Source organism: Sulfurimonas sp., assembly GCF_029027405.1.
Taxonomy (GTDB): domain Bacteria; phylum Campylobacterota; class Campylobacteria; order Campylobacterales; family Sulfurimonadaceae; genus Sulfurimonas.
Genome location: NZ_CP093396.1, coordinates 2,248,834 through 2,306,504 on the forward strand (window position 1 = coordinate 2,248,834; position 57,671 = coordinate 2,306,504).

The 57,671-nt window shown below is 30.9% G+C and carries 61 protein-coding genes and 1 pseudogene (2 of these 62 only partly in view); 27 read left to right on the forward strand and 35 right to left on the reverse strand.

The features are described from left to right. The 5 genes from MOV42_RS10885 to MOV42_RS10900 all read right to left on the reverse strand — a co-directional run. Window positions 1–182, reverse strand: the 5' portion of a protein-coding gene (locus MOV42_RS10885; RefSeq protein ID WP_324171203.1) for an RHS repeat-associated core domain-containing protein. It extends 145 nt beyond the left edge of the window; only the first 182 of its 327 coding nucleotides appear in the window; it begins with the start codon at window positions 180–182; its stop codon lies beyond the left edge, outside the window. A 22-nt stretch (window positions 183–204) separates the two neighbouring features. Continuing rightward, window positions 205–474 carry a hypothetical protein gene (locus MOV42_RS10890; protein WP_324171204.1) on the reverse strand — a complete coding sequence of 90 codons (270 nt, stop codon included), beginning with the start codon at window positions 472–474 and terminating at the stop codon, window positions 205–207. 31 nt (window positions 475–505) lie between these two features. Further along, complete coding sequence (locus MOV42_RS14020; protein ID WP_416385456.1) at window positions 506–655, reverse strand: winged helix-turn-helix domain-containing protein; 150 nt, start codon at window positions 653–655, stop codon at window positions 506–508. A gap of 198 nt (window positions 656–853) precedes the next feature. Continuing rightward, a complete protein-coding gene (locus MOV42_RS10895; RefSeq protein WP_324171205.1) occupies window positions 854–1,147 on the reverse strand; it encodes a type II toxin-antitoxin system RelE/ParE family toxin in 294 nt (97 codons plus the stop codon). Continuing rightward, window positions 1,141–1,320, reverse strand: a complete 180-nt coding sequence (locus MOV42_RS10900; RefSeq protein WP_324171206.1) for a hypothetical protein — start codon at window positions 1,318–1,320, stop codon at window positions 1,141–1,143. The genes MOV42_RS10895 and MOV42_RS10900 overlap by 7 nt, the downstream gene beginning before the upstream one ends. A 219-nt stretch (window positions 1,321–1,539) precedes the next feature. On the opposite strand from MOV42_RS10900, the gene MOV42_RS14025 reads away from it, so the two are divergent. Together MOV42_RS14025 and MOV42_RS10905 are read left to right on the forward strand one after the other, a co-directional pair. Continuing rightward, complete coding sequence (locus MOV42_RS14025; protein ID WP_416385457.1) at window positions 1,540–1,881, forward strand: transposase-like zinc-binding domain-containing protein; 342 nt, start codon at window positions 1,540–1,542, stop codon at window positions 1,879–1,881. Continuing rightward, window positions 1,878–2,492, forward strand: a pseudogene (locus tag MOV42_RS10905) (IS256 family transposase, variant Zn-binding type); the annotation flags it as partial. The gene MOV42_RS14025 and the pseudogene MOV42_RS10905, both read left to right, overlap by 4 nt. A 177-nt stretch (window positions 2,493–2,669) precedes the next feature. Here the strand turns inward: MOV42_RS10905 and MOV42_RS10910 are convergent. From MOV42_RS10910 to ilvC, 6 genes are all read right to left on the reverse strand, one after another. Further along, complete coding sequence (locus MOV42_RS10910; protein ID WP_324171208.1) at window positions 2,670–2,897, reverse strand: hypothetical protein; 228 nt, start codon at window positions 2,895–2,897, stop codon at window positions 2,670–2,672. A gap of 153 nt (window positions 2,898–3,050) precedes the next feature. Further along, on the reverse strand, window positions 3,051–3,569 hold the full coding sequence (locus MOV42_RS10915; RefSeq protein WP_324171209.1) for a DUF3592 domain-containing protein: 519 nt from the start codon (window positions 3,567–3,569) through the stop codon (window positions 3,051–3,053). Continuing rightward, complete coding sequence (locus tag MOV42_RS10920; RefSeq protein WP_324171210.1) at window positions 3,559–3,720, reverse strand: hypothetical protein; 162 nt, start codon at window positions 3,718–3,720, stop codon at window positions 3,559–3,561. Before MOV42_RS10920 ends, MOV42_RS10915 begins: the two co-directional genes overlap by 11 nt. 506 nt (window positions 3,721–4,226) lie before the next feature. Then, window positions 4,227–4,838 carry a phospholipase A2 gene (locus MOV42_RS10925; RefSeq protein ID WP_324171211.1) on the reverse strand — a complete coding sequence of 204 codons (612 nt, stop codon included), beginning with the start codon at window positions 4,836–4,838 and terminating at the stop codon, window positions 4,227–4,229. A gap of 1,506 nt (window positions 4,839–6,344) precedes the next feature. Next, a complete protein-coding gene (locus tag MOV42_RS10930) occupies window positions 6,345–12,371 on the reverse strand; it encodes an RHS repeat-associated core domain-containing protein (RefSeq protein ID WP_324171212.1) in 6,027 nt (2,008 codons plus the stop codon). Between the two features lie 330 nt (window positions 12,372–12,701). Then, window positions 12,702–13,724 carry a ketol-acid reductoisomerase gene (ilvC, locus tag MOV42_RS10935; RefSeq protein WP_324171213.1) on the reverse strand — a complete coding sequence of 341 codons (1,023 nt, stop codon included), beginning with the start codon at window positions 13,722–13,724 and terminating at the stop codon, window positions 12,702–12,704. A gap of 238 nt (window positions 13,725–13,962) precedes the next feature. Between ilvC and MOV42_RS10940 the strand changes: the two genes are divergently transcribed. Next, window positions 13,963–14,583 carry a hypothetical protein gene (locus MOV42_RS10940; RefSeq protein ID WP_324171214.1) on the forward strand — a complete coding sequence of 207 codons (621 nt, stop codon included), beginning with the start codon at window positions 13,963–13,965 and terminating at the stop codon, window positions 14,581–14,583. Here MOV42_RS10940 and ruvX read toward each other — a convergent pair. The 9 genes from ruvX to MOV42_RS10985 are packed head-to-tail and all read right to left on the reverse strand — an operon-like array spanning window position 14,576 to window position 22,622. Continuing rightward, window positions 14,576–14,968, reverse strand: coding sequence for a Holliday junction resolvase RuvX (gene ruvX / locus MOV42_RS10945; protein ID WP_324171215.1), 393 nt, complete (start codon window positions 14,966–14,968; stop codon window positions 14,576–14,578). The genes MOV42_RS10940 and ruvX overlap by 8 nt on opposite strands. Then, window positions 14,969–16,309 carry a tRNA uridine-5-carboxymethylaminomethyl(34) synthesis GTPase MnmE gene (gene mnmE, locus MOV42_RS10950; protein ID WP_324171216.1) on the reverse strand — a complete coding sequence of 447 codons (1,341 nt, stop codon included), beginning with the start codon at window positions 16,307–16,309 and terminating at the stop codon, window positions 14,969–14,971. Next, window positions 16,310–17,203: a Jag N-terminal domain-containing protein gene (locus tag MOV42_RS10955; RefSeq protein WP_324171217.1), complete on the reverse strand. Its 894-nt coding sequence runs from the start codon at window positions 17,201–17,203 to the stop codon at window positions 16,310–16,312. After that, entirely contained in the window at window positions 17,196–18,869 is a 1,674-nt protein-coding gene (yidC, locus tag MOV42_RS10960; RefSeq protein ID WP_324171218.1) for a membrane protein insertase YidC, read from the reverse strand. Before yidC ends, MOV42_RS10955 begins: the two co-directional genes overlap by 8 nt. Then, window positions 18,863–19,198, reverse strand: coding sequence for a membrane protein insertion efficiency factor YidD (gene yidD, locus MOV42_RS10965; RefSeq protein WP_324171219.1), 336 nt, complete (start codon window positions 19,196–19,198; stop codon window positions 18,863–18,865). The genes yidC and yidD overlap by 7 nt, the downstream gene beginning before the upstream one ends. After that, a complete protein-coding gene (gene rnpA / locus MOV42_RS10970) occupies window positions 19,199–19,543 on the reverse strand; it encodes a ribonuclease P protein component (RefSeq protein WP_324173025.1) in 345 nt (114 codons plus the stop codon). It abuts the gene before it with no gap. Next, complete coding sequence (gene rpmH / locus MOV42_RS10975; protein ID WP_207561291.1) at window positions 19,531–19,665, reverse strand: 50S ribosomal protein L34; 135 nt, start codon at window positions 19,663–19,665, stop codon at window positions 19,531–19,533. Before rpmH ends, rnpA begins: the two co-directional genes overlap by 13 nt. Window positions 19,666–19,724: 59 nt before the next feature. Further along, window positions 19,725–20,078: a hypothetical protein gene (locus MOV42_RS10980; RefSeq protein ID WP_324171220.1), complete on the reverse strand. Its 354-nt coding sequence runs from the start codon at window positions 20,076–20,078 to the stop codon at window positions 19,725–19,727. A 24-nt stretch (window positions 20,079–20,102) separates the two neighbouring features. After that, a complete protein-coding gene (locus tag MOV42_RS10985; protein WP_324171221.1) occupies window positions 20,103–22,622 on the reverse strand; it encodes an ATP-dependent Clp protease ATP-binding subunit in 2,520 nt (839 codons plus the stop codon). 151 nt (window positions 22,623–22,773) lie between these two features. Here MOV42_RS10985 and MOV42_RS10990 point away from each other — a divergent pair, with 151 nt between their 5' ends. After that, the gene (locus MOV42_RS10990) at window positions 22,774–23,454 is read left to right on the forward strand and encodes a nitroreductase (RefSeq protein WP_324171222.1); all 681 of its coding nucleotides are present in this window, start codon (window positions 22,774–22,776) and stop codon (window positions 23,452–23,454) included. On the opposite strand, the gene MOV42_RS10995 is transcribed toward MOV42_RS10990, so the two are convergent. Genes MOV42_RS10995 through MOV42_RS11005 form a run of 3 tightly spaced genes read right to left on the reverse strand, consistent with a single transcriptional unit; the run spans window position 23,444 to window position 27,140 of the window. Beyond that, on the reverse strand, window positions 23,444–24,310 hold the full coding sequence (locus MOV42_RS10995; RefSeq protein WP_324171223.1) for a 1-aminocyclopropane-1-carboxylate deaminase: 867 nt from the start codon (window positions 24,308–24,310) through the stop codon (window positions 23,444–23,446). The genes MOV42_RS10990 and MOV42_RS10995 overlap by 11 nt on opposite strands. Before the next feature lie 14 nt (window positions 24,311–24,324). Beyond that, window positions 24,325–25,161 (reverse strand): peptidylprolyl isomerase, encoded by an 837-nt coding sequence (locus MOV42_RS11000; RefSeq protein ID WP_324171224.1) that lies wholly within the window; start codon window positions 25,159–25,161, stop codon window positions 24,325–24,327. A 53-nt stretch (window positions 25,162–25,214) separates the two neighbouring features. Further along, entirely contained in the window at window positions 25,215–27,140 is a 1,926-nt protein-coding gene (locus MOV42_RS11005) for a response regulator (protein WP_324171225.1), read from the reverse strand. A gap of 60 nt (window positions 27,141–27,200) precedes the next feature. Here MOV42_RS11005 and nth point away from each other — a divergent pair, with 60 nt between their 5' ends. Further along, entirely contained in the window at window positions 27,201–27,842 is a 642-nt protein-coding gene (gene nth / locus MOV42_RS11010) for an endonuclease III (RefSeq protein ID WP_324171226.1), read from the forward strand. A gap of 26 nt (window positions 27,843–27,868) precedes the next feature. After that, on the forward strand, window positions 27,869–28,108 hold the full coding sequence (locus tag MOV42_RS11015) for a hypothetical protein (protein WP_324171227.1): 240 nt from the start codon (window positions 27,869–27,871) through the stop codon (window positions 28,106–28,108). A 9-nt stretch (window positions 28,109–28,117) separates the two neighbouring features. Here the strand turns inward: MOV42_RS11015 and cmoA are convergent, their stop codons facing one another. Next, the gene (gene cmoA, locus MOV42_RS11020; protein ID WP_324171228.1) at window positions 28,118–28,825 is read right to left on the reverse strand and encodes a carboxy-S-adenosyl-L-methionine synthase CmoA; all 708 of its coding nucleotides are present in this window, start codon (window positions 28,823–28,825) and stop codon (window positions 28,118–28,120) included. Window positions 28,826–28,853: 28 nt separating this feature from the next. Here cmoA and MOV42_RS11025 point away from each other — a divergent pair, with 28 nt between their 5' ends. After that, window positions 28,854–29,225: a hypothetical protein gene (locus MOV42_RS11025; RefSeq protein WP_324171229.1), complete on the forward strand. Its 372-nt coding sequence runs from the start codon at window positions 28,854–28,856 to the stop codon at window positions 29,223–29,225. Here the strand turns inward: MOV42_RS11025 and fbaA are convergent. Beyond that, the gene (gene fbaA / locus MOV42_RS11030; protein WP_324171230.1) at window positions 29,222–30,301 is read right to left on the reverse strand and encodes a class II fructose-bisphosphate aldolase; all 1,080 of its coding nucleotides are present in this window, start codon (window positions 30,299–30,301) and stop codon (window positions 29,222–29,224) included. The two genes, MOV42_RS11025 and fbaA, sit on opposite strands and share 4 nt — an antisense overlap. 88 nt (window positions 30,302–30,389) lie before the next feature. Between fbaA and MOV42_RS11035 the strand changes: the two genes are divergently transcribed. The 9 genes from MOV42_RS11035 to MOV42_RS11075 all read left to right on the forward strand — a co-directional run bounded on the left by MOV42_RS11035 (window position 30,390) and on the right by MOV42_RS11075 (window position 38,226). Continuing rightward, window positions 30,390–31,046 carry a hypothetical protein gene (locus tag MOV42_RS11035; RefSeq protein ID WP_324171231.1) on the forward strand — a complete coding sequence of 219 codons (657 nt, stop codon included), beginning with the start codon at window positions 30,390–30,392 and terminating at the stop codon, window positions 31,044–31,046. Window positions 31,047–31,057: 11 nt separating this feature from the next. Beyond that, the gene (locus MOV42_RS11040; protein ID WP_324171232.1) at window positions 31,058–31,699 is read left to right on the forward strand and encodes a hypothetical protein; all 642 of its coding nucleotides are present in this window, start codon (window positions 31,058–31,060) and stop codon (window positions 31,697–31,699) included. A 15-nt stretch (window positions 31,700–31,714) separates the two neighbouring features. Beyond that, complete coding sequence (locus tag MOV42_RS11045; protein ID WP_324171233.1) at window positions 31,715–33,391, forward strand: flagellar assembly protein A; 1,677 nt, start codon at window positions 31,715–31,717, stop codon at window positions 33,389–33,391. A 200-nt stretch (window positions 33,392–33,591) separates the two neighbouring features. After that, window positions 33,592–33,834, forward strand: coding sequence for an XRE family transcriptional regulator (locus MOV42_RS11050; RefSeq protein WP_324171234.1), 243 nt, complete (start codon window positions 33,592–33,594; stop codon window positions 33,832–33,834). A 3-nt stretch (window positions 33,835–33,837) separates the two neighbouring features. Next, window positions 33,838–34,071 (forward strand): hypothetical protein, encoded by a 234-nt coding sequence (locus tag MOV42_RS11055; protein ID WP_324171235.1) that lies wholly within the window; start codon window positions 33,838–33,840, stop codon window positions 34,069–34,071. 97 nt (window positions 34,072–34,168) lie between these two features. After that, a complete protein-coding gene (locus MOV42_RS11060; protein ID WP_324171236.1) occupies window positions 34,169–34,453 on the forward strand; it encodes an HU family DNA-binding protein in 285 nt (94 codons plus the stop codon). Window positions 34,454–34,500: 47 nt separating this feature from the next. After that, window positions 34,501–35,994, forward strand: a complete 1,494-nt coding sequence (locus MOV42_RS11065) for a hypothetical protein (protein WP_324171237.1) — start codon at window positions 34,501–34,503, stop codon at window positions 35,992–35,994. Further along, a complete protein-coding gene (locus MOV42_RS11070) occupies window positions 35,987–36,580 on the forward strand; it encodes a peptidylprolyl isomerase (protein WP_324171238.1) in 594 nt (197 codons plus the stop codon). The genes MOV42_RS11065 and MOV42_RS11070 overlap by 8 nt, the downstream gene beginning before the upstream one ends. Next, on the forward strand, window positions 36,580–38,226 hold the full coding sequence (locus tag MOV42_RS11075; RefSeq protein ID WP_324171239.1) for an inorganic phosphate transporter: 1,647 nt from the start codon (window positions 36,580–36,582) through the stop codon (window positions 38,224–38,226). Before MOV42_RS11070 ends, MOV42_RS11075 begins: the two co-directional genes overlap by 1 nt. Here MOV42_RS11075 and folP read toward each other — a convergent pair. The 6 genes from folP to MOV42_RS11105 are packed head-to-tail and all read right to left on the reverse strand — an operon-like array spanning window position 38,223 to window position 44,776. Next, window positions 38,223–39,365, reverse strand: coding sequence for a dihydropteroate synthase (folP, locus tag MOV42_RS11080; RefSeq protein ID WP_324171240.1), 1,143 nt, complete (start codon window positions 39,363–39,365; stop codon window positions 38,223–38,225). The two genes, MOV42_RS11075 and folP, sit on opposite strands and share 4 nt — an antisense overlap. Next, window positions 39,355–39,972 (reverse strand): DNA polymerase III subunit delta', encoded by a 618-nt coding sequence (locus MOV42_RS11085; protein ID WP_324171241.1) that lies wholly within the window; start codon window positions 39,970–39,972, stop codon window positions 39,355–39,357. Before MOV42_RS11085 ends, folP begins: the two co-directional genes overlap by 11 nt. Beyond that, complete coding sequence (locus MOV42_RS11090) at window positions 39,959–40,513, reverse strand: HobA family DNA replication regulator (RefSeq protein ID WP_324171242.1); 555 nt, start codon at window positions 40,511–40,513, stop codon at window positions 39,959–39,961. Before MOV42_RS11090 ends, MOV42_RS11085 begins: the two co-directional genes overlap by 14 nt. A 6-nt stretch (window positions 40,514–40,519) precedes the next feature. After that, window positions 40,520–41,731 carry an aspartate kinase gene (locus MOV42_RS11095; protein WP_324171243.1) on the reverse strand — a complete coding sequence of 404 codons (1,212 nt, stop codon included), beginning with the start codon at window positions 41,729–41,731 and terminating at the stop codon, window positions 40,520–40,522. Beyond that, window positions 41,732–42,202 (reverse strand): RNA pyrophosphohydrolase, encoded by a 471-nt coding sequence (locus tag MOV42_RS11100; RefSeq protein WP_324171244.1) that lies wholly within the window; start codon window positions 42,200–42,202, stop codon window positions 41,732–41,734. It abuts the gene before it with no gap. A gap of 45 nt (window positions 42,203–42,247) precedes the next feature. Continuing rightward, window positions 42,248–44,776 (reverse strand): EAL domain-containing protein, encoded by a 2,529-nt coding sequence (locus MOV42_RS11105; RefSeq protein WP_324171245.1) that lies wholly within the window; start codon window positions 44,774–44,776, stop codon window positions 42,248–42,250. A 58-nt stretch (window positions 44,777–44,834) separates the two neighbouring features. Here MOV42_RS11105 and hemW point away from each other — a divergent pair, with 58 nt between their 5' ends. The 4 genes from hemW to queA are packed head-to-tail and all read left to right on the forward strand — an operon-like array spanning window position 44,835 to window position 48,187. Continuing rightward, window positions 44,835–45,890 (forward strand): radical SAM family heme chaperone HemW, encoded by a 1,056-nt coding sequence (gene hemW / locus MOV42_RS11110; protein WP_324171246.1) that lies wholly within the window; start codon window positions 44,835–44,837, stop codon window positions 45,888–45,890. 47 nt (window positions 45,891–45,937) lie between these two features. After that, on the forward strand, window positions 45,938–46,333 hold the full coding sequence (gene tatB / locus MOV42_RS11115) for a Sec-independent protein translocase protein TatB (RefSeq protein WP_324171247.1): 396 nt from the start codon (window positions 45,938–45,940) through the stop codon (window positions 46,331–46,333). After that, complete coding sequence (tatC, locus tag MOV42_RS11120; RefSeq protein ID WP_324171248.1) at window positions 46,326–47,132, forward strand: twin-arginine translocase subunit TatC; 807 nt, start codon at window positions 46,326–46,328, stop codon at window positions 47,130–47,132. Before tatB ends, tatC begins: the two co-directional genes overlap by 8 nt. A 23-nt stretch (window positions 47,133–47,155) precedes the next feature. Further along, complete coding sequence (gene queA / locus MOV42_RS11125; protein WP_324171249.1) at window positions 47,156–48,187, forward strand: tRNA preQ1(34) S-adenosylmethionine ribosyltransferase-isomerase QueA; 1,032 nt, start codon at window positions 47,156–47,158, stop codon at window positions 48,185–48,187. Window positions 48,188–48,189: 2 nt separating this feature from the next. Here the strand turns inward: queA and MOV42_RS11130 are convergent, their stop codons facing one another. Further along, on the reverse strand, window positions 48,190–48,963 hold the full coding sequence (locus MOV42_RS11130; RefSeq protein ID WP_324171250.1) for a DNA-processing protein DprA: 774 nt from the start codon (window positions 48,961–48,963) through the stop codon (window positions 48,190–48,192). After that, entirely contained in the window at window positions 48,964–49,971 is a 1,008-nt protein-coding gene (locus MOV42_RS11135) for a divergent polysaccharide deacetylase family protein (RefSeq protein ID WP_324171251.1), read from the reverse strand. It abuts the gene before it with no gap. Window positions 49,972–50,198: 227 nt separating this feature from the next. Between MOV42_RS11135 and rpsF the strand changes: the two genes are divergently transcribed. The 4 genes from rpsF (at window position 50,199) to MOV42_RS11155 (ending at window position 53,308) form a co-directional block, all read left to right on the forward strand. Continuing rightward, the gene (rpsF, locus tag MOV42_RS11140; RefSeq protein WP_324171252.1) at window positions 50,199–50,612 is read left to right on the forward strand and encodes a 30S ribosomal protein S6; all 414 of its coding nucleotides are present in this window, start codon (window positions 50,199–50,201) and stop codon (window positions 50,610–50,612) included. A gap of 31 nt (window positions 50,613–50,643) precedes the next feature. Continuing rightward, window positions 50,644–51,210 carry a single-stranded DNA-binding protein gene (locus MOV42_RS11145; RefSeq protein ID WP_324171253.1) on the forward strand — a complete coding sequence of 189 codons (567 nt, stop codon included), beginning with the start codon at window positions 50,644–50,646 and terminating at the stop codon, window positions 51,208–51,210. A gap of 24 nt (window positions 51,211–51,234) precedes the next feature. Beyond that, entirely contained in the window at window positions 51,235–51,498 is a 264-nt protein-coding gene (gene rpsR / locus MOV42_RS11150) for a 30S ribosomal protein S18 (RefSeq protein ID WP_324171254.1), read from the forward strand. Between the two features lie 100 nt (window positions 51,499–51,598). Beyond that, complete coding sequence (locus MOV42_RS11155; RefSeq protein ID WP_324171255.1) at window positions 51,599–53,308, forward strand: OmpA family protein; 1,710 nt, start codon at window positions 51,599–51,601, stop codon at window positions 53,306–53,308. Here MOV42_RS11155 and MOV42_RS11160 read toward each other — a convergent pair. After that, complete coding sequence (locus tag MOV42_RS11160) at window positions 53,289–53,603, reverse strand: hypothetical protein (RefSeq protein ID WP_324171256.1); 315 nt, start codon at window positions 53,601–53,603, stop codon at window positions 53,289–53,291. The two genes, MOV42_RS11155 and MOV42_RS11160, sit on opposite strands and share 20 nt — an antisense overlap. Further along, entirely contained in the window at window positions 53,604–54,227 is a 624-nt protein-coding gene (serB, locus tag MOV42_RS11165; RefSeq protein WP_324171257.1) for a phosphoserine phosphatase SerB, read from the reverse strand. 64 nt (window positions 54,228–54,291) lie between these two features. Here serB and MOV42_RS11170 point away from each other — a divergent pair, with 64 nt between their 5' ends. The 3 genes from MOV42_RS11170 to MOV42_RS11180 form a co-directional block, all read left to right on the forward strand. After that, window positions 54,292–55,203: a methylenetetrahydrofolate reductase gene (locus tag MOV42_RS11170; RefSeq protein ID WP_324171258.1), complete on the forward strand. Its 912-nt coding sequence runs from the start codon at window positions 54,292–54,294 to the stop codon at window positions 55,201–55,203. Between the two features lie 12 nt (window positions 55,204–55,215). After that, window positions 55,216–56,472 (forward strand): serine--tRNA ligase, encoded by a 1,257-nt coding sequence (gene serS / locus MOV42_RS11175; protein WP_324171259.1) that lies wholly within the window; start codon window positions 55,216–55,218, stop codon window positions 56,470–56,472. Window positions 56,473–56,535: 63 nt separating this feature from the next. Next, window positions 56,536–57,671, forward strand: the start of a protein-coding gene (locus tag MOV42_RS11180) for a hypothetical protein (RefSeq protein WP_324171260.1). 1,216 nt of this gene lie beyond the right edge of the window; 1,136 of the gene's 2,352 nt are visible here — the first part of the coding sequence; it begins with the start codon at window positions 56,536–56,538; the stop codon falls past the right edge of the window.

Sequence of the window (57,671 nt, forward strand, 5' to 3'; positions counted from 1 at the left end):
TCCATTGGCATACTAGTGAGTGGACTAAAATCAAGACTAAATCCTCCTAACCCCTCAGGATCCACCAAATTAACAGGATCCCCAAAAATATACCCATAAAGATTAGCATCTCCACCTTGGAAGTCTATAGGGTCTTTAGCAGTCCACTTTCCTGTTTGTGGGTCATACTCTCTATTATCCAAAGTGAACTAATACCAATCCCCATTAAAATATAAATAATTTAGCCTGTTCAATAATCCACTCATATCCACATAGTTTTTGAGTTTTTGCAGTATTCGCCATCCATATGACTACTTCATCTTCAATAATGTCTTTTTGAATTTCAATATCTTTAAAAAGTCTGTTAGCTGTACTCTTCAGCGAGTGCTTCAAGAAATATTTTTGTAATAGTTGATTTGCAATAACAGTTCTTTTACCTATTTTAGACCAACTCCTTCTATAGTTTGAGATTAATCCAAATCTCATTTCATCCATAAACATCAACTTTATTGGTTTTAAAAGTAAATTATTCTCTTTTATAAGGAGAAGGTCTATTTGATTTATAAGAGTAACCTGCTCGTTTTACTCTCATACGTATTGTTTCATTCGGTACAGTGATATTATATTTTTCATAAATAAATTTCTGCATTTTTATTACTGACCAGTACTCTTGCATCAAATCCAGTTGTTTAAATAGCTCTTCAAATATTTTAGAGTCATATTTGGGATTCCCATTTTTTCTTCCACTATTATGTTGCTTTAGAATATCTTTTCCATGCTCATTATAGTTTTTTAGCCACTTACAGTAGGTCGCTGATGAAATGAGTAACTCTCCTTGTATAGCTTTTAGTGGGGATTGGTATTATATCTGAACTTATAAATATCTTTCTATCGACAAAGCCCCATGAAACACGCCTAAAATATCTATAGTTTCAGTATCTTTGATAAGGTATGCAATTCTATAATGTCCATAAAGTAAAATTCTAATTTCATTGTTAGTGTCATCTTGATATGGATAGCCAAGTTTTGGGAATGATGATAAGATTTGAGTTTTAGTAAAAATTTCGTTTACTACTTTTTTTGCTATTTTTGGATTGTCTTGTGCAATATAGTCGTGAATATCTTTTAACCAAAAGCTCGCTTCGTCAGTCCAGTTGATATTTACCATTGCTTGATTCTGTGTTCCATCTCTCTACTTGAGATAGTTTTACCATTTTTAGAGTCTTTTAAACCTTTTTTTATCATTCTGTCAAAAGCAAGCTCTTTTATGAGTTCATCATAAGATGTATCTGTAGGTAATGAGTCTATAATATTTTTAGCCATAGTTTTTGGTGCAGTCATAGTTCAACCTTTAATGTAAGTGCAATAGAAAATTATAGCAAAAGTTATGTAAATGTTCTAATGAGAAATAAATGTTTCTTCTCTTAGGAATCGGCAAAAATCATTTTTTAGATATTTACGATTTAAAGTAAAATAATGGTGTCTCAGAAGTACTTGAAACTACGGTATAGTAATGGTTAAAAAGGTTTTATTTACAATGAGCTGTAAAAAAATGCAAAAATATGTCCAAGTTGTCGAAAAAATAACACTAAAAAAGTAGGCAAACGATTAGGAATTCAAAGATATAAATGCTTGAACTGCAATGCAAATTTTTCCTCAAAAAGAAGACCCGATAAACTCCAAGAAATTATCTTTAAAAAGTACATTTACAAGAGGCAAACTTTAAGCGATTTAGCGGAGGAATATAAAAAGAGTTCTCGTTGGATACAGAAACAAATATTCAACTACGAACCAGAGATTAGAATTCATAAACCTAGAGCTATAATTCTTGTATGTGATGCTACTTTTTATGGGAAGAGAAAAGATGAGATGCCCCTTGAGGGTACAAGCTTGGAACCCTAGTTTTCAAAGATAATATTACAAAAGAGATACTTTTATCCAAACATATTGAAAGTGAACTATCAGCTGATTACAAATTACTAATGAAACAACTTTTAAAACTAGGATACACCATTCTTTCCGTTACTACAGATGGAAAGAGAGGCTTAAATAAGGTCTTTAAAGACTTTCCTATACAAATGTGCCACTTCCATCAAGCGAAGACGGTAAGAAGATATATAACAAAGAAGCCAAGACTGCAAGCTGGTAAAGATTTGAAAAAAATCATGTACAGGATTACTAAAACTAATGAAAGAAACTTCACTAAAAAACTAGATGAGTGGTATGAAGTCTATAAAGATTTCATAGAAGAGAAAAGTCTAAATCAAGAAACAGGAAAATCCTATTATACGCATCAAAAGGTCAGAGCGGCATATCGAAGTTTAAGAGCAAACTTACCTTACCTATTTACTAGAAATAAATATAAAAATATTGAGATTCCAAACACTACGAATACTCTTGATGGTGGAACGTTTTCTCCACTGAAAATACTGATTAAAATTCATAGAGGTTTAAGTAAAAGTTTAAAATTAAAACTTGTTGATGACTATCTCTTAAACTATAAGAAAAAATGATTATTTAGACACCATTATTTTACTTTAAATCTTAATTATAGAGATTTTGGTACTTAGGTTAGTGCCATTTATAACTTGCACCTTTTTTCTTTTGTCGGATGATTATTTATTTCATATACACTGTATCCAAATGCAATTAAGATAGATACTGCTGCTATTATTAATGTAATTTCCATTTTATAATTCCTCTAGTTCATCAATTTTTTTATATGCTTGTTTATTTACCACCACTATCGCTAGAGAAAAGCACACTATTAAAATTGTTGTAATCATTATTGATATATCATCAGATGATTTATAGTGAGTTGCTAACCATCCACTTAAGGAGAGTAATATTGCTGAAAGTATTCCAAAAACCACTTTTAACCAACCAATCTGCTCTTTAATTTTTTCATTTTTACTCATAATACAATTATATCATAAGTACTTTAACTGCCTAGACTCTCTAATTTTTCCGAAAATAATAAGACTTAGTTAAGTGGTCTCGACAATATAGGACATTATATATGTGTAGGTTGGAATGTTCCCTATTTAAATTACCACTCCAAAGTCTAATCGTTAACCTTGAGTTACAAGTAAAGCATCTATATATAAAACTGAAAGAAGTATAAAAAGTATCATAAATGGTTTAACCCATAATGAATAAGTAGTATAAATAAATGCATTATTTGGGTCATATTCATTAAATAAAACTTCAACTTCTTCACCTATGATATAAGATTGAGCAAAAAACTTGTCGTATACTTCATTTTCAAAAATATAAACATGTTCATCCATTTGAAATTCTATTATAGGAGATGAAATTCCATAGTGATTTTTTTTGCCATATTTTCGTACTACACCCTTCGTATATTTTCCAGTTTTTATTAAATATATTCTTTCTTTAACTAAAAATAAAGCCCCAATTGAGATACCTAAAATAATAAAGTTTAAGATAATAAAACATATTATCGAAAGAGAATTCAATCCTATTGCACCTGAAAAAAAAATTAAAATTAACAATCCATAAATTACTTTCTGTGCCCATGAACTTCTAAATGTAAACAAATCTTTAATCATTTTTAACTTATTTTCCAATACTTGCACCTACAGTTTCTCCAATACCAACTTTAGTACCTCCAACAATAGCTCCAATAATTGGAAAAGGTTGTGGCATTTTAGATAAAAGGATTGGAATTGGACCTTTTGCAGCCCAACCACCACCTAATCCCGCTCCAAGAGCTGCCAAATAATCGTAATCATTCCAATCTTTACAAGGATCTTGTAAGTTTCGATTTAGAGGTATTTTAGAAATGGACTATCCTTTTAAGTTTTGTAGGCATGTATAAATTAGTGCTGACACTTTTTCCCTAGTTTAGAGACTCCCCTTATGATTATAGTTTAGTATGGGTTACACATTGGGAGATGTGGAACCAGAGAATTTGTGTCATCATTTCTTAATCCAAAAAAATATAATTGAAATACTAAAAGAAAATATGACTGAAATTAAAAAGCTTATTAATACAAACGAATCAATATATCCTAAAGTGATGTAGTTAATAATTTGTAATAAAAAACCAACTATCAAACCACTAATAATAGCACTTTTATAAAAATTTATAAAAATTTTGTTAATCCAAAAACTAAGCACGATTGATACAATTGCAATAGTTAAATAAAAAATAATTCCAAGCATTTAAGTAGTTCCTCATTTTATAAATTTAACTCAATATCAAATTGACATAAGTATCTCATTCAATTGCTATTTTGTGCATTTTGATAAGCACTCTCTCCTAACACCTTCACAGCGTCATAGTAATCATATGCATGTTTAAAACAACCTGACTGTAATAAAAAAGGTTCATTTAAACAAGATTGCTTCATATCATCTAAAAAACTTGAATCACACTCGTCTTTAGACATTCCATTATTGCTATAACAATTGTCATGGTTCACACAGCTCTGTGTAAAATTAAAATTAAAAGATGTATCAGGAACTAACAAGTCACCTATACATCCACTTCCACATGCTAATCCTGTCGGATCCACAAAGTTAACAGGATTATTCAACACATACCCATAAAGATTAGCATCTCCACCTTGGAAGTCTATCGGGTCTTTAGCAGTCCACTTACCAGTTTGTGGGTCATACTCTCTATATCCAAAGTGAACTAAGTTTGTGTCTTTATCTTGTAGTCCACCTGCGAAACCAAATGGTATTTTAAAGTTTTTGTTTGTATCGTTTAGTATATTACCAAATGTATCATAAGTTACTTCTTTTATGATGTTATGGTTTTTATCTGAAATGAGTTTTAGTGTTCCTACTTGGTCATAGTGAAGATAGTAAGTTTTGTTGTTTTGTGTCATGCTTGTTGGCATTCTGTTGTTTGTGTAGTTGTATCTTTGGATTAGCTTATCATCTTTGTCGTAGATTGCTAGTAGAGTTGTAAGGTTTAACCATAGGTACTTTTCTACTATTTCATTGTTTACTTCTTTTGCTACTCTTTGGTTTAGTGCGTTTAGATGGTAGTTTATAGTTTGTGTTGGAGTAGTTACTTTAGTTAATGCTCCTAGTGTGTTGTATGTGTAAGTAGTTGTTTCTGTTGGGCTTGTCTTTGGTACTAGGTATCCATCTTCATCATATCTGTATGTAGCATCTCCATATACTTCTAGGTTATCATCTAGTGTGTATGATGCTGATGTTGTTACTCCATATACTGTTGCTTGTAGTCTGTTACCATTGTTGTCGTAGGTGTAGCTTTCAACTTCTGTATTATCTTTACTTACATTTGTTAATCTTCCTCTATTGTCATAGCTATAGTCATAGTTTGTACTTACTCCATTTATTGTTTCTTTTTTTTGAGTGATAGTTCCTGTTTTATCTCTTTGGCTTAGTTCATAGCTAAAGGTATTGTCACTTACACTTGTTACTTCACCATAGTTGTTGTAGCTTATGTTTTGAGTAAAAGTATTGTCTGTTACTTTTGTGGTGTAGCCATTTGCTTTATCTCTTGTAAGTGTGAAGTCTCCACTTGATGTGAGTAAAGTATCTTTATCGTAGGTATAGTTATTTGTTGTACCTGCGTATGTTGTGGATTTTACTAAGAAGTCATTGTTATAGGTGTAGTTAATACTTTGGTTTAGAATTCCTTCTTGAGTAAGTGAAGTTAATAGCTCTCCATCATAAGTATAGTTTATACTCTCACTAGCATTTGTAATAGTTCCAATTATATTTGCAAACAGATATGTATAAGAAGTAGTTCCTTCTGGAGTATTTGTACTTACTAAACGGTCTTTAGTATAAGTGTTTGAGATAGTTCTTGTGCTTGGTTTTACTATCTTAGTGATTTTTCTGTTTTTGTTGTAGGTGTATGTAGTAGCTTTGTTTAGTGGTGATGTGTGGTTTGTTACTTTGCCTTTTGGGTTTGTAATTATTTCTATGTTTAGAGGTATTTTAGAAATGGACTATCCTTTTAAGTTTTGTAGGCATGTATAAATTGGTGCTGACACTTTTTCCCTAGTTTAGAGACTCCCCTTATGATTATAGTTTAGTATGGGTTACATATCGGGAGATGTGGAACCAGAAGGGTTTTTAGCGGTGCCCTATTATAATCATTGATTAGCAATTTTTCCCAACCTTAAAGACCTAACAAATTTTGATCATACAATAAAAACCACAAACTTAAACAAATTCCTAGCAAGGACACTAAAAGATGTTTCCATAACGGATGATAACCTATTATGTGCAATAAAAAACTATCTTGAGACATATATTTAATTCCATATAGATATATTAGTCTCAACACTTTTACAAAATAATACATATTAATAACGGAACCCAGTATTACAAATAAAGTAAATAATTGAAGAATCTTATTGATTAGCAATTCCCCCACCTATAGCAGCTCCTGCTGCCGTACCTGCAGTGCCATAATGAGGTGCTGGCATTTTATTGATTGGATATTTAAAAACATCAATAGGTCTATAAATATTTTTACCTGCTTTTCCCACTAAACCACCAAAGAATCCACCTGTCGCACCGAGTCCAGCAGCTCTAGTCAAATCACCAAAATTTAAACTAGAGCATTGCCCGCTTAACTGGTTATAAGCATTATTTGTAGCTGCTGCTAATGCGCCACGAACTACTCCTCCAGCAAAGCCACCAAATCCACCCCATGCACCTGTAAGTCCAGCCATAGCTAATCTTCCGAGATTAAGCTTGCCCGAATTACGTTGGTTGGAAGCTTCAATTAATAGTCCAACTGCAGCTCCAATTATTTGTGGTACCCATAACCCCTCAGGATCCACAAAGTTAACAGGATCCCCAAGAACATACCCATAAAGATTAGCATCTCCACCTTGGAAGTCTATCGGGTCTTTAGCAGTCCACTTACCTGTGTGTGGGTCGTACTCTCTATATCCGAAGTGAACTAAGTTTGTGTCTTTATCTTGTAGTCCACCTGCGAAACCAAATGGTATATTTAGGTTTTTGTTTGTATCGTTTAGTATATTACCAAATGTATCATAAGTTACTTCTTTTATGATGTTATGGTTTTTATCTGTAATTAGTTTTAGTGTTCCTACTTGGTCGTAGTGTAGGTAGTAAGTTTGCTTGTTTTGTGTCATGCTTGTTGGCATTCTGTTGTTTGTGTAGTTGTATCTTTGGATTAGCTTATCATCTTTGTCGTAGATTGCTAGTAGAGTTGTAAGGTTTAACCATAGGTACTTTTCTACTATTTCATTGTTTACTTCTTTTGCTACTCTTTGGTTTAGTGCGTTTAGATGGTAGTTTATAGTTTGTGTTGGAGTAGTTACTTTAGTTAATGCTCCTAGTGTGTTGTAAGTGTATGCTGTTGTTTGTGTTGGGCTTGTCTTTTGTACTAGGTATCCATCTTCATCATATCTGTATGTAGCATCTCCATATACTTCTAGGTTATCATCTAGTGTGTATGATGCTGATGTAGTTACTCCATATACTGTTGCTTGTAGTCTGTTACCGTTGTTGTCGTAGGTGTAGTTTTCAACATTTATATTATCTTTACTTACATTTGTTAATCTGCCTCTATTGTCATAGGTATAGTCATATCTTGTACTGACTCCATTTATTGTTTCTTTTTTTTGAGTGATAGTTCCTGTTTTATCTCTTTGGCTTAGTTCATAGCTAAAGGTATTGTCACTTACACTTGTTACTTCACCATAGTTGTTGTAGCTTATGTTTTGAGTAAAAGTATTGTCTGTTACTTTTGTGGTATATCCATTTGCTTTATCTCTTGTAAGTGTGAAGTCTCCACTTGATGTGAGTAAAGTATCTTTATCGTAGGTATAGTTATTTGTTGTACCTGCGTATGTTGTGGATTTTACTAAGAAGTCATTGTTATAGCTGTAGTTAATACTTTGGTTTAGAATTCCACTTTGAGTAAGTGAAGTTAATAGCTCTCCATCATAAGTATAGTTTATACTCTCACTAGCATTTGTAATAGTTGTGATTATATTTGCAAACAGATATGTATAAGAAGTAGTTCCTTCTGGAGTATTTGTACTTACTAAACGGTCTTTAGTATAAGTGTTTGAGATAGTTCTTGTGCTTGGTTTTACTATGCTTGATACTTTTCTGTTTTTATTATAGGTGTATTTAGTGGCTTTGTTTAGTGGTGATGTGTGGTTTACTCTTTTATCTATACCATTGTATGCAAATGTGTGGTTTGTTGGGCTTGGGGTAATTAGTTTACTTATATTACCATTAAAGTCATACTTGTATTGTTGTGTAGTTCCATTTGCGTAAGTGATTTTATTTACTCTATCCATTATGTCGTAGGTGTAGTTTGTTGTTTCACCTTTTGGGTTTGTAATGGTTTCTATGTTTCCTTTATCATCATATGTGTAGTTGATGATTCTAGCTCCAGTAGTTTCTTTGATTACTTTACCTTGAGTGTTGTACTCATATGTTGTAGGTTCAAGTGTTCCTAAACTTATAGATGTAGTTAAAAGAGTGTCTTTATCATACTCTCGTTTTAGAGTTCTTAATTCAGGGCTAGTGATGGTATCTACAGCATTATTGTAGTCAGATACTATAGTTGTTACTTTAGAGTTAGTGCTGATGGTTTGTGTTTTTGAGTTGGTATGCGTTTGGTTTCCATCATAACTGCTTGTATATACTATTTGCTTTTTGAGTCCACTTACTTGTGTTATGGACTTAGAAGAAAGAATCTTTTGTTCATTGAGTACATCTGTAGTATATAGAGTGTTTATACTTACTCCACCTTTTAAGAGAGATATTTGTTTTTTATCTGCTGAGATTGTTGAGGAGATAGTATCTCCACTTGGAAGTGTCCTTACTGATATAGTAGAACCATCAGCTTGTTTGGTGTCTGTAGAACTTGTCTCATCCCCCTCTGGTTTGGTCATTGTATAAGTAGCTATTTTACCACTATTATTTTTCATAAACTTCCAGTTTCCACCTATAGCATCTGTATCTTGATAGATTCTTCCGTTTGCATCAAAAAGGTGTGTGAATACATTTCCGTTAGGGTCTATCTCTTTAGTCATTAATGAGCCACTATCATATTCAAATTGATAGCTTGAAGAATCTTCATATTTTACTGATATAAGGTCTCCATTAGCATCTACATTCAAATATGTTTCTTGTCCATTTGGAGCTGTGATTAGAGTTGGGTTACCGTTTGTATCTCTTGTGATTGTTATTGTATTTGTAAAGTTGTCTGTTATAGATATAAGATTTCCATTTTCATCATAGATATATGATTCTAAAGTTTTTTTATCTGGATAAGATTTTGTGAATAGATGTTTTCCATCAAGACCAAATGTATATTCTAGATTGTTATCAGAAATTTTATAGGAGTCGTAATTATAGCCTGTGACTCCTGTTGAACCATAATTATAAATAGCATTAATATGTTCACTGTTTAATGCTTTATCATATATACGAAGGTCATCTATGAGTCCATCTAGATTATAGCGGCCACTCATACTGCCTATTGTCCAGTCATAATATGGACGAGAAATTTGACTAATCGTTCTTGCCTTTTCATCGACCAAAATTCCATTTTTATACATCTTGATAGTTGTTTTATCTGCAACAAAAGTAACAAATATGAATTTTTGTTCTTGAAGTGGTATGGTTGCATTTAACTCAAGTCCTACTCTGATTGCGTTACCAGTACGACCTAAGTAATAAAATATACCATTTTCGATACTATAATTAAATATACCATCAGGACTATCATACCCATTCGCTATATGAGTAGAAACATTGCCGCTGCCACTATCATATTTATTGTACTTTGTCCAAAATGATAATGTTATTTCTTTTAAATTATTTAAGCTACTTGACTGTTTAACTAAAATACTCCCATTAATTCCATTAAATTTTGCTGCTTTACCGATAATCCCATCAACATAGCTAACACCACTATTAGCAACCCCATGATTATTTTTTCCACTAATATCTTCAGCATTACCTTCAAATCTATAATAAGCAACTAGTCCATCTTCGAGACTAATCTCTTTTTCAACTTTTGTGCCATTGCCTTTAGATATGCTATTTACACCAAGGTAATTAACATTTGACAATGTCCAACCCTTTGCTAGATTACTATTGTTATCAGTAGTATTTTCAACTTTTATATTTATTGATTTACTAACTGATAAATCTATATCATCTCGCCCTCGTATTCCCATTACAGAAGATCCAGCATTTGCCCATGCCTGTGCAAATTGTGATGAAGCACGATAATAAACCATTTGATATTTATATGATACAGTTAATTTTGCAGTAGTATCCCCTGTAACCTTGTTTCCTAAAATATCTTTACCATCCCATTTAAATTGTAGATTGCCCAATTCAGAGATAGCAGGTTCCTTTTTAAAAACTCGTCCAGCTACTTCTAGTTTAACACTGACACCTATAACAGAAGCAGGAATATTTGTAGTGTCAATCGAAGCATCTATAACATGAATATATCCATCAACTCTTTTTGAAGAGTAATGTAGTGTGGTATCTGTTCCAGCTACAGGTATATCTTCATGAAAAACTCTTGTCTTAGCTGTAACATAAGAATTTATAGCGATATTACAATCGTTTGGTGGTGTTTGATCTTCTACATCTGGTTCATCCGGAGACTTAGCATCATCTGGTGGACCATATGGCCAGTTGTGGTCCCATGGTGTGAAGTGTGTTATCTCTGCTCTCCAGTAACTTTTACCTGCTATATAATTTGAATTATTTTGAATTCCAGCAACTTCATCTACAAAAGAACCGTTATTATTTAAATCATTTGCTAAAGAGTCTCCATTACTATCAAGTGCATCTACTATGCCATCTCCATCAGTGTCAAGTAGCTGTATAACTACACCATTTTTTGAGGCTTTCCATTTAGCATCATTTCTATCATAATAACCAATAGGAACTATCTCTCCAATATCAAAACCTAAAAAGTTATCCACATACATAATAACTGGTGCATTAAATGTAATATTTTCATCATCACCAACACCATCAACTTGTAAATCTGAACAATAGGTATATGCTGATTGGGTAGGTAAATCAGCAGGCATTGACTTTGGAGTTTTAAATTCTGTAGCTCTAACTGCGATTTTAGTAAGATTTCGAGTAGTTCCATCTGCTGATGTTACTGTCGCATTTGAAATATTATTAAACACTAGAGTAGTAGATCTTTCTCCTCTATCATCCACAATAGGAGTAGATGTATGGATGAGAGGTGCAGTTGTTCCTAACATAATAGTTGTTACTTTGGTATCAACTTCTAGCATGGTAACAGAAGGTGCTATTGACCATTCCTTTACAGGGGCATATATTTTACGATCAATAGTAGTAAATCCATTTGCACTATAACGCATAGTTAAATATGTGCCACCTTCTGAAGCAAAGGCATATTTTCCATTGTTGTCTGTTAATAATGAACCATATTCTGGATGATTATGGATAGTTACTTTAACACCAGATAATGGGTTACCATCTTCTGCTAGTATCTTCCCTGTTATCATACAAAATAGTTTTTCATCATATGTATTTTTAGTTGAATTTCCTGGAATAATATTTGTATATGTAGATCCAAAATTTGTAAGTGAAAAATTATTCGTATCAAGTAGTTTATTTATAGTCATTAAAATAGAATTTGAAGTTATATTTCCAATAGTCGCATATAAAGATACTGTGCCTATTGCCAATGCTTCTATAGTATTTCCATAGACAGAAACAATTTGTGTATTATCAGTGTGAAAAATTGCTTGATTGCTTACATCTTTAGTTGTACCATCACTGTAAACACCTACTAAGTTCAAGCTTACACTTTGAGAAACTCTTAATGCACTTTGTGGGTTTGTGATTCTTATAGATTCAAGAAGTACTGCATTAGGAATTACAATTGTTGTAAGACCTAAACTACTTAAAATAATGTTTAAATGATTAATAGCATCTGTTTCATTAACAAGAGTTTTACCAAGTATATAAGCTACATCAGTATCAAAAGTGTCTGATGTAAAATCAATAATATTATCTTTTAATAAAGCTAATAGTTTTGGGTCTAGTGTGATACCATTATTAGCATTATTGTCACTATCTAGTGTTTGCAACAATTGAGCTAGATTTACAGTTGCTGTTTCATTACTTGGGAAGAATGTAAGAGGGGTAATAGTACTTTCTACATTTACTGTACCTAAAGAAATACCTGCAATCTTAAACTCTACAGTATCTTCAACATTACAAGTGTATTCTCCTAAAGTATTTGTAATTCCTGACTTATCTGAACTACAATTATAATTAAGTCCTGATACTGCACTATCTTGAAAACTCCCAGTGATAGCTGAAGGTGTACTATCCGTGCTACTATTTAAACAAGCATTAAATGATACTCCAAACAAAACTAAAAATATTGTACTTATTATAAAATTTTTTATGATTTATCCTTTTTCAAAGTGTATTACTTTAGCTTTCACATGTAATATAAATACACAATAATAATTTAAGTATCATATCTGTTATTCTATAAAGAGTATATTAAAAAATCCAACTTAATTAAAAAAAACTTTTTAGAAAGAAGAATTTATTTCGTATCCGCTGTTTACTCCTACTATAGCATAGTTTGAAAGGTATTTTTAGCAGCAATTTTTACTATTAAGTTACTAATTTTTTTGCAAAAAAAAAGCCTAACTACAAAAAGTAGTTAGGCTTTAGGACGAAAAACTAATTTCTTAGTTTGTTTCTTGATTAACGATTTTGTTAGAACCAATCCAAGGCATCATTTCACGAAGTTTATTACCAGTTTTAGTGATAGGTTTCTCTTTGTCATTTGCTCTTTCAGCATTCATACGAGGATAACCTGATTGACCTTCTAAGATGAAGTCTTTTGCAAATCTACCATCTTGAATCTCTGTTAAGATATCTTTCATAGCTTGCTTAGACTCAGCATTTATAACGCGATTACCAGAAACATAATCCCCATATTCAGCTGTGTTAGAGATAGAATATCTCATATCAGCGATTCCACCTTCAAACATTAAATCAACGATTAATTTAAGTTCGTGTAAACACTCAAAGTATGCAAGTTCAGGAGCATAACCAGCTTCTGTTAATGTTTCAAAACCAGCTTGAACTAGAGCAACTGTACCACCACAAAGAACAGCTTGTTCTCCAAAAAGGTCAGTTTCAGTTTCATCTTTAAAAGTAGTCTCGATAATAGCAGTTCTACCACCACCAATAGCAGATGCGTAAGAAAGTGCTAAATCTTTAGTGTTACCACTTGGATTTTGACCAACAGCGATTAAATCTGGAATACCACCACCACGAACAAACTCTGAACGAACTGTATGTCCTGGGGCTTTTGGAGCAATCATTGTTACATTGATATTACTAGCAGGGCTAATACGACCATAGTGAATATTAAAACCATGACCAAATGCTATAGTTGCACCATCTTGTAAATTTGGAGCGATTTCATTAGTATAAATTTCTGATTGGTTTTCATCTGGAAGAAGAATCATAACCATGTCAGCTTTTGCTGTTGCTTCTGCTACTGTTAAAACTTCAAAGTTTTTAGCTTCAGCTTTAGCCCATGAAGAACCACTTTTACGAAGACCTACAATAACATTAACACCGCTATCTCTTAAGTTTTCAGCGTGTGCGTGTCCTTGAGAACCAAAACCTATCATTGCAACTGTTTTACTTTTGATTAGGTCTAAACTCGTGTCTTTGTCATAATAAACATTTAATGCCATTTTATTTCCTTAATTTTATTTCATAAAATGAAGGCAACCCTTCATCTAATCTATCACGCCAAAGGAAGTAATTCCTTTAGCTACGCTAACGCTTTGTTTTCTTCGACAGAAAGTCCATTGCACTAGTGCAATCTTGTTTATGTAATATTATTTTACACTTAAATACTTCAAAAATTTGTCGCATTATACTCAATTAAAGCAAAAACTTTTATAATGTCAAAACAAATTAGGAGAAATTATGAAAAAGTTTAATCTTTTTAATGAAATAATCATAACAAATAAGCAAACATTATTAACGGCCATAAACGCAAAGAAGCTTTTTGGCATCTGTATTGAGGGAAATATAATCTATGAACCTTTTACAGATAATGAAATATTTATCTACAAAGGGCAACCAGAAATAGTTGAAGATTTTAAAAAGGTATTGGGTCGTAACTATCAACTTGTTGAAGATGGCGATAGAGTTCTTATAAAAGCTTTTTCAAACTGGCAAGAACTTATAGGCATAAATACTCCAAACTCATCTTATGATGACACAACAGCAGATGGAGTTGGCGAATTTGCATCTAAAAGTTTAGAAGATATTGGTTGGCATATTGCAGAGTTTAGTATTGATTATAGAACTTTAGTTGAACTATTAGAAGAGAAATGTGAAGGTACTGTTTTATGCATAGAGCAAGAAGAACCTTATCAGTTTAGCGGACTTGGATATTTGAGCGATAACAAACATGCTAAAGAAGTTCTTTTTGATTATTGTAAAAATATTGTAAAAGATAAAATAGAAAATGACCCTGATTTTGCAAAAGAAAACTTAACAGATGATGAAGAGGATGCTGCTAAATTTTTTGGGGTTATTTGATTTTTCTCAAATATCTTTGTAAAATAATCATCGCTGAGATGGAGTCAATTCTTCCATCTCTTATCTGCTTTATCTCGCCTCTTATCAAAGCTTCAGCTTCTTTAGAGCTTCCAGCTTCATCTTGAAAAAAAACTTCACCTTTAAAATCAACTAGATTCATAAAATGAGAGATGCGTCTTTTCATCTCATCTTCACTACTTCCACCAAGGGGTATACCGACTACAACAGCATCTACTTCCCACTCATTTATGATTTTTTTTACTTCAATAGATGCTTGATTTCTGTTTTTTCTTATAACTGCTTTAAGTGGGGTTACTATATCTTTGTGTGCAGAGTAAGCTAGTCCTATGCGTTTAAGCCCTAAGTCTATTGCTATGTATTTCAACTATTTACCCAAACAAAAAGAGCCAAACATCTTGTCTAGCATCTCATCATTTTCAAAAGGTCTAGTTATAGATGCCATCTCTTTTATTGCTTCGTTTAAGTGAAAAGAAAATATCTCCAACTCTTGGGTCTGAAGTGGAGAAAGTGCTTCTTGTATATTGATAAGTGTTTGTTCTACGGCTGATATTTGTCTTTGAGAAATTAGCATTATTTCATCCGACAGATTAGTTCTATCTATAATATTTTCTAAAAGTTTTATAAGTGAAATAACTCTCTCTTTAGAATTTAACTCTAAATCAAACTTTATAGTTTCATTTTTAAACTTTGCTTTTAAATCTATCTTATTTTTTATATAAATTAAATTTTTGTTTTTTGAATGTTCTTGCAAAAGATTTAACATATCTTCATCTTCACTATCCATTTCACGACTACTATCAAATAAAGCGACAACTATATCACTCTCTTGTATAGCCTCTAAACTCCTCTGTATTCCTATGCGTTCTATCTCATCATTTGCTTCTCTTATCCCTGCTGTATCAACTATACGAATCAGATGACTACCAATTTTCACTTGCTCTTCTATTGTATCTCTTGTTGTTCCTGCTATATCACTAACTATGGCTCTGTTAAAATTTAAAAGTGCATTTAAAAGTGAACTTTTACCAACATTTGGTTTTCCAACTATCGCTACTTTAAAACCTTGCATCAAACCTTCTCTCTGCTTTGAAGCTACAAGAGTTGCTTCTAAAGAAAGCGTAAGTTGTAATAGTTTTTCTTCTATCTGTTTTACTAAATCTTGAGGTAAATCCTCTTGGGCATAATCAATAGTAACTTCAGAATAAGCCAAAATATGAATAATCTCATCTCTTATCTTTTCTATATATTCTTTTAGTGAACCCTTCATTTGTTGTGCTAAGATTTTAGCTGCATCTTCACTCTTTGCTTCAATGAGTTGTGCAATTGCTTCTGCTTCACTCAAATCAATTCGACCATTAAAAAAAGCTCTCTTTGAAAATTCACCAGCGGTTGCAAGTCTTGCTCCAGCTTCTACACTAGCCTTTAGTATACTTTGAGCAACGATAAAACCACCATGGCACTGAATCTCAACTACATCTTCTGCTGTAAAAGAAAAAGGAGCTTTAAAGTAAATAACAATGGCTTCATCAATTAACTCGTTATTTTTGTTGTGTATTGTGGTTAAGCTTGCATACCTTGGGGGGAAATCTTGTTTGTGTGTAAGTTTTTTTGCTATTTCTAAGGCTCTATCTCCGCTTATGCGAATGATTGCAATAGAACCTATACCATTTGCAGTTGCAATGGCTGAAATTGTATCATTATCCATTTATGTATGATAATCATTTACAATGATATACTTTAGTCCATCTCTTGTTGAGCGAATTGCTACATACTTATTTGGGTACATGTCACGAAGTTCTCTAAGAGCTATTTGAACAAGAACACCATCAAGTATTTTAGTTTGAGCTCTTCCATCTCTATCGATATTATCTTTAACACCACAGAGGTATCTTGAAACTGATTCTTCTTGATTTTTTAAAAATTCTGCAATTTCAAGGCGAAGTTGAAGTTGGTATTTTGTATTTATCCAATTAAAAATCATATATGATAGAGCTTTATATCTATAACCTTCTTTACCAATTAAAAGGGCAGCATCTTCGCCTTTAAACTCTACAAGAAGTGTATTTTCATCATATACGCTAACTTCAATTTTTTCTATTACAAAGCAAACTGATGAAAAAAGCTTATTTATCTCTTCTTGTACAATTTTTGCAATTGTTTGTATATCATCATTATCAAGATTATCAAAAGCATCATCATAATCAGCTAGATAAGAAGACACATCCTCATCTTCTTCTTCATCTTGAGTGCTTACAAATGATTCTGGCATTATCGTATCATTTATAATCTTATGAGATTGTTTTTTTTGTTCTTTTTGAAGTTCTATTTTTAAAGTGGTTTTTTTATGTTTTTCTGTAAGCTTTGGCTTTGGGGATTGTTTTTTTTGTTCACTAAAGTTTATAGATTTTTCTTCTTTATTGACATTCTCAGTGTTAACTTCTTTTGCAGCAACAATAATAGCTGTTTTTTTAAATAAACCTAAAAAACCACCACTTGGATATTGTACAACTTCTATGGTTAGTTGTGTAACAGAACATTCCAACGAAGAAGCAGCATCTTGATATGCTTCTTCTAATGTTGTAGATTCTATTTTAATCATCATTCTTTCCAGATTTTTTTTCTAATTGTTTTGCTTTTACCTCTTCTTTATGTTCTTCTTTTATAGCGTGTTTACTAAGAGCAATCTGTGCATCTTGTGCATTTTTAAACTGAGTATTAACAACAAACTGTTGCATAATTGAAAAGATATTATTTACAAACCAGTAAAGAACTAAACCTGATGGGAAAGTTAAAAAGAAAAATGTAAAGATAACAGGTAAGTATTTAAATACTTTTTCTTGTATAGGGTCTGTAAAGTTTGTTGGAGTAAGTCTTTGTTGGTAAAACATTGAAGCACCCATGAGTATTGGCAGAACATAAAACTCATCCATACGAGAAAGGTCAGTTACCCACATAATCCAAGGAGCACCTTGAAGTTCAACTGCATTTAAAAGTACACGATAAATCGCAAAAAATACAGGAATTTGTAAAAGCATTGGTAAACAACCACCAAGAGGGTTAGCATTATGTTTTTTATACATATCCATAACAGCTTTGTTCATACGCTGTGGATCACTTTTGTATTTAGCTTGAATCTCTTTTATTTGCGGTGAAATAGCTTTAATTTTTTGCATTGACATCATGCCTTTATATGTCAATGGATATAAAACTGCTCTAATCATAAGAGTAAGTGCTATGATTGACCAACCCCAGTTTCCAAAAATACCATGTAACCAAGAAAGAAGTTGAAACAGTGGTCTTGAAGCGAAAGTAAACCAACCGTATTCTATTGCATTTGTTAAAATAGGTTTTATATTTTTAAGTACCTTATACTCTTTTTGTCCAACATAACCACTAAATGCCATAATTTGTAAAGCATCAAAATAAACAACTGGGTTGTCATCTCTATCTCTTTCAACTATGATATTTGTGTCTTTAGCAAAACCATACATGATAGTTGCAGAGTATTGATCAAAAGCAGACACTAACTCAACACCGCTAAATGTTTTTCTTCCTTCAGCATCTCCATCTTCAATAATTGTAGCTATTTCATCATCTGTAAAAATCATAGCACCAGTAACTGTCATCATTTGCTCAGTTTCGTTTACTTTTGGTCTTTGACCTAGATATATAAAATATCTTTTATCTTGTGAAAGTGAAACTTTTGCATCATAGTGACCATCATCATAAAATGTCAACTCTTTTGTAACTGTTAGAGTTGATAATTTTTGAGTTAAGATTACTTTTTTTGCAACTCCATCAAGGGTTAATTCTCTAACATCTGCTGTATATGCGACGCTCATTGCTTCACTATTGAGTGCTTCATCCAAAAATCTAAGAAAAAGTGGCTTCATACCGGTAGTTGAAATTAACTGTGCGTGCTGATCTTCTTTTGTTTTAAACTTATCTTGAAGTAATTCTTTTGAGCTTATGCGCCCTAAAGTATCTACTTTTAAAATATAATCTTTATTTGTAACTGTTACAATAACACTTTTGTCATCTGAACCATACTTCTCTTTTTCTGATATATCATGAGTAATAATATCTTGCATATTTGAAGATGATTGCATTTGACTTGCTGATGAATTGTTTTGAATTGATTTGGCATCTATAACTTTATTTTCTGGTTCTATTGGTGGAACAATTGCTGTATATCCCACGAAAAAAATTACTGACAATGCTACTGCTAACATTAATCTCTGATTTGCTGAAAGTTTCTCTAACACGGTTTCCCTTTATATGAAAAATTTTTTATTATATAAAAACGGTTTTTTTTATTTGGAACCAACCAATACTTTATAGAATCTAACCCTATTTTTTCGGGTTTTATAGACAGTTTATCAAGGAGTGGATACTCTATGCCACCATCAAATAATTGATTACAACGAAGTATTCTAGTCAAACTATGGTAAAAAGCACTTAAAATAGAATTATTTTCAAAGTTAATTCGTGCAAATTCACTACAAGATGGGTAATATCTACAACTTCCAAAGCCTATGAGAGTAAAAAATTTCTGATAAACCCAAAGTAATTTAAGTAAAAATTTTCTAATCACTTAAATTTCCTTAAATATTTTAGAGCGGTTTAAAACTTTTTTAAAGTCATTTTGAAGTTGTTGATGAGATATTTCATTGATTGATTGTTTTGCTACAAAGATATATGTTCCATCTTTTAACAAGGAAGAGTAAGTACAAAACAAAGCTCTAAGTCTTCTTTTTGCTCTATTTCTTTTAACTGCATTTCCAATTTTTTTAGTTGCTGTAAATCCAACTTTGTTAGTTAAATCTTTTTGAAGATGAAAAAGTACAACACTCTGTGAGTGCATATTTTTTCCTTTTTTATATACATACTGAAACTCTTTATGAAGTTTCAGTGTATTAAAACCGCCTAAACTGACAATCTTTTGCGACCTTTAGCACGACGACGGTTTAAAACTCTACGACCATTTTTTGTTGCCATTCTAGCTCTAAAGCCATGAGTTCTTTTTCTAGGTGTACTGTGTGGTTGGTATGTTCTTTTCACTACATATCCTTGTTTAAAATTAAGTCCGCAATGTTACATAAAAGTTACTTAAAGCGTGGTTAATTAATTAAAAAATCCTTTAGCAATTCTCTTTTTGATTGATTATAGGGGATTGTAGTATCAAATATTTTTTCATTTTCTCCAACATGACAATCTCTACATGCTTGAATAACATCATGCTCTCGTACATTTGCTTTGTTTATTTTTGACATGGGATGACAAGAAAAACAATCATCTCCACATTCTGCCATAGTATTTGGCTCAACAGAGTGACACTTTATACAAGTTAACATAGGTTTATGGCGTAAATCTTCTTGTATCGTAGGGATAAGCTTTGGGTGACAGGTTAAACAATCACCCGTACAAGAAAACAAAGATAATGTAAAAAACAAAATTAGTATAAAATATTTCATATAAAATTATAACCTCTATCTTATTTACTTCACACTTACTTTTACAACTCCATCCATCATATAAAACTCTACTTTTGAACCTTCTACAACTTTACCTTCTAAAATTAAATCAGCAAGACTATCTTCAATTATCTCATATAAAGCACGCTTAAGAGGTCTAGCACCATAATCTTCATCAAATCCAGCCTCAGCTATAAAAGCTTTAACTTCATCAGTAATACTTAGCTCTATGTCTCTCTCTTGCACCTTCTTTTTAATTTCATTAAAGAAAATATCTACTATTTCTACTATTTGTTCACGACCAAGAGAATTAAACTCTATAATATCATCAAGTCTATTTAAAAATTCAGGTTTAAAATATTGTTTTAACTCTTTTACATTTGAAGTTAAGATTATGATAGTGTTACTAAAATCTACCGTTACACCTTTGTTATCAGTTAAACGACCATCATCTAAAACTTGTAACAACATATTAAAAACATCTGGATGTGCTTTTTCTACCTCATCAAATAATATTACACTATATGGTTTTCTTCTAACTGCTTCTGTAAGCTGACCACCCTCTTCATAACCAACATACCCAGGTGCTGCCCCTATTAAACGAGAAACAGAATGTTTTTCCATATACTCACTCATATCTAGCCGTATCATTGCATCTTGGCTATCAAACAAAAACTTTGCTAAAGTTTTAGCAGTTTGTGTTTTACCAACTCCAGTTGGTCCTAAAAATAAAAAACTACCGATTGGGGTATTGGCATCTGATAGTCCCGCTTTATTTCTTTTAATGGCACGAGCGACTGCATGAATAGCTTTTGTTTGACCTATAACCTCACTATTTAGTTCTGCCTCAACATTTAAAATCTTATCTTTATCTTTTTGAAGCATTTTATTTATAGGTATACTTGTCCATCTAGATACTATAGATGCTATCGCATCTTCATCAACACTATTTTTCAAAAGTGTCCCTGCCTCTTGTAAATTATCCCATGACATATTTACATTTTTTTCTTCTTCTATTAGCGCTGGTATTTCTCCATATTCTATCTCAGCAGCACGGTTAAAATCTGCACTATTTTTAGCATTATTTGCTTCTCTTCTTTTAGATTCAATCTCATTTTTTATAGCAGATATTCTTTGGAAAACTTCTTTCTCAGTATTAAACTGTACTTCTAAATTTCTAACATTTTCCTCAACATCAGCCAACTCTTTTGTTATTTCTAAAAGTCTTTTTTCATTTGCTGGAGTTTTTTCCATTTTTAGAGCTTCTTGTTCTACATGCAACTCTGAACTTTTTCTCTTTGCTACACTCAATACATTAGGCTCTGATTCTATTTGCATCTTAAGTTCAGCCGCCGCCTCATCAATTAAATCAATCGCTTTATCTGGTAAAAACCTATCTGCTATATATCTATCTGAAAGCTTTGCGGCAGCAACTAAAGCACTGTCAGTTATTGTAACGTTATGATGTGTTTCAAGTCTCTCCTTTATGCCTCTTAATATTTGTAAAGATTGATTTACTGTTGGTTCTTCAAGAGTAATTGGAAGAAATCTTCTTTGCAGTGCCATATCTTTTTCAAAAAACTTTCTATATTCTTTTAAAGTTGTAGCACCTATTGTGTGAAGTTCACCTCGAGCTAGAGCTGGTTTTAGAATATTAGCAGCATCCATACTTCCTTCACTCGCTCCTGCTCCTACAATAGTATGTATTTCATCAATAAATAAAATGATATTTCCACTCTGCTTCACTTCGTCAATAACTGCTTTTAATCTATCTTCAAACTCTCCACGATACTTTGCACCAGCTATCAAAGCACTCATGTCAAGAGCTATAAGCCTTTTATTTTGTAAAGATGTTGGAACTTTATTTTCACTTATTCTTTGTGCTAAACCTTCTACTAAAGCTGTTTTACCAACTCCTGGTTCACCTAAAAGCATTGGATTATTTTTTGTCTTACGAATAAGTATCTGCATCATTCTAGTTATTTCTTCATCACGCCCAATTACTGGTGATAGCTTCCCTTCACTAGCTTGTGTTGTTAAATCAATACCATACTTTGCTAAAGATTCTAAAGTTTCATCAGAACTCTGAGAGTCAATTTTAGCTCCACCTCTAGAACTTTCTAAATTTTTTTCCAATTCAGACACATCAATATACTTTTTCAAAATACTTACATAAGGTTCTTTTTTTAAGTTCGCCAATATAAAAGTATCTACTGCTAAAAAAGTATCTCCATTTTTTGTCATTAAACCTGCAGCAACTTCGAGTGAGTTTACAAATTCTTTAGATAATTTAATGCTTTCTTTTGATACGGTTGAAGACTTTGGTAATTTTTCACTTAAACTCTTTACATCTAACTCCATTGCAATTTTATCAATACTCATTTTATTAAACATCTGATTTAAAACAGAAGATGAATTTGTAAGGAGTGCCCATAAAAAGTGTATGTTTATCACTTCTTGATTTTTATTGTGTAAAGCCAAAGAAATAGAAGATTCTATAGCCTCAGTCATATTATGCGTAAGTTTTTCAAAAATATTATTCATAAATTATCCTTTATTTTTTTATATAATAATTATATCACATTGAGTCTATCTATGTCAAGTTAGTTTAGTCATGTTCCATTATGTTTTTACTTTATCTATTTATTAGCAACAATGTTATAAAATAATAAAATTTGATTTTTAGGAAGTAGCAATGCTAACAATACTAGAGGCTATCAACACTCGTTCTTCAAAACGAGCTTTTTTACCAAAACCAGTATCTAAAGAAGTTCAAGAAAAAATCCTTAAAGCAGCAGGAATGACACCAAGTGGAGCAAATATGCAACCATGGATTGTTTACGCTGTTAGTAACAAGGAAATTTTACAAAATGTTGGAGATGCTATCATTGCAAAAATGAATGCAGGTGTTAAACATGATCAATTTATCCAATACTACCCAAAAACATGGATAAGTCCATATAAAAAACGCCGTATTAAAACAGGTGTTGGTCTATATACACTCATGGAAGTTGATCGCAAAGATGTTGAAAAAAGAACAAAGATGTGGCATGATAACTTTAGATGGTTTGGCGCTCAAACAGTATTTTTTATTTTTACAGACAAAGTAAACATAGATGAGGCACAAGGTGCCATCCTTGATTGTGGGGCATATATGCAAAGTATTTTACTCGCTGCTAAAGAGTTTGGACTTGACACTTGTCCTCAAGGCTCAACTACTGAGTTTGGGAAAGTAATTGCGAATGTTTTAAAAACACCTGATAATTTAGCTCTTTTATATAGTGTTGTAATTGGTTATGCAGATGAAGATGCTAAAATCAACTCTTATCAACCCAAGAGAGTTGCACTAGAAGATAGTGTTACTTTTATAGATTAGATTTTCTAGCATCTATGGCTAGATATCTTTGCAACATACTTTCGTTTCCACTTACTCCACCACTATGAATATATAATATTTCTTCTTTAGTTTGACTCAAAAGAGCCTCCCACATAGCTGGAGAGTAAAGTAAATCAAACTCTATGCCTGCATCTAAAAGTTTTTTATACATTACATAAAATTCTGGATATGGCTTTGCAAAATGATATTTTTTCTTTGGCTCTAAAATAATTAAATTTTCTGGTAGTTCATGTAGGGCTTGCATCTGAGTTTTTAAGTACCTTACATCTCCAACACATGGAGTTGTGTAAACTTTATGCTCAGGTAAAGCTAAGGCTAGAAATAGAGCTGTTGTACCTGTTCCAGATGGTGTTGCTAAAGATTTTATATCCAAGTTCTCTTCTCTTATCTCTTGTGCTAAAACATCTAAACCTTTTTTTGCTTCTTTAACCGCTCCACCTTGTTCTATTATAAATGTATCAGCATCTATGCTTACTCGTAATGAAGCTATAAAATTTCGATATAAACTATACTCTACTTCAATATGACGCATACCTAAAGAGATAGCCCGATAATAATTTCCAAGTTGAGACAATTTTTGAGTTTCACTTATAGGTTTTGAATAGTAAATAAATTCCCAAGCCTTTCGTTTACACATTGCCGCAATTGCAAGCATAGCATTTGATTGAGTTCCACCATAAGAGATTATTTTTTTTAATTTTTTTGGTGGAGTTTTTAAAAGAGTATATAGTTTTCTATATTTGTTTCCTGCGAGATATGGATTTATTAAATCATCTCTTTTAACAAGGAATCTCCTTGAATCTATCATTAAAGTAGATATAGGAGAATTTTGCATTTTTAAAAGCTATATTATTTTATAGTAGCTTTTTTTTCTAGCTCTTGCATTTTTGTCTGCATTACAGATTTGAATTTTTCAGCTTTTAATCTTTTTTCTATAAAAGACTTAACTTCTGTAAAGCCTAGAATTTTTTTAGATTTTTTATCTTCTATGTAGATTACATGGAATCCAGCCTGTGTTTGAACAGGTTCTTTAGAGACTTCACCAACCTTCATACTAAATGCGGCATCGTTAAACGCTGGGAACATTCTACCACGAGCAAAGTAGCTTAAGTCTCCACCTCGTGGTCCACTTGGTCCTATTGACTTAGCTTTTGCTACTTCTATAAACTTAGTTTTTAACTTATCGCCTTTTAGAGACTTAAGTTCTTTTATTACTGCATTAGCTTCAGCTTTTGTTTTTAGCAATACATGACGAGCATGAACACTTTCTTTTTCATAAAATTCTTCTTTATTTTTATCATAATAACTTTTTAAATCTTTATTTGAAACTTTTATACTTTCATGAAGATTTTCTTGCCAAACTTTAATCGCTAATTGTTTTTTTATATCATCTTGTACTTTTTTGTATTCTTCTTTAAATTTTTTAGATTTAAGCACACCTGTCTTTTTAGCATCTCCAAAAATCAACTCTTTTGCTATTAACTCTTGTAAAAACTGTTGTCCTAATTTAGCTTGTTTTTCTGGTGGTACTTGGTTAAATCCACCTTTTGTTGCATTCATTAGACCTTTATAAACATCTTGTTGTGTAATTTCAGTTCCATTCACAGTAACAATAGTGTTTGCGCCAACAAGTGTAGTTGCGAACAAAAGAGAAGCAAAAATTTTAGTTATTTTCATCATTTTCATTATATTTAATTCCTTTTAGATTCAAAATTCTAATGCTTTTATATTAACACTTATTAAACAGATGAAACTCGTAAGTATTTGTTAAGTATATTTTCTAGTACATCTCGACTTAAAGGCTTTGACATATAATCATCTAAACCTTCTAAAAGTAGCATCTCTTTATCTCCTTGCATAGCCATGGCAGTAAGTGCGACAATCGGAGTTTTATCATTTTTATTTATTTTTTGCTTAATCTCTTTAGTTGCAATAATACCATTTTTTTCTGGCATATCTATATCCATAAATATAATATCAAAATTCTTTTTTTCACACATATTCACTGCTTCATTTCCATTAGATGCTGTAAAAACTTTTATATTGTATTCTTTAAGTATGATTTTAATTAATTTCTGATTTATTAAGTTATCTTCAACTACCAAAGCATTAATATTACTATTTACGTTACCTTTTACTAAATTATCTTTTTTATAAATTTGATTTAGTTGCTTAAAAACAACACTCGGTAAAAGAGGTTTTCTAAAAACATTGTCAACAATATGAGTGAATTTTGTTTGCAATTTCTCATCTTCTTCTAACAACAAAATTACAGGGGTTTTTTTTGAGTATGCACCCAACTCTAACATCCAAGTAGAATCTTTTTTATTTGCGATTACATAAAGAGTTTCAATCCCAAAATAAATGTTTTCATCAAGAATATTTGACTTAACAACATCAATAGCAAAAGAACGAAGATATGTAGTTAAAAAATTAGCTTCATCAACTCTTTTAGAATCAAGAAGTAAGATTTTTACTTTTTTCTTACTCATCATTTTATAAGCTTGTCCTTTAACATCTTTAAAATTAAGTGCGAAATTGAAATAACTTCCATACCCCTCTTCACTTTGAATTTTAAGCTCAGAACCAAGTAAACTAACCAGTCCATAAGAAAGACTGAGCCCTACCCCAAGTCTTTCATAAACTTGAGTTCCAGCATTAAATGGTTCAGTAATCTGGGTAATCTGCTCATTTGCTATACCTTTCCCATTATCTTTTACACTAAAACCTATACGACAAGCTCCATTTAGTTGTTTTTTTAGTAATTTAACCTCAACTATTATCCTGCCATCTCGTGATGTAAATTTTATAGCATTTTGAATAAGTGAATTCATAACTTGTTTAATCTTTCCAAAATCTGCATTTAATTCAATTGGTAATTTAGGGTCTATAAAAGCAAAAAGATTTATACCTTTATCTTTAGCAAAGACAGAGTAGTTATAAGCTATTTTTTCCATCTCAAAAGATATATTGAAAGTAGATGGATTTAACTTTAACCTACCTCCTTGCATTTGGGAAAGATCTAAAAGAGTCTCTATATTTGACATTAAGTTTCTAGAAGAACGATTTATCATATTTAAATATTCTGTTTGTGTTTTGTTAAGGCTCGTTTGTTGAAAAAGTTCAATAAAGCCAAGTATTCCATTCATTGGAGTTCTAAATTCATGACCTATCTTTGATAAAAATTTTGATTTTAATTTTTCAACTTCTTTAATTCTTAATTTTGAAAGTTGTAATTTTGTAATATCTTCTAACTCCAATATATAAAATTCTTTTGAACTTTGTAAACTGTGACATTTTGCATTTATTGTCAACATCTCATTATCAGTATTTAATATACTTATGTAATACCCCTCTTTTTTATACTTTTTTATATAATCAAGCCAACTTTTATCGTCCTGTGTAAAAATCTCTTCACTTTCATTTAAAAAAAGTTCTCTTACACTTTCATATTTTGTACGAAAATCTTCTATATTTTTAAAATCAAAAGTATTAAAAAAAAGTTTGTTTGCTCCTATCCAACCAGCTTCTTTTGTAAAAAAGAGCATCATTGAACTATTTGAGTCTACTATCTCCCAAATCATCTCTTTTGTAAAGTAACTAGTGTAATTTCTTTCTTCTTTAACTTTAGGCTTTGTTTTTTTTAAAAATGAAAATATTCCCATAAAATAACCTTTTAAAATTTCTGTATTGATTATAACATATAACTTTGATAAACTATGATTATGAAAAAAGCAACAAAAAAAGAGATTTTAGAGGTTCACCAACTTTTTATAGATAGATATAGCGACGCAGTTACTGAGCTAAAATATAAAAATGCTTATGAGTTAGTGGTGGCAGTTTCACTCTCTGCACAATGCACAGATAAGCGGGTAAATATACTAACTCCTAAACTATTTGAAAAATACCCAAACACACATGAACTAGCAAACGCTGACATAGATGATGTAAAAGCACTAATAAATAGTTGTTCTTTTTTTAACAATAAAGCAAAAAATATTATAGCGATGGCATCTAGAGTTGAAGAAGTTTACAATGGCGAAATTCCAATGGATGAGAAAGAGCTAATTACACTTGGAGGAGTTGGACAAAAAACTGCAAATGTTGTGATGATAGAATACACAGGAGCGAACCTTATGGCAGTTGATACGCATGTATTTCGTGTTTCTCACAGACTTGGACTAAGTGATGATAAAACTGCAACAGCTACAGAAGCAACACTTGTTAAAAAATTTAAAAATAATCTTCATGCTCTACATCAAGGTATGGTTCTCTTTGGTCGTTACATTTGTACTGCTAAAAATCCAAAATGCAAAGAGTGTTTTTTAACAGAGTTTTGTAAAACAACAAAAACTTTTAAGGTTTAGGGAATAAAAATTGCTTAAACTTAAGTATGATTAAAACATTACTACTTATTTTTATGGCTATTTTTTTTACTGGCTGTATAAATAAACATGGGGTTTCTGCAAAATATTATAGTGAATGCAAAGAGTACTACGACCTTCAAGGATACTACCATAAAGAGTGCGGAGAAGACGATATAGTAACTTATAAGGAGATTGCTGAAAGTGCTGGTAAAGTCGTAGATGTTTGGACTGAAAAAAAAGAAAAACCAAAAGGTAATGTTTGGTAAAAAAGATTCTTATTTAATAGCTATAAAAGTTGCAAAATTTGCCCATCTAAAGACTACTTCACAATGAGAAAACCCACAATTTTTTGCCATTTGTATATTTTCTTCCTCGCTATATGGAACTAAAACATTCTCTAGTGCTTCTCTTTTTTGCATAATTTCATACTCTGAATAACCTTGCTCTTTTTTAAAATCATAGTAACACTCAATAAGGTCTTTATTTAGTTTAGCGTTATGAGAGATTACTTTTTCGCTAAATATAAAAACTCCTTCTTTGTTGAGAGCAGATGCTATCTTTTTAATAAGTTCTTCTCGGACTAAGGGACGGATAAACTGTAGAGTATAATTACTTACAAATACATCCGCTTTTTCATACTCATAAGTTAGTATATCTGCATTTTCTAGTTGAAGTTTTGCTCCAAGAGCATGGGCTTTTTTTCTAGCTTGTTCTAGCATCGCTTCAGAGTTATCAAGTCCAACTAAATTTGCCTTACACTCAAGTTGTCTACTAATGTTTAAAAGCAAAGATGCAGTTGAAGAGCCTAAGTCATAAAGAATAGAACCATCTTTTAAATTTTTAAGTGCAAAAAACTCAGTAATCTTTTGACTCTCTTTATAAAAAGGAACACTTCGCTCTAGCATATCATCAAAAACTGCAGCTACTTCTTCATCAAACTCAAATTGTTTTTTTATAGGTTTTGTAAAAACTTTATCATTCATATTCGTATTTTAGCTCTCTTATATTAAAATGTCAAAAATAAACACTAAGAGAATAGATATGGAAATTAACACTTCGACATGGATGCTAGTATTTTTTATAATTTTATTGGTAGTTAGCATCTGGAAAATATATGCTTTTTTACCTAACAAAGAGTTAGCAGATGATGACACAACAGAGGCTTCACATGAAGAACTAATATATCTAATGTTAAAAGTCATTAAAAGCTCAGATGCCAATATAGAAGCAGCTGTATTATATAAAAAGATGAGGAATGACAAAAGTTTCGATGAAAAACATTTCTGGAGATTTAATCAAAACAGATTAAATAAACTTCTAAGCCAATACTATTTAGAAAATCCAGATGTTTTTAGTATAGAAGATATTTATAAAACTCTTTAGTTTGTATCAATCGCATTCAAATCTTTAAAAGCAACCTCTACACGAGAAACTAGACTCAATTGCCCTGCTCTTAACCATTTTCTTGGGTCATAGTATTTTTTGTTTGGTTTTTCTTCTCCATCAGGATTACCGATTTGACCTTGAAGATAAGCATTGTTTTTCTCAACATACTCTTTAGTTCCTACCCAAGTTGCCCATTGAGTGTCTGTATCGATATTCATCTTTATTACACCGTAACCTATTGCTTCACTAATTTCACTAGGAAGTGAACCTGAACCACCATGAAAAACAAAGTTTACAGGCTTAGCATCTGTGCCAAATTTCTCTGCTATATATTTTTGAGAATTATCTAAAATAGTTGGAGTTAGTGTTACATTTCCAGGTTTGTAAACACCATGAACATTACCAAACGATGCGGCTATTGTAAAATGAGGAGATACTTCATTTAATTCTTTGTAAGCAAATGCTACATCTTCTGGTTGAGTATATAAAAGTGAATTATCAATATTTGTATTATCTACTCCATCTTCTTCACCACCAGTACAACCTAGCTCTATTTCTATGCTCATATTTATTTTACTCATTCGCTCTAAATATTTTTTACAAATGCTAATATTTTCTTCTAAAGGTTCTTCTGAAAGATCTAACATATGAGATGAATACAAAGCTTTTCCCGTATGATTAAAATGTTTTTCACCAGCATCTAGCAAAGCATCTATCCAAGGAAGAAGTTTTTTTGCGGCATGGTCTGTGTGAAGTATGACTGCTACTCCATAGGCAACTGCCATTTGATGAACATATTTAGCACCAGTGATTGCTCCAATTATTGCCGCTTTTTCGCCTTCATTACTCAAACCTTTTCCAGCAAAGTAAGAAGCTCCACCATTACTAAACTGAATAATAACAGGAGAGTTTACTTTTGCAGCTGCTTCTAAAATTCCATTTATAGAATCGGTTGAAATAACATTCACAGCAGGAATAGCAAAACCTCTCTCCTTGGCCATGTTATAGACATTTTGTACATCATTTCCAAAAAGAACACCTGGGTTTACAATATCTAATACGCCTTTGCTCATAATACTTCCTAAGTTTTAATTGAGTCATTATATTATAAGCTTTATTTGAAATAACTTTGTTATAACCTTTTTATGATAAAATTCCCATATGCCTAATAAACATACTAACGAATGGACTACAGACATCATTCTGATAGACATCATAAATTTTTCAAAATTAAGAATAGCATCTCAGTTGGAAATTATAAATTTTCTAACACTTAGCTATAAAAAAATGATAAACAAAATGCTGGAAAATTCTAATATGCGGCTAAGTAACCTTATTCTTGGATATATTTCAACAGGTGATGGATTTTACTGCATATTGAACCCTAAATTAAAAGGGTATGGAACTATTTTAGGCTTGAGTTTCAACTATTTTTCAGAACAACTAGGAAAAAAATTTTCCTACTTTGAAGGTCTAAGAATAGCTATACATACTGGTAAAATATATGAATTTACAGATATCTTGGGAAATAAAAATTATATAGGTAATGGTCTAAACGATTGTGCTAGATATTTAGAATTTAAAAACTACACTATCTCAACCATAATAGTTTCAGACATTGCGTATGCAAATATGAAGATTTTTTTAGACCAACATCCAAGATTTAACACTCTTTTAATAAAAAGTGAATTTAAACACTCATCACCATATATTTTTAAAGATAAACATGGAAAGAAAAAAGAAGGACGCCTTGTTTGGCTTAGAAAGGCTGGTATAATTACACCACCAGATATGAATTTTAATTCAATGCTTAAATAGAAGGACTTTATGTGAAGTTAACAATAAATGAATATTCAAAACAATTTAAAATGTCAAAAGAAATAATTAATTCAAAAATAAAATCTAAAAGATTAAACTATATTATTGAAGATTCCACAACTTATATAATTATTTCAGATGCTACTAATAATGAAGAAATAAAAACTGAAGTTCTTGTTGAAAAAGCATTACCATTAAAACCTAAGACAACAGTTGCAACTGTAATTGCTCTTTACCAAAGAGAAAACACTCAATTAAAAGAAAGAATTATGCAACTAGAGATAAAAATAGATAAGCTTATTGATGACAAAGAGCAGATGCTTCGTGATGAGCGTGATAAAATAGAAGAGTTGTATTCAAATAAAGATAAACAACTAAAAAATATACTAGAACTTATAAATACTAAAATGATATCTGAACTCCAAAATGAAACTGTTCATGAGGTAGAACATATTCAACAACAAACAATAAGTTTAGAACTTGTAGAATTAAAAGAGCATCTAAAAACTTTAAATCTAAAATCTTATCAAAGAAAAATAATCAAAAAAAGATTCATTGCAGCTTATGATAATGATGATAGAATATTACAAAAAGATGGAAAATTATACTTAGATTTTTCAAAATATGACTACAACAATTTACTAGCATATTAGTTTGGTAAAATATAGATGAGTTATATTCAAGATTCTACAATTAAAACAAAAAATATTAAAAAATCCGTATCTCGTTTTGCATCTCGAAATGAGATATCTATAGATGCTTGTGATTTCGCCATAAGAAAAACAGTAACCTATATAAAAACAAGTTTAGATGATGATTTTAGACTTTTTAACAAAAATATTTCAGCTCATTATAAAGATAAAAATGAGCTAATAAACCAACATGTAGAGTTCCATCAACTTTACATATTGACTATTACACACTCAAAAAATACAACTATTAAACTTAACTATACCTTAGACCTAGGCAAACATAATTGCATCCCAATATTAATCTTAAAGTCTGATTCGCAGATACCCTTTGCAAGATTAAAACCAAAAGAAACATACTCTCTTTTAATCAAAGAATTTAATAAAATAAAAGCTGAAAATGGTATTTTAATCAATCTATTTGATGAAAAGATGCTTAAAAAATTAAAAATATTTACAAAACATCTTTATACAGGAAATTTTAAAAAAAGTATAAAGTTTCATCTATTTGAAGGAATAGAGCCAGAAATAACAATAGCTGGTAAACTAACTCTTTGCTTTAACCAAAAGGAAAATAGTACTAAACATCAGATTATTGAAGTTGAAAAAGATGAGGTTTTAATTGAATACTTAAAACCAATTTATGGAAAAAATGGTTTTAATGCACAAGGTAAGCATCTAGGTGCTTCTTATTCAGATAATGCTGATGATCTTAAGACACCTATTGATACAGATAGCATCTATATAATAGAAGATAATAATCAAAAGTTATATAAAAGTAAGGTAAAAGGTTTTGTTAAATTTAGCACAAAACTTTTAAGTATTAACAACAAGGTAAGAAAGTCTAAAATTTCAAGAGTAGAAAACTCCATAGCAAAAGAACAAGATAATAATATAGAAGTTCACATCGCTCAAAACGACACAACTAAAGATAGTATTGGAGAGGGAGTAAAATTAGTTAGTGAAACCATTCATGTAGATGGTCACATCGGTGCTAATAGCATCTTAAAAGCTATTAACCTACAAATAGATGGAGCCACACACCAAAATTCAAGGCAGTTTGCAAGAACTGCAAAAATAAACAGACACAAAGGTACACTTAGATGTAAAGATGCAAAAATATCACTTCTTGAAGGTGGTACAGTTCATGCAACTAACCTTGATATTGAATCTTCTCTTGGTGGAATTATCTATGCACAAAATGTCACTATTGGACATGTAAAAAGTAACTTAAAAGTATATGCTTCTGAATCTATTACAATAAAATTAGTAAGTGGTGAAGATAATCTTTTTAAAATAAATTATAAAGATATACCTATTTTAAACTCTAAAGTAAATTTTATTAATGAAGATATTCTTAACCTAAAATATGACCTTGAAGAAGCCAAACGACATAATCAAGCCCAAGTATCTGTAATTAAAAAAAATATTTTAAATTTCAAAAATGAACTAAAACATATCAAAGAGTCAACATTAAGAGCAAAGATTAGTGTTGAAAAACCATTTAAAGGCTTAAATAAGATAGTCTTTACACTAGATAATGAAGATGAAATAATTTTTAAAACACAAGAGCAAAGCTATTCACCTTTTTACCTAGAAATTAGCGAAGATAAAATAACTTTAGAACCTGTCAAAAAATCTATCTCTATTAATTAACACTACCCACCAAAATAACTTACAAAAAATAAAATATTTTAATTTTTAAAAATATTTTAATCTTAATAAAACACGGTTTACCGTATATTTAACAATAATTATATGATACAATACATTAATTATTGTATTAAATAGTATATAAACATACATTTAACATATATTAAATGTATATTTAAGTATATTTCTCGTATAATTTTTTCATGAAAATTAATGATTTGTTTAATATTCTTCATAATTCACTAGAGTACAAAAATAATGGGAAAAAAATATCTCTTAAAGATATGGCTAACTCTTTTGGTATTTCTATGCGTACATATCAAGACTGGAAGCTTGGACGGGCTAAACCTCAAGCTGCTTCTATTGTTATGAAAATGTTAGGAAGACTAGATGATGATGAGATTATTAGAACTGTTAGAAAAATTAATAAACTTGAAGAGGTATAGTAGATGAGCACACTGACTAAACAAGAGAGAGATGGACTAGAAGATATTTTCTTATCTATTCAAACAGATAGTGAAAAATATAAAAAAATAAAAGATATTTCATCTTTATTGATATCAACAACCATAAGTTTAAACACATCAAAGTTTATAAAAGTAGCTAAATCAGGACTTAAAGAGTCTAAAATATCGCAATTCTTAACGCTTTTTATCAAAAAGAAGAAAAATTTAAGCAAATAAATTATAAAGTGTCTTTAGCTGAATTATTTTTATAAAGGGCTTAGCGGTGTCTTTTAAAAATAATTTCGGAAATCTTTATGAATCCAAAGGTAAATATATGAATAAAGCTCAATTCGTTGAATTAGTACAGGCAAGTGGTGAGTACAAAACTAAAGTTGAAGCAGAAGCTGCAATAAAAGCATTTATACAAGCAGTAACAACTGCTTTAGTTAAGAAAGAAGATGTTTCTTTAGTTGGTTTCGGTAGTTTTACGGCTAACCTTCAAAAAGGTAAAAGTGGTAAAGTTCCTGGTACAGATAAAACTTATACTACGCAAGACAAAATGGTTCCTAAGTTTAAAGCTGGCAAAGGTCTTAAAGACCGCGTTGCTGCAGGCAAATAAAACTTTTAAAACTCATAGCAAATATAGAGCTATGAGTTTTTATCTTCATGAATCTATTCTCATCACTATTTAAAAAGAAAACAACAACTTTAACACTCCCAGACTCCTTATTAATAAAAAAATTAAAAGTAGTTTGTAAAAAAAAATATTTTAGCATCTATGAAAACATAACCATATATCATCATACTAAAAATTATTTTATTCCTCTACTTATTTTAAATCCAAGTAAAGGGATTTACCTATTTGAATATAAAGAGTGGTCCTATGATGATCTAAAAAATGCAACAATATCAAAAGCAACAAATCAAGATTCTAATAACAAAAACTTAGCTTTTGAAAAAACACATCAATTTATAAAACAAAAATTTAATGAACTCACACACAGTGATGGTGTTCCTATTTATAACTATTTACTTATGGAAAATTTAAATAGTGATGAATATGAATATCTTGATGACTCCTTTAGAGAGTTACTGCCATTTAATAAAATAATGTTTAATAATTCTTCTGAAGATGAAATTTTTAAAAAAATTGATAATGCACCATCTCCAATTTCCCCTATGCCAAATGAGGCAGACATTATTGGTAATCTTCTTGTTCAGTATCTTGTTTTTTCAAAAGACAACTCTAGAAATCTAGCCTCCAAAGAACAGATAGATTTTATTGAGAGTAAAATAGAGGGTACTCAAGTACTAAGCGGTCCATCATACTCAGGAAAGACTTCTTCAATACTTTTAAAAGCAATATTAGAAAATTTGCGTTGTAAAGATTTAAAAATTACTATTCTCGAGCCAACTGTATTAGCTTGTGACCTTTTAAAACAAAAATTATTAAATATTATAGAGTATGCTATTATTGAAATAGACATCGACTCTATAGAAATCATAACACCTATTGCTCTTGTAAATAAACATCTAACTAAACTAAAAAAGCCAAAGCTAGAAGTAATTTTATATATTGATGAAAAACTTATGCGCAATAATTACAAAGTTGCCGACCTGATAATTTGTGATGATTCTAATCTTCTTTCATTTGAATTTATTCAATACCTTCAGCATCTTCAAAAAGCTTCTTCTCTTATTTTAGTAAATGAATATCATGACGAAGATGCAAAGTTTATTTTTAACAAAAATTTTCAAGAAAAAAGTAGAAAAATAATTTTTAAACAAGCAAATCAACAAGCAAAAGCGCTACAAATAGTATCAAAACTTCTCCAAGATAATAAACCTGAAGATATTTTAATAGTTAGCAATAATGTCACTAAAAATAATCTAAGTGATGATTTAGAATTTTTCATAAAAGATAAAGCAATCTTACTAGATGCTAGTGTAAATTTACAAAACCAAGAATTAGAAAATTTACTTATTTGTTCATACGCACAAATAAGCTCTATGAACTCTAAGTATATAATACTTTTAGATGTAGAGGAAGCTTCTCTTAATCAGCTTGAGTATGCTTCGCATCTAGCTTATGACACAACTTTTGTACTTTATGACATAGAAGGTGAAAATATAAAAATACTAAAGGAAAAAAATGTTTAAAATACTATTACCATTTTTACTAATTTTGTCAATTGGATTACAAGCCAATGAAAAAGAAACAAGAGTAATACTTCAAACTACTCAAGGAAACATTGAACTTATTTTATTTGATGATATTGCACCGTTAACGGTAGAAAATTTTACTACTCATGTAAAAAACGGTTACTTTAATGGTGTGGCTTTCCACAGAATTATAAAGGGTTTTATGATTCAAGGAGGAGATCCGAGTGAAAGTGGTTTTAGTGGTGAGAGCATCTGGGGAAAACCTTTTAAAGATGAGTTTAAAAACAAAACATTTAACAAAATAGGAATTCTAGCAATGGCAAATAGTGGACCTCACACGAATGGAAGTCAATTTTTCATAACTACTACTAAAACACCTTGGCTAAATGGAAGACATACTATATTTGGAGAAGTTAGTAGAAATTCTTTAAAAGTAATAATGAAATTAGATAAAATTGCAACTCATAAATACTCGTCTATGCAAGAAAAAAAACAAAAAGACAAGCCTATAGTTAGACAAGAAATCATCAAAGCATATATACTTTCAAATATTATTACACAACGCTTACAAGAGGATAAATAATGGAAATTCAAACTATGAAAAAGCTTGAAAAAGAAGCATTAAAAAAGAGTGGCCCTGATTTTACAAAACTAGGATTAGCTCTCTTTTTTATGATTGGTGTTTTAACTTTTAGCTTCTTAAGTAATGGTGGTATTCCAAACAATATGTTTTTAGCAATAGCTGCACTAATCGGTGCTTATATGGCTATGAATATAGGTGCGAATGATGTTGCTAATAATGTTGGACCAGCTGTTGGTTCTAAAGCACTTACTCTAACTACTGCTATAATAATAGCAGCCGTATTTGAAGCTGCGGGAGCACTTATAGCTGGTGGTGAAGTTGTTAACACTATCAAAAAAGGCATCATTGATATCTCTGCATTTGGTGGAAATAGCGACCCTTTTATATGGGCTATGATGGCAGCTCTTTTAGCTGCTGCTTTATGGCTTAACTTCGCAACAATGGTTCGTGCCCCTGTTTCAACAACTCACTCAATAGTTGGTGGAGTAATGGGGGCAGGAATTGCTGCTGCAGGTTTTTCAATTGTTTCTTGGTCTACAATGGCAAAAATTGCATCTTCTTGGGTTATATCCCCTGTTTTAGGTGGAGTAATAGCCGCATTATTCTTATATTCTATTAAAAAGTCAATTATATTTAAAGAAGATAAAATAAAAGCTGCAAAAAGATGGGTTCCAGTTTTTGTAGCTATTATGTCATGGGCTTTTATAACTTACTTGACATTAAAAGGACTTAAAAAAATATGGCCACAAATAGTTGAAATTTTAAACTCAATACCTTTAGTTTCTATTGAGATGACAGACAAACCAACTTTTACGACTGCGCTAGTATTGGGCTTTATTATTTCTGTAGCTGTTTACTTAATAGTAAAAGCAAGATTACAGATGAACTCGACAATGCTTGAAAACAACAGAGAAGCAGTAAACTCTTTGTTTACTATACCATTAATTTTTGCTGCAGCACTACTTAGTTTTGCTCATGGAGCAAATGATGTTGCAAATGCCATAGGACCATTGGCAGCTATTAATGATGCTGTTCTTAATGGAGGTATATCATCTGAAGCCTCTATACCTATTTGGGTAATGGGAGTTGGAGCTTTGGGTATAGCTCTTGGTTTAGCACTTTATGGACCAAAACTTATCAAAACAGTTGGTTCTGAAATAACAGAACTTGATCAAATGAGAGCTTTTTCTGTAGCTATGGCTGCTTCTATAACTGTTATTATTGCTTCTCAACTTGGTCTTCCTGTAAGTTCTACTCACATAGCAATTGGTGGTGTTTTTGGTGTTGGATTTTTAAGGGAGTGGTTACATATAACTGACCCAAGACCAACTATAAAAGATGATAAATTAACCATAAAAGACGAGAAAAAGAATTTAAATGCTTATAATGCAGAACGATTAACACTTGAAAATAAAGAGCATAAAAATCAAAATAATTATGAAAGAATTGTTGAACTTTATAAGTTTATAGAAGTTGAAGAAAAACTTATAAAAGCAACAAAGAAACATATAAAACAAACTAAAAAAGTAGAGTATGTTAAAAGAGACGCAATTAAAAAAATCATTACTGCTTGGGTTGTTACTGTTCCAGCTGCAGCTGTTTTAGCAGGATTACTATTTTTTATGATAAAAGGTATAATGGCTTAGATTTTATCTAAAGCCTCTTTTACCTTTATGGCTTGAACATGTTCATATACATCATGTACTCTAACAATTGAAGCTCCATTTTGAATAGCTTCTAAATGAAGTGCAAGTGTCCCAGCTAATCTATCTTGGATTGGAGCAGGATATACTTTATCTATAATTGACTTTCTAGATGCTCCAACTAATAGTTCTTTATCCAGCGATAAAAAATTTTCTAAATGTTTTATTAATATAAGATTATGTTCTAGTGACTTTCCAAAACCAATGCCTACATCTAAAACGATATCTTTAACACCAAAACTTTCTGCTTTTTGTATTCTTTGCTCAAAAAACTGATAAATATCACTAAGGATACTATCATATTTTGGCTCTACTTGCATTGTTAAAGGAGTTCCTTGCATATGCATAATAATAACTTTGGCTTCGTACTTAGCACACAATTTACAAACCTCATCATTTTCTAAACCTGTTATATCATTCACAATTTTAAAAGCATTTTTCAGTGCATATTCTATAACTTTTGGCTCATAGCTATCTATACTAAATTTTATTTTTTCATAAAGTTTTTTTTCTTTAATAGCATCTATAATTGGTTTAACTCTTTTTAACTCTTCATCTATACTAACACTTGAAGTATTTGGCGCAGATGACACACCACCTATGTCTATTATAGTTACACCATCATCTATCATTTTAACAACAGCATCTATAGCTTTAGAATCTACAAATCTACTTCCTTCGAAGAAACTATCATCATTAGCATTTATAATGCCCATTACTTGAGCATGAACAGGTTTATTTATTTTATATAATTTTGAGATTTTTTTTGCTACTTCTTTTAGTCCAAATGGTTGTGACAACTCTTTTTTACTAAGGGTTTTCAACTGTTTAGCAGTTGCTATTAATATACAATCAACTAAAGGTGTTAATGCTGTAACAGTTCCACGAGGAACTGCCAAATCTGCTCCAATAGAGAGAGCATCTTGTTTTAAAATATTTGCTCCACCGACATGTAAATCTTTTATATATAAGATATGAGTACTCATCTTTGAAGCTAATATATTTATTCCACCACTATCAACACCGAGTTTTTTCAAATATGCCTTAGCATCTATACTATTTGATAATTTTTCAATCTCCATCTATAAAACCCATAAGTACAAGTGTTAAAATATTTTGTGGTTTTGAATTTAACTCTAAGAGCCTATATGCTTTATCAAAATTATCTAATTGCTTTTTGGACAAAATTAACATATCAACAACTGTTGCTCTATAATAAAGAGATTCTATTAAAAATTTTGCATCATTTCTTGAAATTCGAGCATTTTCTTTTAAAAAAACAAAAATATTTTCATAGCTAAGTCTCGCTAAATTAAGCTCACATTCATAAGTTTTAGCATTTTTTTTACCTTTTAAAATAGGTAATCTTGAACGAACGGTAGGGATAAGATTTGATTTTGTTGGAGTTATAATTATAAACTCTATATTTCTCGGAGGCTCTTCAAATATTTTTAAAAGTGAGTTTTGAGAAATAACATTAAAGTCTGCAGAACCTAAAATTATATATTTTGTTATTGATTCACTTATGTATGATTCAGCAAGCACAGCTTTAGCATGTTCAAGCAAAAATTTATCTTCTAAAAAGCCTACAACTCTATGTGGTTTAAGTGATTCTTGTAGTTTATAAAATTCTACTTCTATATCACTCGTAATGAGAATATGACCTTTTACAACTTCATGAACTGACATCTACTTCTCCAAACATTGCAGCACTAAGTGAAGCATCAAATAGTTTGTAAAGTTGCAAAAGTTTTATATCTAGCATTTTATCATGAGATTTCAGAGTAAAACCATTATGAAATTCTTCATCAAAAATCCAAAAATAACTACTATCTTTTCTTTTTGCTATATCTGCTCGTTTATCATCACCCTTCCCAATGTACCAAAATATAAAATCATCTTTATAAGAGAGAGAAATCATATCTTCAACTACATCTATCATCTCTCCACCACTTATATTTGAATAGTGTTGATACAGACTATCTATACTTACAATTGGTAATAGCGGTCTATCTAGCTTTAGCGAATTTATAGAAGTTAAAATATAAGTTTCAAACCATTTTCTCTTAGTATCTGTTATTAAAATAATTGTTTTAGAATTTAGGATTTGCTCTAATGCTAAAGATAAAGGGTTTGTCCAGTCAAAGCGCTGTTCTTCTAGCCAACTAAGACTAGCACCCTCTTCTCTTATAACATCTAAACTCCATTGCGCAAAATCTGATGCATTCATAAATTTTTACTTATCTAACTCATAAGCATTATGTAGACTTCTTACAGCAAGTTCAGCATATTTATCATCTATAATCATTGAAAGTTTTATCTCTGATGTTGAAATCATATTTATGTTTATATTTTCCTGTGCAAGTGTTGAGAATGCTTTTGCTGCTACACCAGTATGCGATTTCATACCAACACCAACTATAGAAACTTTACATATTTTATCATTATATGATTCAGCTTCTATGTCATTATTTTTAAGAAATACAGAAACAACTTCTTTTGCAGCACTTAAATCATTCATGGGAACAGTAAAGTCTATGTTTGTTGTACCATCATGTGCTTTATTTTGGATTATCATATCTACATTCACATCACTATTTGCTAATTTTGTAAAAACTTCAGATGCTATGCCTGGTCTATCTGCTACACCCATCAAAGATATACGAGCCTGATTTTTATCTAAAGCAATTCCACTCACTACAGGTTTTTCCATGATATTTTCTTCCTTTGTTATTAATGTTCCTGGCTCATCTGAAAAACTTGTTCTTGTTACTAAGTTTACATTTAATTTTTTTGCTAACTCAACTGAGCGGTTTTGAAGTACTTTTGCACCAAGAGAAGCCAACTCTAGCATCTCATCATAAGAAATTTTATCAAGTTTTTTAGCTTTTGGTTCTATTCGTGGGTCAGTTGTGTAAATACCACTAACATCCGTATATATTTCACATAAGTCAGCTTCTATCGCTCCTGCTATTGCAACGGCACTTAAATCACTTCCTCCACGACCAAGAGTTGTTACATCACCATGTTCATTTACACCTTGAAAACCAGCAACTACAATAATTTTACCTTCATCTAAAGCAGACTTCATAACCCGTGGATCGATCTCTTCTATACGCGCTTTTGTGTGAAGATTGTCTGTAAGAATTCCAGCTTTTCTGCCTGTCATAGAAACACAAGGGTGACCCATTTCATTTAAAGCTATTGAAAGTAGAGATGCTGTAACTCTTTCTCCAGAACTTAGAAGCATGTCCATTTCAGCTTTAGCTGGATTTTTCGAAAAATGTTCAGCATAACCTACTAATTTATTTGTTTCTCCACTCATTGCAGAAACAACAACAATAACATCATTCCCCTCTTTTTTTGTTCGTGATACACGAGCAGCAACATTTGAAATACGGTCTAAATCACCGACACTTGTTCCACCAAATTTTTGTACTATTAACATCTAAAGGTAACCTTCTTTTTTGAAATGTTTAATCACTGTTTTATAAACCTCTTGCTTAAAAGATGCGCTCATGCATAAAGCTTCTTCTACATTCACAAATTTAAAATTACTAAATTCTGGATGAGAAGTATTTATATCAATTGTCGCATTTTTTTTGAGTTTCACTAAAAAGTATTTTTGTGTTTGCCCTTTGTAAGGCTTCATCTTCTTAGCTATCTTTGAAGGAAAATCATATGAAATCCACTCTGGATACTCGGCAATAATTTTTACTTTTTTTGTTCCTATCTCTTCTTCAAGTTCTCGAAACATAGCCTCTTGCACTTCCTCACCAGCATCTATTCCGCCTTGAGGAAACTGCCATACATCATTGAAGTCATTTCTTTGTGCTATAAAAATTTCTTTCTTTTTGGGATATTTATTTGACATAACTATCATAGCAACATTAGGACGATATGATTTTTTCTCACTCATTAAAACACCTGATTTTTTATAATCGCGATTATACTAAAGATGCTATTAAATTAAGCTATAACTCTGCGGTGTTTTTGGCTCGCCATAATAATAACCTTGAATATAATCAACTCCCATTTCTCTAACCTTAGCATCTAGCTCTTTTGTGCTAACAAACTCTGCTATTATCTTTATCTTGGCATTTTTTGCAAAAACTATAACTGCATTGACCATATACTCAACTGTTTTATCAACTAAAAGTTTTTCTATTAAACTGCCATCGAGTTTAATGTAATCAATATTAAGTTTTACAATATGTGTAAAATTAGAATAACCAGAGCCAAAATCATCAAGAGAAACTTTGCATCCATATTCTTTTATCATTAATATAAACTCTTCAACAAGTTGATAATCTTCAATATCTTCAGATTCAACTATTTCAAATGTAATACCTTCTCCCCCATACTTATCTAGTCTATTTTTTATATACTCAATCATTGTTGGTGAAATTATATTTTCATAAGTAACATTTATAGATAAATCTGCTTTATTATTTGCATAAATAGCAAATACTTTTTGCATCATTTGCCTTGTAAAAAACTCAAATGTATTGTCCTGTTTTGCAGAATCTAAGAAGTAACAAGGTAAAATTACCTCTTCGCTCTCAGTTACAATCCGAGCAAGTGCTTCATATTTTAACACACTATTATCTTTTGCATCTATTATAGGCTGAAAATAAGGAATAATATTATCACTGTGCAATGCTTTTTTATATGCTCTCATTCTATCAATAGTTGATTTTTGAAACTCTATAGTTGTTTGATTTTTATTATAAATTACCAAACTTTTTTTATTCATCACAGCATCTTGTAAACTTATATCTGCCTTATTAAACAAATCAATAATGCCATAAGCAACACCTGCTGTAAAATCTGAGACAAGCTCTTGTTCTGAATCAAGGCAAATATTTTCTTCATGGTTGATTAATATTGTATATTTTAAAAGTGCTAAATATTTTTCAAATATTTTTTTTGAACTTATTAAAATTGCGAACTCATACATATTTAAACTATACAAAGTTACATTATCATCTATTATGATTTCATTTAATTGTTGTGCTTTTTTTAATATCATATTTGAGACTATATCAATACCATATAAATCTTTAATAATATTGATTTGATTGACATGAAGTAAAATCAACATTGTTTCTTCCTGAAGAAGTTCTAAATCCTGAATAAGAGATTGTCTATTTGGTAATTTAGTAACTATATCTAAGTCTTTAAAAAGATTTATATTTTCTATATTCTCATTAAATACAACTCTATTTCTTCCTGCTTTCTTCGCTTTATATAAATTATCATCTGCTAAATTATATATATCATCACTAGACATTGTATTATTAAACCCATTTACATTAACTGCCCCAATTGAAATTGTTACATAATCAGAAACTTTACTTTTTTCATGTTTAATCTTAAGTGATTCTACATTTTTTACTATCTCTGAAGATACCTTTATCACATCTTCATCATTACTGTCTGATACAAATATAGCAAACTCTTCTCCACCAATTCTAAAGACATCGTTAACACTATAATTAATACAGTTTTTCATCTGAGAAGCTATTCTTTTTAAGACTTTATCTCCTTGAGGATGCCCGTAAGAATCATTATAATCTTTAAAGTAATCAACATCAATAATTAATAGAGCGAAGTTTTCTTTTCTCCATGAAGAACTTTTAAACTCTCTTTTAAGTGAGTAGTCAAAATATCGTCTATTGTGTATATTTGTCAAAGCATCTGTAATTGATAGTTCTTTTAATTTTGTGCTATTTGTTATATTTCTTGAAATCGTGGTGTAACCTATTTTTTCATTATTCATATCAAAAAGTGGTAAAATTATTTGTTTTAACCAATACTCTTCTCCGCTATACTTATTGTTTTTAAGTTGACCTGTCCATTTTTTATTTTCGAGAATTGTTTCCCATAAATTTTTTATCAGCTCTTTATCAGCATTTTCTCTTCTGAAGAGTTTATGCGTACTGCCAATAACCTCATCTAGTAAAAAGCCTGTAAAATTTAAATACGCACTAGATATTTCTAATATTTTTCCATCTAAATCAGTAACTGTCATAAAAACATTTTCATCTATTATTTTACTTTTTTGTTTTAAAAAGAAAACTTTTTCATTATAATTTTGCAAAGATTTTATTTTTTTACTTAGTTCTAAAATTGAAGATATAAACTTGTTGATGCTTAAAATCGGTTTGATTATAAACTTATCTACTCCAGCATCTATAGCCTCTATGAGAAAGTCTTCAGTTTTATGTTCTGCCAACAAGATAATAGGTTGATTTGGTTTAATGATTTTTATTTTTTTAGACATCTCAACGCCATTCATATTTGGCATAACAATATCACTAATTACAAGATCAATAGAGGAATCATATAAGCCAAGGGCTTCAAAACCATCTTTAGCCACAACAATATTCTCAAAATATAATTTAAGAATCTCTAGTGTAGACTCTCTTATATCATCGTCATCTTCAACATATAATAATTTGATTGTTTTTAAAAGTGATGTATCTTCCATACAATAATTATATTCTTATATACTTTATATTCAAATTAAAATTTGATATACTTCGGTTATGTTACTCTATATACACATTCCCTTTTGCGATTCTAAATGTTCGTATTGTGCTTTTAACTCTTATGTTGATAAGTTTCACCTAAAATCATCTTACATGAAAGCTTTACTTTTACAGTTAAAACATGAGCTAAAAAAATTTAATGCAAAAGAAAAAAAAATCACTACTATTTTTATTGGAGGTGGCACACCATCTACAATATCAACAAATCTTTATGAGCCCTTATTTCACCTTATTAATCCTTATCTTAGTAAAGATGTTGAAATAACTAGCGAAGCAAACCCAAATAGTGCAAATTTAGAATGGCTTGAAGAAATGTACAAACTTGGTGTAAATCGCATAAGTTTTGGAGTGCAGAGTTTTAATAATAAAAAACTAAAGTTACTAAACCGAACTCATAACAAGTCAGATGCCATAAAATCAATACAAAATGCGAAAAAAGTTGGCTTTAAAAATATTTCTCTTGATTTAATTTACGCAACCCTAGGAGATACAAAAGAACTACTTCAAAAAGATTTAAAAATAGCTTTTTCTCTACCCGTAAATCATCTAAGTGCATATGCCCTAACTATAGAAGAAGGTACACCCTTCGAGTCAAAGCCACAAATGTCAAAAGAAAATTTAGAACTTACATCATGGCTGTTTGAGGAGATAAAGTTAAATGGATTTGAACAGTATGAAATTAGTAATTTTGGTACCTATAAAAGCACTCATAATCTCGGGTATTGGAAATATGAAGATTACATAGGGCTTGGAAGTGGAGCAGTTGGTAAGCTTAGTCATAAAAGATTTTATCCAACTGTTATATTGGAAGATTATATAAAAAGTCCTCTTCAAGCCAGAGAAGAAGAACTAAGCCAAGAAGATATTAGAATAGAAAAGATTTTTTTAGGTTTTCGTTCTTGTGTTGGGGTAAAAATGGATATTTTAAGTAATTATGAACAAGAACGCGCAAATATCTTAGTTCAAGAAAAAAAACTTTCTTTAAAAAACAAAATTTTATACAATTTCGAGTATCTTTTAGCAGATGAACTGGCTCTATTCTTATCATCTTAAGGATAGTTTTGCTAAAATCCATAAATTAAAAAATTTGAAGGCTTAATATGTTTGGTATGGGTTTTACTGAGATACTTTTTATTGCTGTGATTGCTATCCTTTTTCTAGGTCCAGATAAACTTCCAACTGCTATGGTTGAAGTAGCTAAATTTTTTAGAGGTCTTAAAAAAACCATAGGAACAGTTAAAGACTCAATAGAGCAAGAAATGAATGTAGCAGATATAAAAGAAGAAGCACTTGCCTACAAAAAAGAGTTATTAAAAGCTACAAATGAGATAAAAAAAGTTACAGATGTAAGCTCCATAACTCCGTCTCTTACAAACTTAAATGATGATTTTCTAGATGATTTAGTAGAGCCAAAAAAGAAAAAAGAAAGCCCAAAAGAAGAAAAAGTAACCTTTAAGAAAAAACCTATAAGCAAAGAAGATATAAAAGATGTTTGATGATTTAAAACCACACCTGATTGAGCTAAGAAAAAGACTTGGTATCTCAGCAGCCAGTTTAATTACTATGTTTTTTGTTATGTTTTATTTCCATGAACCAATTTTAGAGTGGATGGTGGAGCCTTTAAATATAGCTCTTCTTGAAGTTGGTAAAAAATCTGTTCATGCAGCAGATGGAATGGTTACAACTTCTCAAGTTGGTGGGGCATTTTTTGTTGCCTTAAAAGTTTCATTTTTTGCGGGTATTGTTGCTTCCCTACCTATAATACTATCACAAATCTGGCTCTTCATAGCTCCCGGCCTTTATGCAAATGAAAAAAAGATGATTATTCCTTTTATAATTGGAGGAACTGTAATGTTCCTTATTGGTGTTTTATTTGCCTACTATATCGTGACCCCGTTTGGTTTTGATTTTCTCATAACCTTCGGTAGTTTCAAGTTTACACCGCTAATAAATATAGAAGATTATGTAGGGTTTTTTACAAAAATTATGTTTGGTTTTGGACTTGCTTTTGAGCTTCCTGTTTTTGCTTACTTTTTAGCACTACTTGGTCTAATAGATGACAGAATGATGATATCATTTTTTAAATATGCAGTTATTATTATCTTTGTTGTTGCTTCACTTTTAACTCCTCCAGATGTTCTAACTCAACTTCTTATGGCAGGACCACTTATCATACTTTATGGTTGTTCAATAATAATAGTTAAGATGGTAAATCCTGCACCACCACTTGAAAACGAAGAAGAAGATGAAAGTAAAGAAGAAGTAGTTGCTATAGAAAAAAAAGACCTCGATTAAATCGAGGCTTCTAACAAATCATTATGAATTCGCAAAAAGAACTATTAACTTCTAGCTATGACTTTACACTTCCCTCTAAATTTATAGCAACTTACCCAGCAAACCCGAGAGATAGTGCAAAACTTTTAGTATATAATCGAAAAACAGATGAAATTATACATACATATTTTCATGATTTTGAAAAATTTATCCCAAAAAATTGTGCTTTAATCTTTAATGATACTAAAGTTATTAAGGCTAGAATATTTGGAAAAAAATCAACTGGTGGGAAAATAGAGTTACTTATAAACAAACCCCTAGATGCTAACAATATAAATGTTTATATTAGAGGTAAGGTAAAAGTAGATACTAAAATTTACTTTGATGAAGAGTTGGTTGTAATTGTAAAAGAGCTAAGAGATGATGGGAGTAGAGTTGTAAACTTTTATAAAAATATATCTCTTCTGCGATTTGAAGACCTCCTCCCAATTTTAGATAAAATAGGGCATATTCCACTTCCCCCTTACATTCAAAGAGAAGATAATGAAGAAGACTCTTCAGAGTATCAAAGTGTGTTTGCCAAAGAAGAAGGAGCAGTAGCCGCACCTACTGCATCTCTCCATTTCACTGGGGAACAGCATAAACAAATATGTGATAATCATACTCATGCTTATGTAACACTACATGTAGGAAGCGGAACTTTTAAACCAGTTGAAGCACAAATAATAACAGACCACCCTATGCACTCAGAATATTATGATATTTCAGATAAAGCAAAAGAACTTTTAGATTCTAATATTTCAATCCTTAGCATCGGAACTACATCAACAAGAACTATAGAATTTTATGAAAAACATGGCAAAATTCAAAGAGGCGAAGCAAATCTATTTTTACATCCAAATAACAAACCGCTAAGAGTAAATCATTTACTTACAAACTTTCATCTTCCAAAATCAACTCTTTTAATGCTAGTTGCTTCATTTATAGGAGTTGATAAAACACAAGAACTTTATGCAGAGGCTATAAAAAATGAGTACCGTTTCTACTCTTATGGCGATGCAATGTTAATAATATAAAATTAAGCAGTAATAACTCTGCCGTTTTGTATAATAATTTCACCACTTAATTCAGCTTCAAAGACTCTTTGAGGGTACTCTTTTAAAGCTAACTCATAAGTTGGATTTGTTTTACAAAACTCTATAAAATCATCAACTTTGTTTTCTAAAATATCTCTAGATGCAAACCTTGAAACGAACTCATCAATATCGTAAATAGCTTTAGCTTTTAATGATTTTAAAAGTTCATTCGTTCCTTCACTCTCTCCCATTCTATGTGGAATAACAAAAATTTCTTTTCCCATTTTCAATGCAAGTTCTATACTTCTCATACTTCCACTATTTAACTCAGCTTCTATAACTACTAACACCTCTCCAAGAGCTACAACAACTTCATTTCTTACTACAAAACTCCAGGGAGTTGCTCTAAAATCTTTTTCAAACTGACTAATCAATAATCCTGATTTTTCAATATCTACTAATAAATTTTTGTTAATTGCTGGATATTTAATATTTATACCACAAGGAAGAACACAAATTGTATTTGACACTCCAGCACTTTTATGAGCAATAGCATCTATGCCCATTGCTCCTCCGCTAACTATACATACACCATTTTTATATAAAGAGGAAGCTAACTTATGGGTAATTAAGCGAGAATATTTTGATGGCTTTCTACTACCGACTATTGAGATTTTTACTCTTTTTAAAAGTTCAAGATTACCAGTAAAATAAAGTTGATTTGGGTAGTTCTTCATAGACTCCAATTCAACTATTTTATCTTCAACTTTTTTCACCTAATAAAGCCTATCAATATAAACTAATTCAACCTCTTTAAACAAAGATTTTGATTCATGTAAGGCTAAAAGAGTATTTGCATGAGGATGACCAATAGCTATCGCTGTACCATGAAGTTTGGCTATTTTTATAGCTCTTTTTATCTGTATTTTTATAGATGCTTTATCCATTTCATGATCTAAAAACACATCTCTTGCAACATAGTTTAAACCAAGGTTTTTCATTACTTTTGGAGCTTTTGTTAAAGCAGTTGTTCTACTATCTATAAAATTAATTTTTTGAGATTTAAGAGCATATAAAAGGCGATTCATCGCCAGTTCATTTGCTGTAAATTTACTTCCTGTATGATTATTTATATATGCAACTCTAGGGAACATCTGTTTAATCTTTAATATTCTTTGCGATATTTTAGCATCTGAATCACTTATTCTTAAAGTTAATGGCTCCTCGGCACTAAAACTTTGTGCTTCTAAAGGTAGATGCACCATATATATTTTTTCTTTAGATGCCAACTGTGGCGAATTTGGACGAAATGAACTAGGTGGTAAGAATGACATTGTTAAAGGGATTCCCAAACTTTTTATTGCATTTACATGAGAGTTCACACTAACATCATCTATTATTATTGCTAATTTTGGTTTTGTCGATATTTTTTTAATATCTCGCTTAACTCTTGAAGGTGGTTTTGGAGGTTTAGGCAAAGATATATCTTCATACTCATGATAAGCACCTGAAAAAACTTTACTTTCTTCTTTTAAAACTTTTTTTAACCTTGCATTTACACTAGGAACTGATTTTTTAGAACTGATTTTTTCTAATTTTTTTAAAACAGAGAGTCTTTTTATTTTCTCTTGTTTAGCTTTTACTGCTATCTCTTCTTTTGCGTCTTCATAACCGAAATAATATCCTGCAACCAACGAACTCAAAGTAATAGCAATTATTGCTAATAACCATGCTAAATATGTTAAAAAATTACTATTGATTTTTTTCTTTTTTCTTTTTGCCATCTATATAATTATCTCCAAATTTTTTATAACTATACCTAAAAAAGGAAAAAACTAGCAGTAATATAGCAAAATGAAAAGTATGTAAAACTTAGATGTAATTTTAAGCATCTTTTATGTATAATCGCGAGTTCCTTTCTATTTGTATCATTAATTGTAATGATATATTTATATCCGAAAGTAGAAACAATGCCATTATAATGGTAAATACCAAAGGGAGATTATACTCTATGAGAAAATACGAAAACCTAGTTATCGTTAAACCAACATTTACAGCTGAAGAAATCCTTTCTAGCATCAAAGCTATCGAAGAAATAATTACTTCAAATGGTGGCGAAATCGCTACTACAGACTCTATGGGAATGAGAAAATTAGCATACCCAATTGATAAAAATGAGCGTGGCTACTACCATGTTATATATTATTCTATTGCTCCATCTGCAATTACTGAAATCGAAAGACGCTTCCGTATCAACGAAGATCTTCTTCGTTTTGTAACTATCAAGTACGATACAAATCGTGAAATCACAGCTTGGAATCAGCTAGTTCAAAAAGCTGAGAAAAAAGCAGCTGCGAAAGTAGCAACTCCAGTTGTTGAAGAAACTCCTGCAGTTGAAGAAACTCCAGTAGCGGCAGCTGAGTAATAGCTAAAGCCAAAAAGATTAAGGAAAGTTCATGTTTAATAAAGTCATATTAGTTGGAAACTTAACTAGAGATATCGAATTAAGATACTCTCAAAGTGGCATGGGAATAGCAAAAACTGCTATTGCTACTAGTCGTAAATTTACTAGCAATGGTGAGAAAAAAGAAGAAGTATGTTTTGTAGATATTACTTTTTTTGCTAGAAGTGCTGAGATTGCTAACCAATACCTTCGTAAAGGGAGTAAAATCCTAGTAGAAGGCAGACTTCAATTTGATCAATGGACTGACCAAAATGGACAAAAACGCTCTAAGCATGGTGTAGTTGTAGAAACTATGCAGATGCTAGACTCAAAGGGTGATAATCAAGGTGGTGGATACCAAGCTCCTGCGCAGCAAAATGCACAAAGCTATAACCCTCCTCCTCAACAAAACCAAAGTTACCAACAGCAACAACAACCAAGCTATGGTAACGATGAGCCTAAAGGGCAGCAAAAGCAACAACAAAGCTATCAGCAAAATGCAAATGCGCAAAGTCGTCAGATGCCTAGTAGCAATGATGTTCCTGTGATTGACATCGATGAAGATGAAATTCCATTTTAGACAATAATATATAAAGGAAATACCATGGCAGAAAAAAGAAAATACAAAAAAAGATTTTGTAAATATTGTGAATCAAAAGTTGATTTTATGGACTATAAAGAAGTAGGAGCATTGCGTTTCTCACTTTCTGAGCGTTATAAAATTATGCCTCGTCGTTTAACAGGAAACTGCAAAAGACACCAAGACATGATTTCAGCAGTAATAAAAAGAGCTAGAGCTGCAGCATTAGTTCCATATACAGTTACTAGAAAACAAGTTATAACTCAACCATTTGAAAACTTAAGATAGGTTTTCAACTCTTCAAATTCCTATGCAAAGCATAGGAATTACTACTCAAGCAAATAATTTAGGAATATTTTTTGCTATATAAAGGTTAAAAAGTACTCATATGCATAAAATTATTCTTTTTCTATTTCTTCTTACTTCGCTTTACTCAAAAAGTTCTGATTTCTCAGTTATAGTACAGGAGCCTTTCAACGATGCTCTTTTTGATGTTACTCAAGATTATGACGGACAGATTAGTGCTGTTGGAATATCTAGAAACTATAAAGAATCAAAAATAAAGAGTAAAACATATACAAATGCTTTTGATTATCTTTCTAGTGTCTCAGATGCTTTTGGCTCACAGATGCATCTACTTAAAATAGATAACTATGCAAAGTTAACCATAAATAAATCTTCTAAAATGTCTAAGTTTAGTGAAGCTATAGCAGTTGTAAAAACACCTTCAAATGGATACTTTGTAGGTGGTTATACTCTAGATGGTTCACTAATAATATTGAAACTAGATTCAAATGGTAATGCCATTTTCACTAAAACATTTGGAACAAATAATTATGACAGAATGAGCAATCTTATAAAACTTCGAGATGGTGGTGTTTTAGCTATTGGTAGTTCTATAACCTCTCGTTCTTCTCATGACTCACTTTTTGAAACTGGACTTGGTTTAAATGATATTTACTTAACTAGATTTTCTAAAGAGGGTAGAAAATTATGGAGCAAAAAATACGGAACTATGTATGATGACAGAGGGATAGATGCTGTTGAGGCTTTTGATGGCTCTATTTTAGTTCTTAGCACTACAAGTTATGAGAAAAATAAAAATGTAACTTTGATGCGTATAACAGAAAATGGAAATAAAATCTGGCTAAAGCACTATAAAACAGATGGTGTAATCACTCCACACAAAATTATTAAACTTAGAGATAATAATTTTTTAGTTTCACTCTCACATAAAGATGACATGAATAAAGACCAAGTTAGACTTATAAAGTTTGATCTTCAAAAAAATATTTTGATTGACACAACAATTTCTACAACTTATGCAAGTGGTTTGAAGGATATAAAAGAGTACTCTGATGGTTCCCTAATAGGTGTTGGTTATGTACGCGACACTTACAATACAAATGCCTTAGTTATGCTTTTTGACTCTACTTTAGGTATGCTCCACCAAGAACATTACGGTGATGAAAACTATGATATTTTTAATGCGGTAACAATCCTTAGAAACTCTCAAGCAGCAGCTGCTGGAATTAATACACATAAAAATTCTCAAAGCTCAAATATGTGGGTTGTAAAACTCAACAGAGATGCAACTATCGCTCAAAAATCTACAAAAGTAATAAATATTTATGAAGAACTTATTGAGTTATTTAAGCAAGAAATAGCAGCTTACAAACTTGTAATAAAAAAAGATTTGAGTATTGAGTTTATTGATCATGAATTATATTTTAAAGTTTCTAAGTTTGAACTTACTACCAAGCAAAAAATATATTTAAATGAATTTTCAAACAAACTTATACCATTTCTTAAAAAACACCAAACATATATAGATGCTTTAGAAATAAATGGACATACTTCTAGCGAATGGGGTGGAGCAAAGTTCACTTCAAGATACTTAAAAAATGAAAAATTATCTATGAATCGTTCATACTCTGTTTTAAGTTATATCTTTAAAAATCAAAATCTGAAGATTCAAAAATGGCTAACAAACATACTAAAAGGTAGTGGTTTAAGCTACTCTAAAAATGTTATGCAAGCAAAGCATGAAGACAAGGAGAAGTCCAGAAGAGTATCTTTCAAGATACTCTTGAACTAGCTCTAAAACTTAAACGAACTTTATCTTGTTTGAGTTTTTTATATAATTTATATTTTGCTTTTTCTAACTCTTCTTCGTTCATTGACATAGCATCTGTCAATTGTTTTACATCCATTTGAGCACTATCCATTGCAAATAGTTTTAACTCTTTTTTTGTAAGTTTAGCTTTTAATACAGCATATAAAACTTTATCATCTTCTACAAAACTATCAATCTCCATCTTACAAAATCTTGCAAGCATCTGTCTAAAATTATTTTCATCGTTATACTGTTTCCAAACTGAATTTTCTAACATTTAAATCTTCTCCAATATCTTTGTTAAATCTTTTTCTTTTATAATAATATTTGCTTCTTTTTCTAAAATTTCTCTAGCACAAAAAGCTACTCTAGTGCCAGCATGAGCAAACATACTTAAGTCATTTGCCCCGTCTCCACATACTAAAGTCTCATCTTTAGTTACACCTAAAATATTTTGAAGTCTTACAAGCATATCGCCTTTAGAGAAGTTAAACATCATATCTCCTCCAACAAGTCCTGTAAGCTTTCCATCTTTATGATGAAGCACATTTGAAAAGTCTGCGTCATATCCTAAAATATCTTTTGCGTAACCTGTTGCAGTTCTAAAACCACCACTAAAACAAACTACTTTTATATCTCTTTTTTTTAGTTCTGCAATAAGCTCAATAGCTCCATTCATATATGGTAAATTATGACTTATTTTTTCAACTATAGATAAATCTAAACCCTTTAAAAGTCCCACGCGTTCTTGTAATGATTCAAAAAAATCAAGTCTCCCACTCATTGCTTCTTCTGTTATACGAGAAACTTCTTCACCAATTCCTATTTCATCGGCAAAAAAGTCTATAGTTTCGCCATCCATCAATGTAGAATCAAAATCAAATACAGCTAGTTTTAGCATTTATATCACTCACTTTTGTTATAATGTCGCAATTATAGCCAATTATATAGATTTAGGATTTTTTTTGTTTGATACACTTATGCATAAATTACAAAACAGCACATATATTACCCTTGAAACTACACCAGCTCACTCACCTACTTTTGCTCCAATAATTGAGAAAATCGAAGCATTAGGACTGCAAAATTATGTAGACGCTTTTACAACAACAGACAATCCTTTAGCAAAACTAAAGTATAACTCTCTTTTTGCTGCTAAAATGTTACAGGATAAGTTTAATAAGCCTGTAATTGCAACGATAAGTATGAGAGATAGAAATAAAATAGCCTTACAGTCTGATTTACTTGGTTCAAATGAAGTAGATATACGAGCAATTTTAGCACTGACTGGTGACCCTGCTACAATCTCAGACCAACCTCATGCAAAGGGAGTTTTTGAAGCAGATAGCACACTCTTGCTAGATATCATAGCCTCTTTTAATAGCGGACTTAGTTATGCTGGAAAGCCTTTTGCTCATAAACCAAAATATATATATCCTTTTGCTGTTGTAAATTCTTATGCCAAAAATCCCAAAACACTTCAAAAAAAGATGCAAAAAAAGATACGACATGGGGCAAAAGGTATAATATCTCAACCTTTATATAGTTTGGAAAATGCAAAAAAGCTTTTAGAGATCCATGGAAATGCAAATATAGAATCTAGAAAATATAACAAAAGTTCAGAGTTGGTTTTTGGCATCTTCCCGATTACAAAATTAAGAACTGCACAATTTTTGTCTGCTCATGTACCAGGAATTAATGTTCCAAACTCTTGGATAGAAGCTCTAAGAGATGCACATGCGAAGAGTGAAGAAGAAGAGTATAAAGTTGGATTTGAGCTTAGTAAAAATCTTTTTGATTCTCTAAAAGAGTATCATCCAAAGATACACCTAATGACAGCAAACCAATTTAAATTAGCTCACGATATATTAAAATAAAATAGGAAAATTATGATTGACTTAAAACTACTACAAAAAGATTTTGAAAGTATAAGTAAAAAACTACAAAGAAAAGGTGTTGATATAGCACTTCTTGAGAGCTTAAAACTTAAAAATGAAGAACTTAAAAAAGCTAAAGTAAGCTTTGAAACACTTCAAGCTTTACAAAACTCTATGAGTAAAGAGTTTGGTGTTTACAAAAGAGAAGGTAAAAATATTAGTGAACTTAAGCAAAGAGTAGATGCCAATAAGATTGTTATTGCTGAGGCACTAGATATCCAAAGAGTTAAACAAGAAGAATTAGAAAATATTGCCATGGCTGTTCCTAATATTCCGGATGATGAAGTTCCAGATGGAAAAGATGAAAATGATAATATTGAAATAAAAAAAGTTTTAACTCCAAAAGAATTTACTTTTACTCCAAAAGAGCATTGGGAATTAGCAGAACAAAATAAGTGGATAGACTTTGAACGAGGAGCAAAACTCTCTGGCAGTCGTTTCAGTGTATCTTATGGCATGGGTGCAAAACTTGAAAGAGCACTTATAAACTTTATGCTTAATTTTAATGGTAGCAGAGGTTTCAGAGAAGTTAGCGTTCCACACATGGTAAACAGGACTGCTCTTGAAGGAACAGGTCAACTTCCAAAATTTGAAAATGATTTGTACAAAATAGAAGGGCAAGAAATGTTTATGATTCCAACTGGCGAAGTTCCTTTAACAAATCTTTTTCAAGGAGAAATACTGCCATATGAATCACTACCTATAAAGATGACAGGTTATACTTCATGTTATAGAAAAGAGGCAGGGGCAGCAGGTCGTGATACACGAGGAATGATAAGACAACATCAATTTCATAAGGTTGAATTAGTTTGTATTACCAAAGAAGAGAGAAGCGATCTAGTTTTTAACGAAATGATTGATTGTGCTTCTGATATATTAACGGCACTAAAATTACCACATAGAATTGTTCAACTATGTACAGGAGACTTAGGATTTGGAGCTGCTAAAACAGTAGATATTGAAGTTTGGCTACCAGGTCAAAACACTTATCGTGAAATCTCTTCTATCTCAAATACAAGAGACTTCCAAGCAAGACGAGCAAAAATTCGTTACAAAGATGGCAAGAAAAATAAATTTGTTAATACATTAAATGGATCTTCTCTAGCTGTAGGAAGAACACTTGTAGCTTTAATGGAAAATAATCAAAATGAAGATGGAAGAATAGATATTCCTGAAGTCTTGAAGCCTTATTTAGAAATGAGCGTTTAAAATGCAGAAACTGGATAATGGTACCTTTATTGCTTAATAAAGGACAATAAAACAAGGTATATCATGGCTGAAGAAGTAGCAGAAGAAATAATAATTATTGAAGAGAGTGATGCAGCAGGTCCAGAAACAACACCCCTAGAAGATGAAAATCAAATACAAGCAACATCCAAAAATAAAAAAATACTATTTATTAGTATAAGTACTATTCTTTCTATACTCATAATATTTATTGTTATCTTTTTTATAATAAAATCACCTAAAAATGAAGTTCAATACAATTCCATGGACTTTATTGAAGAAAAGCTAGATGAGAATACACAGGTCCATGTAGAACCTAGTAAACTTGAGCATATGATAGCAAAAGCCAACTACTTATACTCAACAGGTTCAAAAGATGAAGCTCTATTTTTATATGAAAAAATTGCACAATATTCTGAAGCAATTTCTGTTTACAACTTAGGAGTGGCTCAACTAAAAGATGGAGACTATGAGATAGCACTCAAAACATTTAAAAAAGCAATTTTAAATGATGAAAAAAGATGTGTTAGTGCAATAAATGCTGCTGTTTGTTCTTTACATTTAGGCTATGAGAAAAGCTTTAGATATTATATAGACCTTGCACATGCCTACTTAGCAAAAGAAAAAAATTCACCCTTATATTCTTATTATTATACTCTTATTAGCTACTACAACCAAAACTATTACGAAGCGCTAAGTGCATTAGAGGATCCAACAAGTGAGGAATATCCAACTACTCAAAAACATTTAAAAGCTAAAATAAATGCTCTTTATTCAAATAATTATAAAGCCGTTGAAGCGATGGAAAAAGATTTTGATACAGATGATTCTTTTAATATCGCTCTTTTATATGCGAAAATTGGAGATATTACACTTGCTCAAAAATATTTAAAAGAGTCTCTTATTAAAAATATAGAACCTGTTAGATCAGCTATTGCTCAAGCTTTTATTAACTTAAAAGCAGGTCAAGTAACAACGGCAAGTAAGCAACTTAAGAATGTAACAGATATGTTCCCAGAGAAAGTTTATGAGCCATATCCAATAAAAGTAAAATTAAAAGATTCTCTATTTGACCCACTAAAAGCACAGGTTCGGTACAGAGAAAAAATTGTTAACTCTCAACTTTTTAACTATCAAAAAATATTTTATTATGCTCCTTATAAAATATTTAATGCAGATAA

Coding starts and splice junctions, on each gene's coding strand:
- MOV42_RS10890 (WP_324171204.1), bottom strand. CDS start 474: ATGGATGAAATGAGATTTGGATTAATCTCAAACTATAGAAGGAGTTGG.
- MOV42_RS14020 (WP_416385456.1), bottom strand. CDS start 655: ATGCAAGAGTACTGGTCAGTAATAAAAATGCAGAAATTTATTTATGAA.
- MOV42_RS10895 (WP_324171205.1), bottom strand. CDS start 1,147: ATGGTAAATATCAACTGGACTGACGAAGCGAGCTTTTGGTTAAAAGAT.
- MOV42_RS10900 (WP_324171206.1), bottom strand. CDS start 1,320: ATGACTGCACCAAAAACTATGGCTAAAAATATTATAGACTCATTACCT.
- MOV42_RS10910 (WP_324171208.1), bottom strand. CDS start 2,897: ATGAGTAAAAATGAAAAAATTAAAGAGCAGATTGGTTGGTTAAAAGTG.
- MOV42_RS10925 (WP_324171211.1), bottom strand. CDS start 4,838: ATGACACAAAACAACAAAACTTACTATCTTCACTATGACCAAGTAGGA.
- ilvC (WP_324171213.1), bottom strand. CDS start 13,724: ATGGCATTAAATGTTTATTATGACAAAGACACGAGTTTAGACCTAATC.
- MOV42_RS10940 (WP_324171214.1), top strand. CDS start 13,963: ATGAAAAAGTTTAATCTTTTTAATGAAATAATCATAACAAATAAGCAA.
- mnmE (WP_324171216.1), bottom strand. CDS start 16,309: ATGGATAATGATACAATTTCAGCCATTGCAACTGCAAATGGTATAGGT.
- MOV42_RS10955 (WP_324171217.1), bottom strand. CDS start 17,203: ATGATTAAAATAGAATCTACAACATTAGAAGAAGCATATCAAGATGCT.
- MOV42_RS10980 (WP_324171220.1), bottom strand. CDS start 20,078: ATGAAATATTTTATACTAATTTTGTTTTTTACATTATCTTTGTTTTCT.
- MOV42_RS10985 (WP_324171221.1), bottom strand. CDS start 22,622: ATGAATAATATTTTTGAAAAACTTACGCATAATATGACTGAGGCTATA.
- MOV42_RS10990 (WP_324171222.1), top strand. CDS start 22,774: ATGCTAACAATACTAGAGGCTATCAACACTCGTTCTTCAAAACGAGCT.
- MOV42_RS10995 (WP_324171223.1), bottom strand. CDS start 24,310: ATGCAAAATTCTCCTATATCTACTTTAATGATAGATTCAAGGAGATTC.
- MOV42_RS11000 (WP_324171224.1), bottom strand. CDS start 25,161: ATGAAAATGATGAAAATAACTAAAATTTTTGCTTCTCTTTTGTTCGCA.
- MOV42_RS11005 (WP_324171225.1), bottom strand. CDS start 27,140: ATGGGAATATTTTCATTTTTAAAAAAAACAAAGCCTAAAGTTAAAGAA.
- nth (WP_324171226.1), top strand. CDS start 27,201: ATGAAAAAAGCAACAAAAAAAGAGATTTTAGAGGTTCACCAACTTTTT.
- MOV42_RS11015 (WP_324171227.1), top strand. CDS start 27,869: ATGATTAAAACATTACTACTTATTTTTATGGCTATTTTTTTTACTGGC.
- cmoA (WP_324171228.1), bottom strand. CDS start 28,825: ATGAATGATAAAGTTTTTACAAAACCTATAAAAAAACAATTTGAGTTT.
- MOV42_RS11025 (WP_324171229.1), top strand. CDS start 28,854: ATGTCAAAAATAAACACTAAGAGAATAGATATGGAAATTAACACTTCG.
- fbaA (WP_324171230.1), bottom strand. CDS start 30,301: ATGAGCAAAGGCGTATTAGATATTGTAAACCCAGGTGTTCTTTTTGGA.
- MOV42_RS11035 (WP_324171231.1), top strand. CDS start 30,390: ATGCCTAATAAACATACTAACGAATGGACTACAGACATCATTCTGATA.
- MOV42_RS11045 (WP_324171233.1), top strand. CDS start 31,715: ATGAGTTATATTCAAGATTCTACAATTAAAACAAAAAATATTAAAAAA.
- MOV42_RS11050 (WP_324171234.1), top strand. CDS start 33,592: ATGAAAATTAATGATTTGTTTAATATTCTTCATAATTCACTAGAGTAC.
- MOV42_RS11055 (WP_324171235.1), top strand. CDS start 33,838: ATGAGCACACTGACTAAACAAGAGAGAGATGGACTAGAAGATATTTTC.
- MOV42_RS11060 (WP_324171236.1), top strand. CDS start 34,169: ATGAATAAAGCTCAATTCGTTGAATTAGTACAGGCAAGTGGTGAGTAC.
- MOV42_RS11065 (WP_324171237.1), top strand. CDS start 34,501: ATGAATCTATTCTCATCACTATTTAAAAAGAAAACAACAACTTTAACA.
- MOV42_RS11070 (WP_324171238.1), top strand. CDS start 35,987: ATGTTTAAAATACTATTACCATTTTTACTAATTTTGTCAATTGGATTA.
- MOV42_RS11075 (WP_324171239.1), top strand. CDS start 36,580: ATGGAAATTCAAACTATGAAAAAGCTTGAAAAAGAAGCATTAAAAAAG.
- folP (WP_324171240.1), bottom strand. CDS start 39,365: ATGGAGATTGAAAAATTATCAAATAGTATAGATGCTAAGGCATATTTG.
- MOV42_RS11085 (WP_324171241.1), bottom strand. CDS start 39,972: ATGTCAGTTCATGAAGTTGTAAAAGGTCATATTCTCATTACGAGTGAT.
- MOV42_RS11090 (WP_324171242.1), bottom strand. CDS start 40,513: ATGAATGCATCAGATTTTGCGCAATGGAGTTTAGATGTTATAAGAGAA.
- MOV42_RS11095 (WP_324171243.1), bottom strand. CDS start 41,731: ATGTTAATAGTACAAAAATTTGGTGGAACAAGTGTCGGTGATTTAGAC.
- MOV42_RS11100 (WP_324171244.1), bottom strand. CDS start 42,202: ATGAGTGAGAAAAAATCATATCGTCCTAATGTTGCTATGATAGTTATG.
- MOV42_RS11105 (WP_324171245.1), bottom strand. CDS start 44,776: ATGGAAGATACATCACTTTTAAAAACAATCAAATTATTATATGTTGAA.
- hemW (WP_324171246.1), top strand. CDS start 44,835: ATGTTACTCTATATACACATTCCCTTTTGCGATTCTAAATGTTCGTAT.
- tatB (WP_324171247.1), top strand. CDS start 45,938: ATGTTTGGTATGGGTTTTACTGAGATACTTTTTATTGCTGTGATTGCT.
- tatC (WP_324171248.1), top strand. CDS start 46,326: ATGTTTGATGATTTAAAACCACACCTGATTGAGCTAAGAAAAAGACTT.
- queA (WP_324171249.1), top strand. CDS start 47,156: ATGAATTCGCAAAAAGAACTATTAACTTCTAGCTATGACTTTACACTT.
- MOV42_RS11135 (WP_324171251.1), bottom strand. CDS start 49,971: ATGGCAAAAAGAAAAAAGAAAAAAATCAATAGTAATTTTTTAACATAT.
- rpsF (WP_324171252.1), top strand. CDS start 50,199: ATGAGAAAATACGAAAACCTAGTTATCGTTAAACCAACATTTACAGCT.
- MOV42_RS11145 (WP_324171253.1), top strand. CDS start 50,644: ATGTTTAATAAAGTCATATTAGTTGGAAACTTAACTAGAGATATCGAA.
- rpsR (WP_324171254.1), top strand. CDS start 51,235: ATGGCAGAAAAAAGAAAATACAAAAAAAGATTTTGTAAATATTGTGAA.
- MOV42_RS11155 (WP_324171255.1), top strand. CDS start 51,599: ATGCATAAAATTATTCTTTTTCTATTTCTTCTTACTTCGCTTTACTCA.
- MOV42_RS11160 (WP_324171256.1), bottom strand. CDS start 53,603: ATGTTAGAAAATTCAGTTTGGAAACAGTATAACGATGAAAATAATTTT.
- serB (WP_324171257.1), bottom strand. CDS start 54,227: ATGCTAAAACTAGCTGTATTTGATTTTGATTCTACATTGATGGATGGC.
- serS (WP_324171259.1), top strand. CDS start 55,216: ATGATTGACTTAAAACTACTACAAAAAGATTTTGAAAGTATAAGTAAA.